We start from the raw sequence: 57,671 nt of genomic DNA on the forward strand, positions 1-57,671 counted from the left end.
ACCAAGCAGCTACATACCAAGCGTTACGAAGAAGCATGACGTCGACCTCATTTCTTGTTTTTGTTTTTGAAACTTTCCTTGCTGACGCCATGCTAGAGGCGGATCATGTATGCGCATAGATCATGGAGCTAATACAGATCATGCACGCCATTCATGGTAAGAAATTCGACTTGAACCTGCTGCTCGCGTTCGACGCGCTTCTGCGAGAACGCAATGTATCTCGAGCAGCAGAGCATCTTGGCTTGACGCAGAGCGCCATGAGCCATGCACTACGACGTCTACGGGAGTTTTATGAAGACCCCCTCTTCGTCCGTATTGGCGATGCGATGAAGCCGACGCCTTTCGCAGAGGAGATGGGGGATTCAGTTCTGGAGATCGTATCCGCCGTACAGCACAAGCTGTTGGCGCAGGCCAGTTTCACCCCTATGTCTTCCACCAGGGTCTTCAGCCTTTGTATGACGGATATGGGCGAGTTGGTATTTTTGCCCCGGCTGATTTCAGAGCTTCAGAAAGTGGCCCCCCATTGCCGAATACGAACGTCGCAGCTACCCACCGAGCATATAGCGAACTCACTGGAGAGAGGTGATACAGACCTGGCTATAGGGTCACACTACATCCAGGACCCTAACCTTTTTCAACAAGAACTGTTTACGCACTCTTTTTGCTCTATCGTCAGTTGCACGTACCCTGGCAACGAAGTTAGCCTTGAACAATTCCTTGGCATGAAACATGTTTCCGTCGTACTTTCAGACAGAAGTACACGCTACGACCAATTCATCGACGAACTGGGTCATCAACGACAAATTTACCTTACAACTCCACACTTTATAACGGTCCCGATGATACTGGAGAAAAACCCGAATCTAATTGCAACCGTGCCCAGTGAACTGGGGAAAACGTTCCTACGCTACAACGCGGTCAAGGTAATAAAAACCCCGATTAAGTCCCCCAGCTTGCACCTGCGACAGTATTGGCACCCGCGCCATCATCATGATCCCGGAAATATATGGCTTCGCCAGTTGGTCAAGCTTCTTTTCGACAGGTATATGAGTTGAGGGGCGTGATATTGGCGCAATCTAATCATCCCCTCACTTCAATGATTGCGATAATTTACGAGGATAAAACTACTCTTAGTGAATAGGGAAAATGACGAAATTTCACCGATATGATTTTAGAATTGATCGCTAACTAACTATGTGGGCCTATCTGATTCAGCCGACAGGGGCTGAAGCAAGTTTTGTTTGGGGTATGCGCGAGCGGGCTCGCTCCCCACAGATTATGCGCTAAACCTGTGAGAGCGAGCCCGCTCGCGAAGAGGACGTTAGGGCTGCCGCCAAAAAATCCGGATCAGAAGTAATAACCGATGTTCATGTACAACTGGTTTTCCCACTGGTTACTACCACCAGCCCCCAGACTCTGGGTGAGGCTGCCGCCACCGATGACCGGATCATTCTTGCCGTACAACCATTCCGTGGCGATCCACAGTTTGCTGAGGGAGAACGAGGTGCCGAAAATCATCCGTTGCGAGGTTTTGAAATCGTCGGCGGATTTATCGAAGGCGCTGTAGTTGGCGTACAGCTTCACACCGCTGATCTGATCGAACAGGTACTTGCCGCTGACGTCGTAGCTCACATCCGCCACGTACAAGTTGCCGCGACTGGCGACGTTGAAGGTGCCGTCGTAACCGCCGAAAGTCACCAGTTCATCGGTGCCGGGGTTGCGCGGGGACATCTGCTGTCGCGCGGCTTGCAGTTGCACGCCCCACGGACCGTTTTTGCCGATGTAGTGCACCGCCATGGCATTGCGCCGGCCATCGTTGTTGGTGTCGCGGTTCTCCAGGGACGAGGTCAGGCCGGAGATCCCGACTTCGGACTTCCACGGCCCCAGGTCCAGCGCCTTGGCCACCCGCAGGACCACTGTGTTGCGTTCCTGGTTGTTACTGCCGTCGGTGACATAGCTGTCCGCTTCGGAGACCACGGTGGAGTAGGTTTCACCGTTGCTGGTGCCTTTGCCCTGCCAGGCCGGGCGCAGGTAATAACCGGCCTGAACATTCCAGTCGCCGCTTTGCTGGATGTACTTGGCACCGACTTCTTCGATGTCTTCCAGTCCTATGACGCTGCCCAGGGTTTGATAGAACGTGCTGCCGAAGTACGGCTGCAAACCGAACGGCAGCTGGTTCAGGCCGACCTGGACCTGCTGGTCGGGGTTGAACTTGTAGCCGATCCACGCCAACTCGGCGAACTGGACGTCACCGACATTATTTGTGTACTTGTAAGGGTAGGCTCGACCGTAGAAACGGTACTTGGCTTCGCCAATCCAGGTGTCGGAGTTGTACTTGGCGCTGAGGATCGCGGTGTCGAAGTTGAACGTCTGGATGTCGCGATCCGGGTCATAGTCCCAACGCGCCCGGACGGCACCACCGAGATCAAGGTTATCGGTAACCTGGATCGCCATCGCAGGGCTGGAAAGGGCGCCCAATAGCGCCAGTGGGGTCAATGAGCGCAAGGCCCGGGTTGTATTCAAGTTCATGGTCGCTCCGTCTCTTCTCTAGGTCTTATTTTTGGCAACAGCTATCCCGGCCACGGCAAAAGCGCGGTCTGGATAAAAGGGGTAAGGCCCGCCAGGACGAAGGCTGTTAACAGCGTCCAGGTGCGGGCCGGGAGGGTCAGCCGCCGGCGGCCTGCAGGGTCTGGGTGTAGCTATGCAGAGCCTGTATATGGCACCTCTTCATTAAGGCTGGGAGGTGTCTGACAAGCCGCGGTCATTCATACTCCCGCGTCAGCTGCGTTGCAGTTCTTCAACTACTGCCGCACAGGCACGGAAGGTATTCAACGTCCACTCTGGATTGATAAAGTCCGGCCAACTGGAAAGTTTTACGATTGCCACTTCAGAGGCTGGATCCCAATAGATACTCTGCCCAAATACTCCGCGCGCCGAGTAGGTACCTAGTTCACTGTCCAATACCCAGCACTGATTACTGTATGCCGCGCCAGGAAAGCTCTTGACGTAAAAGCCATAGAGAACTTCAAAAGCCGGTGTGGAACCACGGCCGCATTCACGCACAAACTCCTCTGGAACAATCTGCTGGCCGTTGAAACGCCCCCCCTGCAGATACATTTGGGCAAAGCGCCCCAGATCACGCAGCGTGGCGCTCATCCCGCCATCGGCCAATGCAGTTCCAACGCTATCGAGGGTGATATTCGCGTCTTGCTCTGCCCCCAGTCTTGACCAGATTTCCCGGCTCAGTAAAACGGGCAGCCGCTCGCCGCAAGCCCGCTCACAAACCCAGGCCAACATGTCGGTATCCACTGAGCGGTACTCAAAGTACTGGCCATGCTCACGGTCCTTACTCAGCGACTTCAACAAACCATAAATGCTGTCAGGTGACTCTCGCTCTCCCCGTTCACGCCAACCCGAGGCGATATCCAACTGAATGAATTCAGCATCAGGATCGGTGTAGTCCTCCCTGAATCTCACTCCCGTGCGCATATCCAGCAGATCCTGTACCCGAGCGTCGCCATAACCGCTTGCCGAAAGCTCGGGCACATAGTCGCTGACACGCGCTTGGGGATCGATTCTGCCCTGGCCGATCAATCTGCCGACCAGGCTACCGACGACGGTCTTGGATACCGATTGCAACAGATGCAACGTGTGCGGCTGCATACCGTTGAAATACTGCTCCGAAACCACCTTGCCTTGATGAAGCACCAAAAAACCATCGGTGTAGCTATCGGTCAAGAAGGTCGCCAGATCGGTTTGTCCRCCATCGACCCGCTGGAAACGTACGTCGTCCAGTGAGCGTTCGTTGCGCTCGAGTTCGGTGACCGGCTCGGGACTGCGATGAATAGCGGCCACCGGAAACAACTGGCTGATGTGCTGAAACGACCAGCGGTTATAGGGCGGACTGTCCCAATTATGCAGGCCGACTTGCTTTTCCCGGGGCGGCGGATAGCCCTGCATCAAACTTAGGTCCTGATAACCAATGCCGGGAGCGGTCATGTCTTTTTTATTGTACATAGGGGTTCAGCTCTCATCGTTCAGAGGGTGGTGGCAAGAAAAGCGGTGGCCGTGATCCTGGGTCTCGGCTGGCACCTCTCGGCGACAACGCTCACTGGCCCGCGGGCAACGGGGCGCGAAGTGGCACCCGGCAGGCCGGTTCAAGGGGCTGGGGATCTCGCCACTCAGGATTTGCAACTGGTCACGGCGCTCCGGGTCGATGGAGGGCACTGAATTGAGCAGCGCACGAGTGTAGGGATGACGCGGTCGGCCGAACACCTGTTCCACAGGCCCGGCCTCGACGATGCGCCCCAAGTACATCACCAGCACCTGCTGCGCCAGATACTCGACCGTCGCAAGGTCGTGGCTGATAAACAGGTAGCTCAGGCCATTGTCGGTCTGCAGCGTCTTGAGCAGTTGCAGCACCTGGGCCTGGACCGACACGTCGAGCGCTGCCGTAGGCTCATCGAGGATCAGCAGTTTTGACTCCAGCGCCAGGGCCCGGGCGATAGCGATACGCTGCAACTGACCACCGGAGAATTCATGGGGATAGCGTTCCATGTGCTCCTCGCCCATCCCTACATTTCCCAGCAGCGTGAGAATGCGCGCGTGCAAGGCGCTACCGCGCAAACCAAAGGCAACCTTCAGCGGCTCGGCAACAATCGCCTTGATCGTCATTTTCGGGTTCAGCGAGGCGTACGGGTTCTGGAACACCATACTCAAGCTCCTGCCCCGCGCCCTGGCATCAGTGGGCAGCGGCCGACCTTCGACCAGAATTTGCCCACTATCGGCTGGCAGCAGACCGAGCAAGGTCGCGGCCACCGTACTTTTGCCACAACCGGATTCCCCCACCAGCGCGACCGTCTCACCGACCTGCACCTCCAGGCTGATGTGGTCAATGGCGGTCACCAGGCCATCGCGGCTGGCGTAGGTCTTGTGCAACTGATTGACGCTCAACAGTGCGGGCTGTTTGTTGTTATTCATAGCCGTTTACCTTTCAAAGAAGCCTCACACCTTGACCAATATGTTGTGGCAAGCTGCCCAGTGCTCCTTGCCGATGACAACCCTCGGCGCAGCGTGATTGCAGCGTCCGGTGGCGCGTTCACAACGTGGGTTGAAGGCACAGCCAGCCGGGGGAGCCGCCATGTTCGGCACCTGCCCCGGGATGAAGCCCAGGGGCTGGGGTCCCTGCCCCAACTTGGGCACGGTGCCCATCAACTTCAGGGTGTAGGGGTGTGCAGGTCGCTTGAACACCTCGCCCACCGGACCGCTCTCCACCACTTCGCCGGCATACATCACCGCCACCCGGTCACAGAGCGAAGCCACTACCCCCAGGTTGTGGGTGATAAACAGAATCGCCAGGTCCTGCTCCCGTGCCAGTTTGCGCAGCAGGGCGATAATCTGCGCCTGCACTGTGACGTCCAGCGCCGTGGTCGGCTCATCGGCGATCAGCAGTTTTGGCCGACAGGCCAGCGCCATCGCAATCACCACTCGCTGCAACTGACCGCCAGACATCTGGTGCGGGTACTTGGCTAGCGCTAGAGAGGGGTCGGGCATGCTCACCGCTTCCAGCGAGCTCAGCGCCTCGGCGCGGATTTCTGCCTTACTCAGTTGCCGATGGCAGCCGATGACATCGATCATCTGCCGCCCGACGGTGAAGAACGGGTTGAGCGCCTTCATCGGATTCTGGAAGATCATCGCCGCGCCACCGCCACGCAAAACCGCCAGCTGCGACGCCGACGCGCCGTTGACCTGCTGTCCGGCGACCCTGACACTGCCTCCCAGCCGAGCGGCCTCAGGCATCAATCCAAGGCAGGACATGGCCGTCATTGACTTGCCCGAGCCCGACTCCCCCACCAACCCGAGGATCTCGCCGCGCCTTATCTTAAGGTCGATGCCGCGTACGGCCTGTACGGTCTTGAACAAACCAGGGAAGGACACCGTCAGCCCTTCCACTTCCAGCACCAGGTCTTGAGCTGCGTCGTTATTCGCAGCGGCGAGACGCTCAATAGTCGAATACTGCAAGGATTCGTCGATCATCAGCGCATCCCCTTCTTTGGATCAAGCACATCGCGCAGCCCGTCACCTACCAGGTTGACGGCCAGCACCAGGACAAAAATCGCCACTCCGGGAAACAGCACCGTCCAGGGATTCTCAAGTAACTGCGAGCGCGACGCCGCGGCCATCAGCCCCCATTCGATCATGGGCGGTTTGGCCCCCAGCCCGATAAAGCTCAGCGAGGCAGCGGCGAGAATGGTGTAACCAAAGTCCATGGAGCCCTGCACGATCACAGGCGTGGTGGCATTGGGCAGTACATGGCGAAGCAAGATACGGCAGTGACTGACGCCCATGGAACGGGCGGCATGGATATAGGTTTCTGAACGAACCCGTACTACCGCACCGCGCATGATCCTCGCGTACCAGGGAAACCAAGAGACAGCGAGCGCTAACATGGCGTTGGCCAATCCCGATCCCAGCGCAGCGGTGATAGCGATCGGCAACAACAGCGGCGGAAAGGCCAGAAACACATCTGAGAAACGCATCAGCAGCGTATCAACTCGACCACCGAAGTAACCGGAAACAAGCCCAATCGGAATCCCGATCAGCATCGCAATCAGAGTCACGCTCACTCCGATGATCAGCGAGGTGCGTGCGCCATAAAGCACCCGTGAAAGAATGTCGCGACCAAACTCGTCGGTGCCCATCCAGTGTGCCCAGTTGGGTGCCAGCAATTTCTGGGAAAAGACAATTTTGTTCGGTTCATAAGGTGCAAGCCAGGGAGCGAAGACTGCCGCCAGGATGATCAGCAGCAATAACAGCGCGCCGAATACAAACAACTTGTTATCGCTGGCAAACGCCAAGGCCTTGATACGCCATGATGGGGCTCGCGAGGACATGGACAGGGATACGTCTTGGATACTCATTGGACTCGCAACCTCGGATCAACAAGGTGATACAAGAGATCAACGATCAGGTTGATCGACAGATACGTCGTGGCCAGCACCAGGGTGGCTCCCATCACGGCGGGGAAATCATTCTGGGCAATCGAAAACACCACGAAGCCGCCCAGGCCGGGCCAGTCGAAAACGAACTCAACCACTACCGCACCACCGAGCAGGTAACCGAAGGTCAGGCCCACCACTGTCAGGAGCGGAATCATTGTCGCCTTCAGGGCATAGGCGTAATGGATACGCCACTTGGGTACACCGTAAGAAACGGCCGTACGGATGTACTCCTCGGATAGCACCTCCACCATCATGTTGCGGGTGATCCGGGTGACAGTGGCCAAGGTCACGATGACCAGGGTGAGCACGGGTAGCGTCAGGTGTTTGATGGCGCTCCACAGTGCTACGAAATTACCGGCCAGCAGAGTGTCGATCAGGTAAAAGCCTGTCACACGCTCAAAAGGGCTATCGAGAAGAATGGAAGCATCGATACGTCCTTGCAGGGGCAGCCAGTTGAGCTTGCCGTAGAACAGTAACTGCAAGCCCATGGCCAGGATGAAAACTGGAAACGCCGTCCCGGCGATGGACCCCGCTCGTGCCGCATTGTCGACCACTGAGTTCTGCCGCGCCGCTGAGATGACACCGATCGGCACCCCTAGCACCACCACCCAGAACATCGCCAGGAATGTCAGTTCAAAAGTCGCACCAACCCGCCTGACCACTTCCTCCACCACCGGCCGCCCGGTGCGCAGACTAGTGCCAAAATCACCTCGGAGAAGATCACCGATGTAATTGAAGTATTGGATCGGCAGAGGCTTATCCAACCCCAGTTTTTCCCGTGCGACGGCAATCTGCTCCACCGTGGGGTGGTTTCCCAGCATCATTTCTACCGGGGAACCCGGAAGAGCTCGGCTCAGAACGAAGGTGATGGTCAACACTCCCAAAAGAATGAAGAACATCACTATCAATCGCTGAGCTATATACTTCGCCATTTGGAATACCCCTTGTGGCTAAAAAACTTGACCCTGACTTCTTACGCCCTACATAAAAACCCCAAAAGTGGATTAACCCTTGAGGGAATGACCAGGCAAATTAACTAACTGCCTGGTTATCGATTTACATGGCAAATCAGGTATTACACGTACCACTTCATCAAGGACGACTCAGCATTCAGCGATTCAGGTTGTAGTAGAGAATCGCCTCATAAGCAGGATTCAGGCTCTTTTCCATACCCTTGATGTCTTTGCGGGAGACGCGTATCTGCTGCACGTCGGCGTACCAGATCGCAGGAGCGTCCTTGGCCAGTAGCTGCTGGGCCTGCACGTACTTTTCAGTGGACTTGGCCCGATCACTGCCTTCTAACGCCGCCGCCTCTTCGATCAACTGATCAAAGTTTGAGTTGCTGTAGTGAGACAGATTGAATAGCGTGGTTTTCTCTGTATGGAACTCACTGAAAAGCCAATCGCTGGGTGTCGGATACGTCGGCCACCAAGCCATAGATTGCATGTTGGGAGCGGTATCCAGCTTCTTTGCCTTATCCCAGATCACACCCCACTCGCCGGGGAGTAACTCCACCTCAAGGCCAACCTGAGACGCCGTCGCCTGGAATAGTTCTGCAGCGTTTGCATAGATGCCACTGATGTACTGCATCGAGACCTTCCAGTCCTGCTTAGGTACACCGGAGGCTTCCAACAATTGCCGGGCTTTATCCAGATCGTAAGAGGCCATAGGCACGCTGGCATGCCCCCAGATACTGGTGGGCAAAGGCCCCTTGGGAACACTGCCGTAGCCATGCAAAATATCTTTGGTGACACTTTCATAGTCCCAGAGGTACTGCAGCGCCTGACGAAATGCCAGGTTGTTCGTAGGGTACTTCTGGGTATTGATCAAAAATTGGAAATTCTTCCACGAAGGCGCGGTGCTCACCTTGATGGAGGGGTCCTCTCCCAACACCTTGAGCTGATCAAGAGGGATATCCCAGGCGACACCGGCCTCGCCATTTTTAATCATCTGGGTACGGGTGGAGGCTTCGGACACGACCTTCACGATGACCCGATCAAACTGCCCTTCTTTCCAACCTCCCCAGTAGCCATCGAAACGCTCAAGCACCACTTGCTGGCCCGGTTCGACCTGCCCAAGCTTATAGGGACCGGTACCGATGGCGTTGGGAGCCATCATCCAGTCATGCCCTTTCTCCACCGCCGCCGGGGCAATGATGTAAGCGGCATACTGACCTGCCGCGATCAGATTGGCTGGAGTGGGACTCTTAAACTTGAGCACTACCGTATCGTCAGCGAGGGCCTCGACGGTATCCAGACCGTTCCATACAAATGCAGCGCCCTGTTTCAGCTGCTTGACGTAATCAATGGACTTTTTGACGGCTGCGGCATTAAAGGCCGAACCATCATGAAATTTAACGCCGTGCCGCAGCTTGAAGGTCCAGGTCTTGCCGTTGTCGCTGCTTTCCCAGGACGTGGCGAGCCCGGGGGAAAACTCCTCAGCACTGCCTGGCGCGTTATATACCACTAGTGTCTCGTAGATATTGCCCAGCACCCGCACTTCCTCCGAAAAAGCCGAGGCCGGATCCCAATCCTTGAAAGAGGCTCGATCAGCAACAACCAACGTATTGTTTGCCGCATACACCAAACCACTGGTCAATGGCGCAGTAATGGACAGCGCCATCAACCCCGCCATCAATGTTCTTTTGAATTTCATAGGTGTTCCTTTTATTTTTATGGTGGGCGCAGCGGATCACTTGTAGAAACAGGCACTCATTCAACTGGAATGAATGATGTGATTGGCCGTTAACGAAACTGACATTTGAGTGGTGTATGGCATTATCGATCTGTCGCACAGCCAGCTCAATTTCGCGAGCACGAAGAAAAAAACGCCAGGTGACGCCCAGAAGCGTCACCTAGCGTCAATTTTTAGAAAAGACTAAAACAGCGGAGGGACGAGGTTGAACTCACCTTCTGATGGATGTACCAGCAGCCGCGACCTCACCTCGTCGGGAATCTCAGGGGCATCAATCGGAAAACAGCTGCAACTGGTGAGAGCGTTACGCAGGTCGATCGACTCGCCTAGGTGCTCAAATACGATATGGGCACCAAAAGGACGGCGGAAATTGTCACCCGAAACGCCGAGTACCAAGCCGTTGAKAAAACGGAAACGACTGCGGTAGGAGGGATAAAGCGCTGACCAGATATAGCCCCGGGACGAGAGGTACTCGCGCTCGACGATGTAAATCAGATCCGATGAGGCAAAGCAGAACCCACGATATTTATTGATGCCGAAACTGTTCAGTTGGTCATCGCCCAGCCTCATCCGCTCGTAGGTTTTACTCAGGATCTTTTCGCCGGAGCGGGTCAAGCGGGTAATCGACTTGATCACCTCCCCCGGCGCGGCAGGCGACATCAAATAGACAAAGTAGTAACCCTGGTACTTCGACAACTCCTGCGCGGAGCTCGGGAAAAAATCGGCTGGTACCGCACTGTCCGGCTCTCGCGCCGTGCGTTGCCTGTTGAGCAGAGCGCGGAAGGATTCATGCTCGGAGAATATTTCCTCCTCATCCACCCCAAAAAAAGTGCAGATCTTGCGCAGGGTAAAGGACGAGGGAGTCGCTTGCGCCCCCAAGTATTTGTTGAACTGCTGGCGGTTGATATCAAGGGAGCGGCACACCTTCGCCACCGACTTATAATATCCGCAGAGAAGGCGCAAGTTTTGACTGAAGTCTTGCATCGACTGAGATGAACTGGAACTGACCATAAAGAGTATTCCTAACGCCAGAATTGACAACATGCTGAACTAATCGTCGCTTGGGGTCACGGCTTCAAAAGCTCAGTGCAAGACAGTGCCTGAAAGTGGCGCAGAAGCTCGGCATTGCCAACCCGTGATCGACGCGAGCATTGAGCCCGACCATAGCGACTAGGTGAGGAAATATTCAACAAATACAAAAGCTTATCCAGCGATTCCTGACCCATCGGCAGAATTAACATCGGCTGCATATTTGTAATTCGCGCCTATTGCTACCCAAGATGTCACCGCTGTGGTCTTCATTAACACCACCGGTGCAGGCGAGGCCGGGGCAGGCACCAACGAAAAAGCCCCGAATAATCAGGGCTCTAACATATATATGTCGTGGCATTTTCCGTGAATACTACAACGGGCTTGCCTGTAAGCCATTTAGCAGGCCCGCTGCCTACTCTCACAGAATCGTCCGCGATACGACGCCAAACCTATCAAAGTCGAGCCGTACCCGTACTCAATGCCCCTGCGCCAGCCACCGCTGTGTATCCTCCAACGCCTTGCTGAAACAGTTGATGATCAGGTCGACTTCTTCCGCTGTAGTGACCAGGGGTGGGCAGAACGCAATGCTGTCACCAATGTTGCGGACAATCATGCCGTGCTCTTGGCAGCGAGCATTGAAATAACTACCGACCCGGCGAAGCGGCTCGAACCGGGTTTTCTCCGATTTATCTGCGACCAGCTCAACGGCGGCAATGAAGCCGACACCTCGGATTTCCCCGATTAACGGGTGGTCAGCATATTGCGAAAGGCCAGCTCGCAGTCGCGCCCCCATTTCGGCCGCGTGTTCTACCAGGTGTCGCTCTTCAATCAACTTGATGTTCTCCAGCGCCACTGCCGCAGCCACTGGGTGCCCGCTCGCGGTGAAGCCGTGTCCAAAGGTCCCGATGGTCGAACTTTGCCCCGCGATCTCCTGATAAATCCGTTCGTTGATCAACACTGCTGCAAGCGGTTGATATGACGAGGTCAACTGTTTAGACAGCACCATAATGTCTGGCTCGATGCCGAACGTAGTCGAGCCGAACATGTTGCCAGTGCGGCCAAATCCACAGACGACCTCGTCTGCTACCAACAAAATATCGTACTTGCGGCAAACCGCCTGGATCTTTTGCCAGTAGCCGCGCGGAGGAACAATAACCCCACCGGCCGCCATCAAAGGTTCGCCGATGAACGCAGCCACTGTATCGGGCCCTTCGCGTTGGATGAGGGTTTCGAGCCCTTTTGCAAGACGATCCGAAAATGCCTCCTCCGACTCGCCGGGTTCGCCGAAACGATAGTGATGCGGGCACATTGCATGCGCTATGTCCATCATAGGCAGGTCGAAAGCACGATGATTGTTCGGCAAGCCAGTTAGGCTCGCCGCAGCGACGGTCACGCCATGGTAGGCTCCGATGCGGGATATCACCTTTTTCTTCAGCGGCAGGCCACGGGCGTTATTGTAGTAACGAACCATTTTCACCACCGTGTCGTTGGCCTCAGAACCGGAGTTGGTAAAGAAAACCTTGCTCATCGGCACCGGCGCCAGCGAGATGAGCTTCTCCGCGAGATCCACGGCAGGCTGATGCGTTTTGTGAGTAAAGGTGTGGTAGAAAGGTAGCTTACGCATCTGCGTCATGGCCGCCTCGACCAGTCGCACCTCGCTGAAGCCAAGTGCCGCACTCCACAGGCCCGACATGGCTTCGATATAGCGACGCCCCTCGGTGTCATAGACGAAAACCCCATCCCCGCGCTCAATTGCCAACGGACCGACACCTTCGTGCATCCGCGCATCGGTATAGCTATGAAGGTGATGGGCTATATCCCTCGCGTACAGTGTGTCAGTGGTATTGGACATGGGTGTCTCCAAGAAAGAAAGTGACGACCCCGCTCACCTTAATAGCAACTTGGCGGGGGTCTGGATTTAAGTTTTGGCTGGGAAATTAGTCCGAAACACAGTCGTTCCAGACTAGCTTGCGGCACTTGGTTATAACGCGGTTATGGCATGAGAATCGCTGTGCTCTAACGTGGTTTTCCCCTTCGCTGTTTTTGACATTCAGCCCGCGCCCACTCATTTGAGAGCTGAGTTTGATACAGTTTCTCCTGCTCAGACAGGCACTTTATTACTTCCTCAGTGGTGACTTCATGTCACCACTCCATAGCTAGTACGGAGGCATTCCTCCCCCATGACCTTCGTACATTCCGAACGGATCGTTATCCAGAGCAAATCACCATAAACGGCAAGTCTTTGCCACAAACAGCGAAACTAGCGGACAGCGCCCCCCCAAGCCGATTGTCGAAGGTCATTCGCCAGTCATTCGCAACGGGTCCGTTTGTGATGGGCGCGTGCATAGCATGTTGGTGAATGAGCGCGATTGCGACAATAACTGGGAGATACTTTTGTGAATGGACGAAACTTTGACGAGCCAGCGTCAATGGCAGGAGGAACTTGCGCGCATGTGTTCAGCGCAAGACAAGTTTAAGGCTATCCGAACTGCATCTACTCAGGTATTAAACTGAACTTCCACCTGACGGCGAAATTATTCTTCAGCGGAGCCGGGTTGATTTATCACACCAGCTGATTGGCCACCCGTCGTCTCCGCGATAGACTGCTGCATCCAAGCGCGGAAGCGCGCCAATGTCACTTCATTCCAACGCTCACGCGGTCCAACTAAATAATATCCTCCGAGCCGAACATCGGTTCCAAGCAACTCGACGAGCCGCCCGGTGCGGAGATCATCAGCGGCAATCAGGCGTGTCGCGAGTGCGATTCCCTGCCCTGTTACGGCCGCGTCGACCGTAAGATTGGCTGACCAGAGCCGCGGCCCGTTCAACACTACTTCATGCCCATAGCCAGCCTGATGGAACCATTGTCGCCATTGATCGCGGCTTTCCTCATGTATCAACGGCTGATTCACGAGATCGTCAAGAGTGCGGATGGGTGCGTTCTTGCTGATCCAGTCCGGGCTAGCGACCGGGAAAATCCGTGGCCTTTCCAGCAAAATCCAGCGAGCATTCCCCTTCGGCGCCTCCAAATAGCGGATATCGACATCGGCGTCGTAATGCGTGAAATCGGGCTCTAGATCGGTGGCGCGCATGACGAAATCGATGCCGGGCAGCGCAAGTTGGAGCTGGTTGAAACGCGGCGCCAGCCAGCGCGTTGCGAGACCAGGGACACACCAGATTCGTAAAACCGAGCGGCTTACCGCCGGACGCAATTCCGCCGTCGATTTGGCGATCATGTCGAAAGCCATTCCCACAGTCTCGGCAAAAAGCCTGCCTTCCGTAGTCAGCCGAATGCCTCGTGGTCCAGCATCCACAAGTCGCGTGCCAAGCCAGGATTCAAGATTTCGCACATGTCGGGAAACGACCGTATGACCGACATTGAGATCATCCGCAGCCTTGCGCATCGAGCCGAGCCGGCTCACTGCCTCAAAGGCGCGCACCATTGAAAGCGGTGGTAGACGTCCGCGTTTGGCGCCACTTTCTGGCTCCTCTTCTGGCGATTTGGCGTTGCGCAAACATGCCTCCTTGAAAGTGAGTATTTCCACAAGTTTAAACGTCATAATGCCGAAAACCCTTCTTGTGTGAAATCAAATCTGGGGCTTGTATCACGAAGACTGACGCACAGTGGTCTATGACGAAGCGCCCATCGCTGACGGATCCTCAAGCCCTCTGAACCGAAGCTCCAGGTGGCTCGGCGTTCTACGCCTGTTCCACGAACTATCCGATCGATACCAAGCACGGCGTCATCGTGGGTGTGGAACCCACACCGGCTCATTGGACAGCCGAGATCGAGAGCACCAAGGCCATGATCGACCGCGTCGAAACGCAGTTCGACATCAAGCCGGAACGCCTGATTGGCGCCACCGCATATCGCAGCCAAAAGGCTAATCGGGATAATTTGTTAATTGCTCTGATCACTCTGCTACTGGTGTGGGTAAACCGGCAGGTCAGCGTCGAAACTTCCGCAGACCGAAACGCCAACGATCGCGGGCGCGGCGACTTGCAGGCATTTACTCACTCCCTCGAAGCAAGATTTCGCGATCATTTGACCATCGAGCAGTACGCGGTGGATGTCGGCATTAGTGCTGCCTATCTCAATGCGCTATGCCGCAAGCTGGTGGGCAATCAGCCTTGCAAATGATCAACGAAAGGTTGGTGCTGGAGGCTAAGTGCAGCCTGGTGTACACGATGATGACGATCAACCTGTTGACGCCGACAGACTGCACTCCTTTGGCAAAATCCTCCCATCAGGCAGGATGGACATTGTCAGCCGAACGCTGCTCCCATGGCGGACAAGGTGACCATGCCTCTACAAGCTTATCGATGAAGAGGCGTATCTTGGGGGACAGGTGTCGCTTGCTGGGGTAGATCACCCGGATAGGCTCTGCTGCCTCGACATACTCTGCAAGCAGTTGAACGAGCTTGCCGCTGCGTAGCTCATCGTTAACCACGTAGGACGGAAGCGTCGCAATTCCCAAGCCTGCGATAGTTGCTTGATGCAACGCTTCAGCGCTGTCCATCTGCAGCCGCCCAGCATGAGTGACCGAAACAGGCTGACCTTTCACACGGAAATTCCAGGGAAGCAATCTCCCCCCACTCACGAAATGCAGGCACTCGTGCGCGGACAGATCTTCGGGTGTTTGAGGCTTTGGATGCTCAGCCAGATACTTGGGCGAAACACAGGTGATCATTTGCTGATAAGCCACCGTGCGCGTGAGCAATCGAGAGTCCTCCTTGGGAGGGCCAATGCGCATGGCTAAGTCGAACCCCTCATCGATCAGGTCTACCAGCCTGTCCGAGAACGTGACGTCGATGCTGRGCGAGGGCCAATCTTTCAAACAGCATTCGATGTGATGAAGAACGTGAAGCCTGCCCAAGGCAACTGGCAGGCTCATCCGCAATCTCCCACTAGGTGTCGAACGACGAAACGCGAGCGCGTCCTCAACATCGTCGAGATCCTGTAAGACCCCAACACATCGCTCATACAGAACCTGACCGTCATCCGTCATGCTCAGGCTGCGGGTTGTGCGGTTGAGTAAACGCACCCGCAATCGGGTCTCTAGCCTGACAATCGACTTACCCACTGCCGAACGGGTAAGACCTAGTTGCTTGGCCGCAGCAGTGAAGCTTCCAGCATTTACGGAGCTTACGAAAGCGGCGATGTCGTTCAGGTTATGAATTTCCATACGACCTCAGCTTCTCACAATGGTGGGGGCGCCTTTGCACCCGTTATAGGGAACCAAATTCCCTAATAATAAGAATAATATCTCAATTAGCCACTCCATTGCCCACCGATCTATTGAGGTCAATATGAATACCGAAGTACAAACAGCCGTTCAAACCTGGGCCAACAGCCTGAGCGATTTGGTACCTGTTCTTAAGGGAATCGATACCAACACGAAAATGAGCGATATCCGCGATTCCTATGCAAAAATGCTTGCGCAGAATCCGGCGCCTGCTGGGGTCAAGTTTGAAGGCGTAGACATGGGCGGTGTCCCTGGCACGCTGGTAACTCCGGATGAGGTCAAGACCGACGCAGTCTTAATGTACATCCACGGTGGGGCGTACATAGTTGGTCGTCCTGACGGCTACCATGGCATTGGCGGCAACTACGCAAAAATGCTTGGAGCCCGGGTGTACATGCCTGACTACCGCCTTGCTCCAGAGCATAAGTTTCCAGCATCCATCGACGACACTTTGCGCGCATATGAGTGGTTGCTTGAACAAAAAATCCCAGCAACCAAGATTGCATTTTCAGGCGAGTCAGCTGGCGGCGCGATGGTTGTAAGCGTCATGGTGGCGGCAAAATCCAAAGGGCTTCCATTGCCTGCGGTCGGTTCCTCCATCTCGCCTTGGGCAAACCTTGAACACACAGGCGCCTCCATGAGCAACCGTGAAGGCCTCGATCCGCTGAACTCCAAGCCTGTTCTGGATATCCTTGCCAGAGCATTCCTGGGCGACACGCTGGCCAACCACCCTTTGGCTTCTCCTGTTTTTGCGGACGTCACAGGACTCCCACCAATTCTGGTACAGATTGGCGAGAACGAGCTGATGTTAAGTGACGCTATGCGCCTTGCAAACCACTTGGCGGACAACCGTGTCCGAGTCAATCTGGAAGTGTGGCCTGCAATGTTCCACGCCTGGCACTTCTACTACTGCATGCTGCCAGAAGGTCAGCAGGCGATGGAGAGCTCAGTACGCTTCATTGAGGCTGGTCTGGTCGACGCCAACCGCTGAGTCGAAAGTCAGAGCGCGACAGCTTTCCCGGTTGTCGCGCTTCTGCGCTTCTGCCCCATAGGGCCGCCATCACTGGACAAATGGCTAACAGACGCTGATCGCCACCGGAGGGTCCGTCGCACATCAAACCCACCGGAACACAGGTATGATCCGAGTTGCCACGTTTTCGCCCCGAGAAGGTACGCGCCTTTGTCGAGCTATTGGAAGTTAGAGGGCAACAACGTCTGTGTATTGCTAAATAACGTTTGGCCGATTAATCACGCGGTGCTCCGCACTGCTAATGCTTCCACTAACACCATCACGCTCTACACAGGTTAGATTTTCAAGTCACCTTCCAAGGATTCTGACGCCACTTGTTCTGGAAGAACTCGATAAATACCCGAATACGTGGACTCAGGTGTTTTCGATCTGAATACAACAAATAGATAGGTTCAATAACCCCTGACTTGAACTCCTCCAGCAGTGGCACCAGCGTTCCGGCTTTTACATCGAGTCCAATGTGGAAATCGGCAAGTTTTACGACCCCGGCCCCCGACAGGGCCATGTCTCGCAGTAGATCACCTTGAGTAAAAGACGCACTGGCTGTAACGGGGACCGAGACCCCCTCACCGTCTTGAAGAAACGACCACTTGTTCCAAGGGCTGACAAAGCTGAAGTTAAAGCATCGGTGGTCCAACAGATCTGCCGGTTTAGCCGGAATACCATGCCCGGACAAGTACTGCGGCGACGCACAGATCAGCCATTCACACTCACCTATTCGCTTGGCTATACGCGAAGAGCTGGGCAGCACTCCGCTGTGGATGGCGATATCGAGCCCCTGTTCGAAATGGTCAACGAATTGCGCACCCAACTGAATTTCAACATCCAGTGATGGATACAAATCCAGAAACTCAGGAAGCCAAGGCACTATTTGGTGCTTGGCAAAAGAGGTCATGGTGTGAATACGAAGGGTTCCACTGACTCTCGAGGGCAGCGCTTCAGCCAAGGAGTCAGCCTCGTTCATGGCCTCAACGACTGCCTTGGCACTACGCAGGTAAGCGGCGCCCTCCTCGGTCAGCGTCAGAATGCGTGACCCTCTCTGGAAAAGCCGAACTTGCAGTCGGTCCTCCAATCGAGTGATCAATTTACTGACTGCCGATGGAGTAATGTTATGAGCGCGAGCAGCAGCCGAAAAGCTTCCACACTCGGTAGACCAGATAAAGGCGAGTAGCTGTGAGTAATTGTCCATGCCCTATCCTAACGTAAATTGTTCAGACTCATGCTCCCTGAGCGACCATAAAAAAACGCGCCGAAGCGCGTTTTTTATGGTCCGAGTTACCGGATGAACTGCTCAATGTAGTCGTCTGGCAAACCCAGCGCTTTATAGTGAGCGCGGGCGGATTCGAGCTTGGTAAAAACGTCTTCATAGCCCACTGCAACACCCTGAGGATCGACGTAAGTGTAGCCACCTTGAACGTGGAACCAGGTGATCATTTCTTCGACATCTTCAGGCACGAACAGGGTGTGAGTTTCACCTGGAGGCTCATACGCAAAAGAGCCCTCTTCGGCTACCCAATCGTGTTCGAGGTAATACCAGCGCCCCTTCAGAACGATCGCATGCACGCCGCCGGTGTGCCGGTGACGAGAAAGCACGCCGGCCTGGCGCACACGCAGAAGGTTGATGTAATACCCGCCACTTGTGTTGAGCAGAAGAGGCTTGAACGAAACAGATTTGGTGACTGGTACCCACAACTCGTCATCTTCCAGCCATTGGGTCATTACACCCGGGTGAACCATGTCTGGCGTCATGTAGGGAACTTGGGGCAACTGATACGGAATCGCGAGTTCATCAGGTTTGACAGGAGTATTCATTACTGGACCTCTCAGTTTTTATTAACGAATTCACAGCACGATGAGTGCGCTCTGATTTCCGCTGACTGAAAGGTTATGGCAGTGATCCCGCGATGAAAATAGCTACAATTTCAAACCACCTGTGACGCACAGTCATAGGGAGCGAGAGTCCTCCGCCGAGCATGTAGCCGTCGGAATCAGGACTTCACAGGGGCGGTGCTTTGCCTTACTACAAGATCAATTTGAACACGCTCACGCCTGGCAACCGGCCGGCCTTCGATCATCGCAATAATGTTATTAGCGCTACTGATGCCAATGTCGGTCGAGGGTACACAAACAGTCGTGAGCGCTGGTACCGAGACCGCCGCGAAGTCGATGTCATCAAAACCGGTAATGGACAACTCTGTAGGCACATGGATGCCTTGTAAGCGCGCTTCTGCAATGGCCCCCATACAGGTTACGTCCGTACTACAGACAATTGCAGTTGGCCTTGGCGTCAGCTCCATCGCCATCCTGAGCCCCGCCCGGCCGCCTTCCAGCGTAAACGGCTGCTGAATGATCTGCGTGGGCGCCAGCTCAATCCCCGCCTCCTTCAATGTATCTGCAACCCCCTTGAGCCGGTATTTAGCCCGCTCGTTGTAGGCCACAACTCCACTGATCATTGCAATATTCTTGTGACCTAGATCCACAAGATGTTTAGCCACCATGCGTCCCCCTTCTTCGTTGCTGAAACCAACGCAATGGTGAGGGTGAGAACCGTCCAATGACCACATCAGGATTAAGGGGCAATGCGAGGCATCAAGCGCGTCATACACTACTGGACTGTGTTCCGTCCCCACTAGCAACAACCCCTCAACACCCCGCTCAATCATGTTGCGCACATTGATCAGCTCGCGCTCCTGGTCATACTCATGGGACGAAATGATCAGGTGGTAACCCAACTCATTCAGACGCTGCTGAAGGGCCTGAACCGCTTCGGCGAATACGGGGTTGTTGAACGTGGGAAAGATCGCACCGATGCTGTGGGTTCGGCGCGAAGCGAGCGCCCTCGCTGCTCCATCTCGGACATAGCCAAGCTTGAGGACCGCCGCCGCAACTTTTTCGAGCGTCGCAGGTTTTACCAAGTGGGGAGTTGAGAGCGCCCGGGATGCACTGCCGATGGATACACCCGCCAATTCGGCAACGTCTTTAAGTTTGGGCTTTTCATTTTTTTTCATTAAAAAGTCAGCATTCCTGGAACGGCGCGGTGACTGACGATCGCCGCCAATCAGCGACCAAGCCTCGGTTTTTTCGAGGTAGGACCGATCGTTATGCTAACAACTTTTTAAATTGGAAGGGATGATTCGAGCACACTAAAAAGAGGGGATCCGAAGCCCCCCTAAAGCGTCGATTCTATTTGATAACGATCGGGTTGACCGGCGCCCCGGTGCCGCCAACCACCTTCAAAGGCGCTGCGGTATAGAGGAACGTCCATTGATTGTCCTCGGCACAATCCGCCGCCAGAGGATCCAGTTGCGCGATCTCGGTCAACGTGACGCCCAGGTTACGCATCAGGGCATTGTGAAGAGGCAATGCCACACCCGAGACGGGATCAACTGTCACTTCGTTGGCGATGGTGTCGGTGACGAGGTTGGGAATTTCCATCTCGTGAAACCAACTGACCAACTCCGGGCTGTAAGTGAGACCCGGCTCGATGAAATCTTTATAAAACTCTTCTGGGTCTCGGTAGTAAAAAGAGCCAATCCAGCCAGTTCTGATGATCAGGATGTCACGTTTCTGAATCGTCACACCTTGAGCTTCAGCGGCCTTCATCAAGTCCACATGATTAAAAGTCTCGCCAGGGTCAAGAACGTCCTTGCCGCGATACCGCGCGATGTCGATCAGAATGCCTCGCCCGACCACACCTCGCTCGCCGATCGGTGCGACGCTGGCCTTGGCCAATGAACCGATCGTGGTATCAGCGTCATAACCGTTCCAGATTTGATCGTCATACCAAACGTGACCTAAGGCATCGTATTGAGTCGACCCCTGAAGATGAAAAAACATCACGTCATCGGCATACTCATAAGACCCCGGAAAATGCGGGCCCTTGCCGCAGTTGTAATGGCCCCTGTCCATGATATTCATCCGTTTGGCCTGCGAGCGCCCAGGCCAGATCGGGTCGCCTTTGGGATCGGCCATTCGGACCTGCAATGTGAAGGTCTTGCCTTGCTTGACCTCGGCAATGCCCTTGAGTACTTCAACGCCAGTCAAATAGTTGAGAGCGCCTACCTCGTCGTCCGGGCCCCATTTGCCCCAGTTTTTAGGAGAGTCTTTCAGCAGTTCGTGAATATGTGGCACAGTTTTTTCGTTCATTTTTACGATCTCACTTTTTGTATTTATAAGACAGCGCGGGCCGTTGATTGAAGCCGGATCACAAGGCAGATGACTTGGCATTTGTCAGACGTGAGCCGATGTTGTCAGCCGCTGCCAAACCATTAACAAGGCGCTCGTAGTTCAAGGGTGGATTCATATTTTTGGCATAGGCAGCCGATAAGGTGGCTTGAACCATTGTGTTGATTTGCGTCGTAGTGAACGGCGTGTTCTGGCCCAGTTCAGCGAAGGTGACGGGCAACTTCACGTCATGCAGTAAACGGGCAACCTTCTCGATCTCGTCGACAGGACGTTCCTCCACCGCCATTTGCACCAGGGTACCGAAGGCAACCAGCTCACCGTGAAGCATTGAGGCCATGGTCGGAATGGCTGTCAATCCGCGTACCAGCGCATGGGACAACGACAACCCGCCGCTTTCAAAACCAACGCCACTGATCAACACGGTGCCCTCGACTACCCGCTCGACGTCGTCATTGACCTCGTTACGACAAACCGCCTGATAAGCCGACACGCCGTACTGCATCAGCGTGTTGAACACCAGATCGGTCAGCATCAACGCGGTGTGCAGCGCGGGGGTTCCAAAAGAGTTATTGCCACCAGCGGAATGGCATTGATGGGCTTCAAATTTTTTACTGATGGCATCACCAATGCCCGCAGCAAAGAACCGTGCCGGTGCCTGAGCGATGACATGAGTATCAACGATGACGGCTGAGGGGTTCATCTTCAGGTACTCCACTCCCACCACTTTGTGGTCATCATCGTAGAGCACGATCAGCCGACTGGTCGGCGCGTCACTCGAGGCAATGGTCGGGCAAACAATGATGGGAGCGTTGAGATTGACCGCCAGCCCCTTGGCCGTATCAATCGTCTTACCTCCGCCCAGCGCGATGATGGTGTCAGGCGAATGGGGCAAGGCTTGCTCAGACAACAGGGCAATGGCTGCGTGGGTGCATTCACCCGGAAATTCGATGTGCAAAGGCTCGAAACCATGCGCTAGCAAAGCATTGCCAACCTCCGGCCACAAATGCCTGGCGACGAACTCATCGCACAAAACCAACGGACGAGACCGTCCCATGTCGGTCAGTACTCTGCCCAACTGTCTCAAAGCTCCAGGGCCTTGCTCGTACCGCCCTGGGAAACCCATCGCTTTGACCATGGCTGATGCCCTCCAAAAAAGTGATTACTTTTTAGAATCGGGTCGTCAATTTCTGTTGAACGACCCGGTCAAACTCATTCTTTTTGACCTTCGGTCGTTACCGCATCAACCATCCGCCCGCCACATCGACGACTTGGCCAGTAATAAAATCGCTTTCGCTCGATGTGAGGAAGCACGCCGCCCTAGCCACTTCAAGCGGTGTTCCCAGCCGACGTAGTGGTGTCTCGTCGACAACCGCCTGGTTGGCCTGCGCCGAAACGGTTTTGAGCAACGGGGTTTCGATTCGCCCTGGCGCTAATGCATTTACCGTTATCCCAAACGGCCCCAACTCACCGGCCAAATGACGGGTAAAACCAACGATGGCTGCTTTGGTGGCGCTGTAGTGAGCCGCCACTATCGGCAAAAACGCACTGCCCGCCACTGAAGACATGTTGACGATGCGGCCAAAGCCGCGCTCCACCATCCCAGGCGTCAAAACCCGGACCAGGTTGAATGAGCCATTGAGGTTGATGTCGACAACCCGTTGCCATTCCTCGGGGCTCATTGTCCAGATCGGCGCAGGAGCGCCATCGTGCTTTGGCGATATACCTGCGTTGTTGATCAAGGTATCGATAGGGCCCAAATCCTGGCCAAAACGGTCACAGGCGTCAGCGCATTCTTGATAATTAGCCACATCGGCTTTGGCCCAACCGACCGTAAACCCTGCCTCTCGCAGCAGTTCAGCCTGCTGTTGAACCTTCACTGCATCGGCATCGACCAGGGCGACCGCAGCACCTTCCTGGCAATACAGTTCTGCAATAGCAGCGCCAATACCACCACCGGCTCCAGTGACCAAAACGACGCGCCCGGAGTGTCTAGAATTTGTCATAGCGTGTTCTCGTCTTTGTTGCGGAGTAATAAGCGCACAGCCACAGGTCGACTCGATCAGAGCCCCAGGTAGGCACGTTTGACATGAGGGTTATCGAGGAGCTCCTGGCCCGTGCCGCTCAGCACTACCTCGCCGTTTTCAAGTACGTAGCCTCGATGCGCGATACGCAGGGTATGGACGATGTTTTGCTCGACGATCAGCACGGTTGTTCCCAGCTCCAGGATCTTGTTGATGATCTCGAAAACCTGCGAGACCAGCAGCGGCGACAAGCCCAACGACGGCTCGTCGAACATCAATAGCTTGGGCTCGGCCATCAGGCCTCGAGCGATGGCGACCATCTGTTGCTCACCACCCGAAAGCGTTCCAGCGTTCTGATCCAGGCGCTCACGAACCCGTGGAAAGAGATCCAGAACATCGTCGAGACGTTTTTTGTAACCCGCACGAGCGCTGCGTTTGTAGGCCCCCATCAACAGGTTGTCGCGCACGCTAATGAACGGAAACAACTGACGCCCTTCCGGTATCAACGTCAGGCCGGCATCGACAATCTGATCCGGACGATTGCCGTCAATTCGCTGCCCTTCGAATTCGATCGTGCCCTGGGAGGGGGTAACGATGCCGCACAGACTGCGCAAAGTCGTGGTTTTACCCACACCGTTGGCACCGACGATGGTCACCACTTCACCGGCATTGACCTCGAAAGAAACGCCACGAAGGATTTCAGTACCGCCATATCCGCTATGGATGTTATTGAGCTTAAGCATGGCTGTACTCCTTGCCGAGATAGGCTTCGATCACCTGTGGATCGCTGATGACATCCTTCGGCTCACCTTGCATGAGCAAAGCCCCGGAGCTGATTACGATGATGCGGTCCGACAGACTCATGGTTGCTTGCATCAGGTGTTCGATCATCAAGACGCTGACGCCGGAGTCGCGGACTCTGCGAATGACGGCGATCGCCTTGGCCACATCCGTTGGGTTGAGTCCGGCCATCACTTCGTCCAGCAACAATATCCGCGGACGAGTCGCCAGGGCACGGGCCATTTCAAGCCGCTTCATACCGCCGACGGTGAGGTTGCGTGCACGAGTATCCAGCAGGTTGGTGAGCTCGGTCAGTTCAGCGACTTGCTCCGCGACTGCCCTCGCCTCCTTCGCATCAGCCGTGTGCATGAATGCACCGAGCATGATGTTTTCGCAGACACTCAAATCAGCGAACGGTTGAACGATCTGGAAGGTGCGCCCGACACCGGCTTTGGCGAACTCGGCCGGGCTGCTTGGGGTAATCCATTGCCCGTTGCGCAGGCGGACCTTGACCTGGCCTCTGGAGGGCAGCAGGAAACCCGAGAGCTGGTTGAAGACAGTGGTCTTACCCGCGCCATTGGGCCCGATCACCCCGACGATTTCGCCTTCGGCCAAGCTCAGCGACACATCGTTGGTCGCATGCAGCCCGCCGAAGAATTTGTGCAGATTTTCAGCAATCAGAATGGGTTCGCCGCTCATTACCGATTGCGGCTCAGGCGCAGGGGATTTAACTGCCCTCACAGCCGCAGCGAGTGGCCGACGTCCACCGGGTAATGCGTCGATCCAGCCGAACACACGCGCGCCAAATCGCCCCACCACACCCTGCGGAATCGTCAGTACGACCACCACCAGTACAATGCCGTAGACCAGGCCGTGAACACCGCTGCCCATGTCGCCAAGCCAGCCACGCGCAAGCTCCGCCAATGGCAATACCAACAGCGTCCCGATCAATGGCCCCGAAACAGTGCCCAGACCGCCGATCAGCGCGAACATGGCGATCTGAATCGACATCTCCAGCGAGAACATTGAGCCGGGCTCGATGAAGGTCAGATACATCGCATGGAAACTGCCCACCAGGCTGGTGAGAAATGCCGATAAGACGACCGCGATCAGTTTGACTTTGACCGAGTTCACACCGACCGCATGCGCCGCGTCTTCACGCTCGCGAACTGCAATCAGGTAATAACCCAAGCGTGAACTCTTGATCTTCCAGGACACCGCCAAGGTGATGATCAGAAAACCAAAGGCGATCAGCAGATAAGGCCAGCGCGGGCGAAACAACATCCATTCGACGCCCAGCTTAAGCGGTACGCCCAAGCCAGCGGCTCCACCGGTCACGTCATGTTGATTGATGGCCATCAACCGCACGACTTCCAGTACCGCAATCGTCGCCAGGGCAAAAAACGGCCCGCGCAATCTGAAGCAAGGCCAACTGATCAACACCGCCACCATTGACGAAAGGATGGCGCCGGCGAACATCCCAATCCACGGACTGATGCCGAGATTGATCATCAGCAGCGTGGTGGTATAAGCCCCAACACCATAAAAAACCGCATGGCCCAGCGAGAGCTGACCAGCAAAACCTCCGACAATGTTCCAGGCGCTCGCGAGCGCTGCATAACTGCAAATCAGGATGAACAGGTGGTAAACGAAAGGAGAACCAGCCGTGAGCGGAATGATCAATAACGACGCCAGAACCAACACACTGACATAGACACGCGGATGCAGAATATTCATGACCATTCTCCTTATTCAGACCCGCGACCGGCGCCAAACAGGCCTGTCGGACGGAACACCAGGATGCTCAGGAAGATCGAGAAATAAACGACTTCCTTCAGGTCTGGAGCGATGTAGTAACCCGCAAGGCTGTCGACGATTCCGATCAGCATCGCGCCTACCAAAGCCCCCGAAAGACTTCCAAGACCGCCGAGTACAACGATCACAAATGCGGTCAGGACAAAGAACGTCCCCACCGTAGGGAAAACCGGGTATTGAGGTGCGATGAGGCCAGATGCGACGCCCAGGCAGGCGCAGCCCAAACCGAATGCGAAGATGTAGATCTTCTTCACGTTAACGCCCATCAACTGCGCCGCGTTGCGATGTTGCGCGGTAGCCCGAACGGCTCGGCCCAGAAAGGTGTTTTGCAGGAACCAGTGCAACCCGGCGACCAGAACCAACGACATCACGAACGTGATCAGCTGACCACTGCTTGCGCGAAAGGCGCCCAGGCTGACAGTCCCGGTGCCAAAGCTGACGTTCTGCACGGTCATGACGTCGGCACCGAAGATCAGTAGAGCGCCATTCATCAAGGCGATTGAGACACCTACTGTCGCAAAAATCTGAATATGCCCTTCAGCGCTGAGCAAGGGCTGGATGATGAACCGCTGCATCGCGGCGCCAGCAGCAAACAGAATGATCGTTGTGGGAATAATCGCCACGTAGGGATGAATCCCAAAGTGAGCGTTCATCAAATACACCGCGTACAGACCTATCATCAGGAACTCGCCGTGGGCGAAGTTGACCACCCTCACGATCCCGAAAATAAGCGTCAGACCTATGCTGATAATGGCCAACGTGCCGCCGAGCAATAAGCCGTTCAAAAGGAGCTGGATGAAAATTTCCACGGTTTGCGCCCTCTTTGCGAGCGAACGAATCCGTGAAGCTCCACGATCGAGCTTCAACTGGATTACAGGCTTCAGGGTTGGTCGGAAAAACGCGCTTTTGTCACGGCCGCAGCTTCGGGGTAAACAGTTTTCAGTACCCCGTCCTGCCACTGCATGATTGCCGTATTGGCTCGTTGGTTTTGGCCATTCTCAGCGAACTTGGCTCCGATACCTGCGGCCGTACCGCCGACAGGAATATCCACACTCGCGACCGATGCACGGATCGCATCGGCGTCCAGGGACGCACTTTTTTCCATGGCATCAAGAAAGACTTTCGCACCGACATAGTTGATCAGGCTATGACCTGATCGCGGCTCACTGCCAAAGCGATCTTTGTAGGCTTTGGCGAACGCACTGATGCCTGGAGCTCCATTTTCATTGGTTTGAAACTGAGGAAAATCCACGTCCAGAACACTTTCCATATTTTCAGCGCCGACGACCTTTACGGTGTCCTGCATGGAATATCCGCCACCCGCACCGACTACGGCTTTAGGTTTGAAACCGGCTTCACGGATCTGACGGAAAAACAGTGTCGTATCGTTCTGATAACTGGTCTGCAATACCACGTCCGCTTGTGCACCTTTCAAGCGAAGAATCAGCGACGAGAGGTCCACGGCTTTGGCAGAATACGGAAGCACCTCGACCACGTTCAGCCCTTGCTCTTGCGCCAGCCGCTTCTGGAAGCCAGCGATGGTCGTACCGTACAGGGCATCCTCATGGATGATGGCAATCTTGAGTTGCTTGGGATCGACCTTCAGCGAGGGGCCCACAATTTGCGTAATCGCCGTGATCGTCCCTTCAGCGAAATTTCTGGCGGTTGGGTTGCTACGCATGACGTATTTGAGGTCTCGCTCGGTGATGTTGTCGGAGACCGCACCGAGCTCGAAATACGGCACCCCGGCCATTTCCGTAACCTGCGTGGCAGCAAATGACAGGGCTGAGGAATAGCTGCCGAACACGGCGGTCACATTTTCAACAGACGTCAGTTTGCGGGCGGCACCTACAGCCTGGCCTGCGTCAACCGCGTCGGCTTTGAGCAGTTTGATCTGCTCACCTTTCAAGCCTCCGGCAGCGTTACGCTCCGCGACCGCTATTTCGAGGCCACGATAGCTCTCATCACCGAGCAGAGCCAAAGAACCGCTGAGGGGATAAAGGGCACCCATTTTGATGTCCGCGTATACGGCAATCGGGGTCGTCAGGGAAAGCACAACGCAGGCGGCTTTAACCCAGTTTTTTGTACTCATTGTTGTTATCTCCTGGTTTGGCGCCAGCGCATTTGGGCACCATTTGAACCGCTTCATATCTTTTAAACGACGCTCATGAAAGCCATCGTGCGCGTGGATATGAAAGGTTCTGTTTTAAATTTGTTATTAACCAAGCTCATTTATGAAGCGCTTCATATTTATTTCAAAAAATTGAGCAGCGTCAAGCGCTCAGTTAGGATTGCCAATCTGAAAACGCTTCAAATTTTCGTGACCCACGGGCATGAAAAAACCTGAAGCGCCCGCGACATGCAGGCGCTCCAAAAATAGGACTGATAGAGACAGTATGTGCTCGTGAAAGCATCCGGACTTAAACGCTGTGAACGAAAAATGTTGCCCTCATACGCGTGGGTTTAAATAGAACTCGATGATCGCGGGAAGTACCTGCTCGGGCGCTTCCAAGGTCGGGCTATGCCCAATCTTGCTGAGCCGGATCAATTTCGAGTTCGGCAATTCTCGCTTCATCTCATCGGACCACGCTGGAGGTCGCGGCATGTCCTCCTCACCGTTGATGATCAGCACCGGAATATTGATCGAAGACAACAGAGAGACAGAGCTTTCACGATGCATAACCCCTTTCATCGCAGGGCGCAGCGTTTTTGGCAAAACCTCAATGCGATCGCGCCAATACGCTACCAGCGACTGTTTTTCAGGGTTATTGCGCGTGGTCTTGCCGAACATTACTTCCATGGTCATATCGAGAATTTCGCCCGTGAAACCTTGCTCACCCGCATCAACAACCCATTGCGCAAATCGCGCCCCTTGCTCCGGCGGCTCACCGCAGGCCGATGACCCAGCCACCACCAGGGACCGAAACAGATCCTGCCGTTTGGCGATTAGCCGGAAAGCGACATCGCCGCCCATCGACTGAGCCATGACATTGATTGCCTTGAGTTGCATTACTTCAATCAGCGCGGCCATGTCGTCAGCACACTGATCCATGGTGATGATGTCGACATCATCCAGTGCGCTTTTGCCCTGCCCCCGGAAATCTGGCCGTATGACCCGAAATTTTCCGGCTGCAGCCTGCACCAGACCGTCAAACATAGTCCCGTCGAGAAAGCAGGAGTGAAGACAAAGAACGACTGGAAGATGGGTCTCACCTGTATCTTCGACCCAAAGTGTCGTGCCATTGACCTGAATATTTTTACCTTGCGAATTGGCGCCCGACAGCATGTTGATTCTCCTCAAAGACAAGCCTTTCAAATGAGCGAACAAGGCAGTGCGCGCACCACAGCTCATTTATTTTTTATTAAGTGAGAGGGCTGCTTATCGTCGCAGCCACCCCGGTTATCTTTGGACGTCGAGCGTGTCAGCCAGCATTTCCAAGCCCTGCTTCATGCAGGAAGCTTCGGACGGTGTCACAGAACTCAAGAGGGTTCTCAGTCATTGGGTAGTGACCCGTGCCTGCAAGCACTGCAATCTTGCTGCCGGGAATTCTTGATGCCGTTTCTTCGACTTTTTCCTGGTAGACCAACCAATCAGCATCACCGCGGAGCAGCATCACCGGCGCCTTGATTTTGCCCACCTGGGAGCGCTGGTCAAAATTGGCGTAGCCTGTCAGGTCGCCGCGCATGACTTGCGGCGTCGTGCGGGAAATCTGCCAAACAACTTCTTGAGCGCGGTCGGGCGGAGTCCGATAGCCAGTCATCGAGCGCGACCATGCACCAATGATTTGCGTACCATTCATCAGCAGCATGTCGAGAAAGAAATCCGAAACTGTTGGCGTGTAATCCGCACCTTCGGCTGAAATGATCGCGCTGTAGGCGTCGGGTTTACGGGCCCCCAGTTCCAACACAAGGTTGCCCCCCATGGAACATCCGATGATCGCTGGACGTTCCAGACCCAGGGCCTGCATCAACCGCTCGTTGAACTCGGCGTGGCGTGTCAGGCTATGGAACGGACCGGAAGCCGGGGGCTCCGACTTTGAATGTCCGGGTGCATCGATTGCAATCACCCGAAACTCATCGGAAAGGCCGTCAAGTACATGGCGATACATGAGCGAGTCCTGGGACGCGGCATGGAAGCAGACGATGGGATGGCCCTGCCCAGCCTCCTCGTAATACACGCGGATGCCATCAACAGTAATGTAGTGCCCTGTGGTTTCCTTGCCCGACGGTTTGGGGACGGGGGACCAGGAAACGGTGCTTTCTACTTTTGCCTTGCCTACACGCTTCATGGCATCAAATGCCCGGGCCATTACATCTACGTACTGCCAGGCAGCGACAACATTCCCTTCTAGCTCAAGCTTGCCCAATCCTGGCGAGAGGGCCTCGAACCAATCGATCTTGCCTTCCAGAACGCGCTGCCACTCTTCATCCGGACCGGATACGACGATGTCTGCGCCCAACGGGCTACCTTCAGGAAAAACGGCTACTACCTTGCCGCAGAGAACCGCCAAAGTGGAAAAACCGCTGTCGTGCTTAAACTGGATCCGACCATCGAAATAGCGCGCTGCAGCTGTCCAGTCAGCATCGCTGTTGAGCTCTTCGGCAAATTGATTCAACCACTGACTGTCTTTGATGAGTGACATTGTAATTTCTCCTGACATTGGACATCCCACGAGGGATTTTTTATAGATTGCAGGCGTGACGTATTGAGTTTGTTCGACGATCTCAGCTCGCCATGTTGCAAGACGCTTTGGAAACCAACGCTTTGTCGTGCTTGAGGAACCACCCGGTGGTTTCGCGAGTGAAGAAGGCCGTCACGAGCGCAGCAACAATCATCAGCCCGGAAATGAAATACAGGGCGTAGTTGTAGCCGGACACTTGATCGAATCCACCACCGGCGCCAATGAACATGCCGATCACGAAGGGACCGAAGCCGCCTGCGTAAATACCCACGTTAACAATGGAGCCCGCAATGCCGGTGGTGCCAGGCTTGGCCGAGTCAAAGGCAATCGCATACAGCAGCGTGTAGGGCGCATTCATCGCAAACCCGGCAAACAGTTGGATGCAGATCAGCCAGGTCAGGCTCACTGACGAGAACTTGAAAAGGTACATACCGATTGCCAGCCAGGCGAACACGACGATCAGGCACAACTTGCGACCCAGCCGATCCGAGATCCAGCCCCAGGCTATTTGCCCGAGCCCTCCGGTGATGGTGAACAGCACCGAATAGGCTGCCGCCTCGGCGAAGTTGTAATGGGCCACGAACGCCAGGTATTGCGGCAACCAGAAACTGATCCCGAAATAACCGACGATAGCGAGCATCGAGACCAGCGCGATGGTGCTGATATTCGGATTGCGGATTGCGGAGCGAAAAGCACCTTCGGGAGCAACGACAGTCCCTTGCGCTGCGCTCAGTGCCGGAACGGTTTCACCTGCATCACGCACATGATCAACAAAGGACTCGTAGCGCTTTTTGGTGCAGAACCACCAATAGATGGAGAAGATGATGATCATCGGTACTGGGAACAGCAGAAAAGCCAGGCGCCAGTTTTCAGGACCGTAGGCGTTCAGCAATGCACTGATCGCCAGGCCTCCAATCAGCGTACCCCACGGATAACCCGTGTGATGCAGACCCAATGCAAAACCGCGCCGCTCGCGAGACCACCACTCGGACAAGGAGGTGACTTCGATAGCTTCACCGGCACCACCGAAGGCGTGGGAAATCACCTGCAAGGCCACGAGCATGCCCAATGATGCGGTCAGGAAGTTCAGCCCTGTCAAAAAGGTGAACAGTGTGTAGGCAACTACGATCGGCAGGTGACGATACTTGCGCATCCAGCCCTGCCCGCCTTTATCCGCCCAGATCATGCAAGGCACGGCGATCAAGGACGTTGCGATGGTGATGAACGCTGCGAGCAGCCCCGTCAGTTCTGCACTGGTTTTGAATTCGCTCGTGATCGAGGGCAACACCATGAAGAACATCTGACGTGAGTTAGCGTCCATGGCATAGACAAGCCAGAGCAAGGCCATTGCTCCCCACGAGGCGGCTCCAGCGCCTTTGGAAACCAGTGTGAACGACGCAACGGCACCAACTTTTTCTTGAGCGAGTCCCATAGGATTGTCTCCCGCTGAGTATTATTTTTATTGTCCCGACTGATGATCAGTGCAGAGCACGCGCATCGTCGGGTTTGCAGGTGGTTGCCGGACACTAAAAGCGTTGGAAAGCACCGTGCCCAAGATTACGGCTCGACAAGATTTGATGGATATAGCTAGAAAAGCACACCTGCTTTGAATTTTAGGCACAGGTAGTGGGCGAACGAGATTTGCTTGATGAGGCCAGCGTGCCAATTGCGCCTGAGCACAGTTCAAGAGCAGCTCCACCGCGATTAGGATTAGCTTTCGCAAAGTGCGTTAACGCAAAAGCCGAGAGGCATGTTGCGTCGAGTCGGCAAGTCCCTCCAGTCACCATTTACGCTGATATCCGGTCGCCCCGTTGCCCCGGTTGTTGCAGCCGATACACCTTTGACCCACGTACCGGAATTTCATTAACCCTGTTTCGAACCCCGAACTCGTTGTTGCATTTTGCTTTTCAGACTGCGGGGTTGGGTCAGCGTAGTGTCGGCACCCGGGTCAATAATGCGTCGACGGAAACATTTAGCGCCGATCTCGGTTTCGCAGAGCATGATCGGTGCCGTCCCACCGAGCGCTTTATTCGGTGCCGACATCCACTGGGTGGCAGCCGCTTGGCTTTCAACGATCCTCTCGGCCAAGTGACTGAGCGTAGCAATTCGGTCCACACGTTCGGAGGCGACAGGATCAAGGTTCTTTTGCGCTCGCCGTCRTCTTTCAAGGGTCGAAATTGATGCATTGAGCAGCGTTTCCAGGTGGCGGTCCTGAAGGTTGAAGGCCAAACGAACCACCTGGATGAGGTCGGCGGGCAACCCTACTTTTATTTGGTGCAGCCTCCGCGCATCCGTCAGCGACTCTCGATGGGAACTGAATCGCCAAAAGGCCGCGATGCCCTCCTCTCGGGACACAGCTTTCTTTTTTGCCGGACGTCGAGTCGCAGTTGAAGTGCTCATTAACACTTCCTCCCAATGATGTCCCATCCAATGGAATATGAGCTAACGCCTGTCTAACCGGAAGCGCCATTGAGCGCCAGTGGAATTCCATAACGCCCTAGGTCGATAAGGCGATGGAGCCCTTTCCCCTCTACGTATCCACAGACCAGGATCAGCTGCTTAGGGCTGATGATGAGTGGCCACGGCGGTCAATCGATGCTGGAGCTCAGGAAGGGCTCGGTCAGTCGGTCGCCCCTTCGCTCTTCGAGCTGCCCGGCCCGCAGGATCTCGTTTGCATGGGGATAATGCCGTAACAGCTGGCGGGCCTGACGTCGCATGGACGCTGAAAGCGCGGAATCTTCTGCAAGCTCGACCAGAAAGTCTCGTGTCTGGATGAGTGCGCGCGTGCGCTCGTTCGGCATCGTCATGTTCTTCTCCTCGCACACACCGTGCACGGTCCCGCCGCGCTGAGTTTGATGGCGTCTGCCGACTTTTCTGCCCGGTCAATCACCTACAGCCTACACCCAAACCAAGACCGCCCATGGACTCTATCGCCGGGATCCGCCCGGGCTGTTCGTGAATCACGCCCCTCGCCGCCTCGGCGTACCGCCACTCGAGCCTCTGCGCACCAAAACCGCGATCAGGTTTGAGAATCTTGGTTTCTCATACCTGTGGAATCGCTTACTTCAAGGGTGAATTAGCCTGGTTGTACAGCTGTAATAACGTAGTCCGTAGCTCACTACGAAATCGTCGCGACGCAGTCATTTTGACTCATCCGGATGACGCCGCCAGTCACCGAACGGCGCGTCGGCCTCCACGTAGCGCAGGGCGCTGTGCACGTCACGCCAGCCGACATACTCCATCAACGCCTTGGTGCTCCATTGGTTACGCGTGGCCCAGGTAGCAAAACCGCGGCGCAAGGAATGCCCGCTGTAGCGCTCCCCGGCGACGCCGCCGCGGGTCAAAGCCCGGCGCACCACCCGCGCCACGCTGTACGGGTGCAGGGCCTCGGTGGACAGGTGGCCCCAGCGATCGATGGCACAAAACACCGGCCCCTGCTGCAATTGACTGAGGCTCAGCCACTCCTCATATGCCTGAACCGGACACAGGCGTTTTAATGCCGGCACACTGACGCTGCGGCCCTGATGCTCACGGTCGGACTTGCTGCTGGCGAGGAACAGACTCAGCCCTTCGCCCGGCACGAGCTGATTGGCTTCAATGCGCAGGCGGCACAGGTCATCACTGCGAAACGCACGCCAAAAACCCAGGAGCAGCAAGGCCTGATCGCGACAGGCGCGCAGGCGCACGGCCACGTCCGGCGACGCTGCCTCGACTTGTAATGCAGCCACGCACTGCTCCAGTTCGCGCAGTTGCAACGGTTCGGCTTGCCGGACCTGCCGCGGGTGCAGCGCCTGAATACCGCGCAACACGTCGCGCACTTGCGGGGCTTTGGTTGGGTCGACAAAACCATGCTTCAGATGCCAACGCGCCAAGGCCGCCAGGTGGCCGCGCAAGGTGCTGATCGACAGGGCTTCAGCGTGCTCAGCCAGATAACGCACAATGCTGTCACTCGACGCTGGGAGAAACCCACCCCAGCCCACCTCAAAATGCGCCACGGCCTGTTCGTAGCGGCGCGTGGTGCTTTCCCGCCGCGCCGCCTGCAGGTACCGCTCCGCGGCAGTGGTCATCCCCTACCCTCCTCGCCCGGCGGGCTTGTACCGGTGTGGACTAAACAGATTGTCGTCTTGATCAGAAACCAGGCAAGTCAAATGGCATGCGTCATACTGCTTAAGAGCCGGAAATCCTACAGGAGCTCCTGACATGGCCCGTGGCGGTATCAACAAAGCTTTGGTGCACGCCGCGCGTGATGCCTTGTTAGGGCGTGGGCTGCATCCGAGCATCGACCTGGTCCGCGTTGAGCTCGGCAATACCGGCTCGAAAAGCACCATTCAGCGCTACCTGAAGGAACTCAACAGCAGTCAGGCCGCCAACCTCGGGCCGTCGCCCACCCTCAATGAAAAATTGACCACCTTGGTGAGCAGTCTAGCCGAGCAATTAACCCAGGAGGCGCGTGACGCCGTCGCTGACGAGCAAGAGCACCTCGCGCAGCAGCAGGCCAGCTATGCACAGGCGCACGCGCAGCTACGCGAACGATTGGAGCAATCGCTGACCACCATCACCCTCCTCACCGACGAGCTGGAACAGCAGCGGCAGCGCGAACGTGGGCTGCGCGAGCAATTACAAGACAGCGAGGGCGAACGCCAACAACTGCGACAGCTAGTGGCAGGGCAGCAACAGATCCTTGAAGAGCGGGCCCAGCAGCTGCAATCACTGGAGGACAAACATCAGCATGCCCGAGAGGGACTTGAGCACTATCGACAGGAACAACTGACTCAGCGCGGGCAAGAGCTGCGCCGGCACGACGAGCAGACCAATCAGCTGCGCCAGGAACTGCGGTCCTTGCAGAACGTGCAACTGGCCAAACAGGAGGAACTGGTCCAGGTGTACCGTGAGCAGGAACGCTTGCGCAATGAGCATCGGGTACTGCACGCACAATTTCGTCAACAAACCCAGACCCTGAGCGATACCCAACAGGCCCACGACGTACTGGCGATCAAGCTGCAACAAATGCAGACCGAGTACGCCGTATTACGGGAACGGGTCAAACCGTACCTGCTTCAACACCGCGAAAACCGCCGGCAGTTGCGGGAGCAGGCACGCCAGATTGAAACGCTGCAAACTCTCCTGCGCCAATTGACGCCCCCCGGCTAGGACCGGAGGTTTCGCTCGGAAGCCGGTGCCTACAAGATTGTTATCGAAAAATAGGTTGGCGCCGGAGATTAGGCGCATGCGGTGTTGCTACCAAGGCGGGTCCTGTGCCCCCCTGTAAAAGCTCTGACAAGCAACACCGTTAAAACGCCAATCCCTCTGCGACCTCAATCAACAATTCTTCAACCAAGCGAGTGCCCGGGCTGGTGGAGAGCAGTGCAATGGGATTTTCACCTGAAAAGCGCGCCTTGGATTTGCTCAGCCATCGCTGGGCTTTGTGGGTGTCCCCAAAGACCGTCTGGGCCATGGCCGTGATATGCGCAAGACGAAACAGGCGATCACTCTCAGCCACGCTCAGGCGCTGACCGTGAGTCAAGCGGGTTTTAAGGGCCTTGAGCGAAATGATGTGGTTGCACGCGTCAGGGCTGAATACCCCCAAGTCGCAGAGCGTCTTAATACTCCCCGGCGAGAACCCCGCCTCGATCAACGCATGGATGTCCAGGTCAGAGGCATCGGTGGGAATAGGTAAAAACATTTCCAGCCGGACCCGGTAGGCTCGGTAAACATCATTGCGCATGACTTCAGCAAACATGATTCGCCTTTTGAGTTTGGCATCGCGCTTAAAGCTTCGGCTATCTTCACTCAGTGTGAAGATGGGGTGGTCGGAAATCCACGGTGGTCACCTTTTCTAATGCTCAGACCGGGGCCCCTTTTAATTGGTAAACGTCTTTTGCTGGCTGCCTAAGGGGGTGAATTCAGGTCGATGTGGCAGTCCGGTTACCTGCCAGCAATCCGACCGGTTCCATGTCTCTACCCGCCGACAGTGCGATGTCCAAGAATCGACTTGCACAGGTGCGCGCCCTGAGCGCTGCTTGGGCTTCGAGCTGAAACTGCTCAGCGAGGAGCCATTGGTACGTTTTGACTTTGCGCTTACCTTTCATCACGGCTCTCGTAGTGAGTCACGCATGTCTATGCCCTGGCAGACGTGAAGCAATGAGCGGAGTGCCTTGGATTTCTGCAGTCTCTACTCCCGTCGTCCAAAAGATATCACGCACTATCTGTTCAGGGTGGGCCGCGCATCTCTTAGACGCCCGCTTCGGACCTGAAGCTCCATGTTTAAAAACAGGATGAAAAATGCAAGTCCAGAGTTGCCAATTTAGCACCCGTCGGACTGTGCGCAGTTAGCGGCCAATGAGATGACRATGCGGGTTGCTCGAATTGAGTCCGACAACTGCTCTCAGTTGGAGACGTCCGTGAAAATGCGACCCCATTCTCGGACGAGCAGGATCCGGCACGCCGACACTGCACCACCGAAGCAGCGTTGTGAAACCGTTTGCATATTGTCTTCAGTTACATAGGTAATCGTTTGCCCACGCTCATCGAGTAAAACGCCGCCAGCTCCTCTTAAAAGTGCGTGGCCTGCGACAACGTCATGTGCAGAAACTGGATAAAGCGAGATGCCACAGACCCCCTCACCGGCGGCGACTTTGGCGAGCCTATAGGCAATGGATGGCATTGCGACAAAGGTGCTGGGTTGGCAGAGGGCTCTGTTGAGCTCAGGCTTGTAGATTGCAGCGGCACTGACCATCACGAACTCGCCGCTCGACAAGGTTTTGGTAGAAAGCTGTGACAGCACCGATTGTCCGTTGCGGCTCACCTCGGCCATGCCTTCTGCCCAAGCAATGCAATCAGGGGCGCCCTCAACGGTGACGGGGGCATATACCACACCTAATACCGGCGTTTGTTTGTGCAACAGACCGATGGACAGGGCTGAGCCTTTGAGCCCTTTGAGGAAGTCCGTGGTCCCGTCGTTCGGGTCAACGACCCAGCACCATGGATGGCCGGTTAGACGATGCCCGGTTTCCTCTCCCCAGAAGTCGCAAGGGAAAAGCTGCAGCAGATGCGGACGCAAAAACTGTTCGATCTCTTCGTCTACGGCGGCCTTGTCACCTTGACCCCGTGGCCCGTCCACACTCGCCCACTCGGCAATCAGCAGCTCGCCGGCGCGAATAACGATCTCAATGGTCTGGGTGAGCAGCGGTTCAAGGTTGATCTTTTGCACGAAATGGGATGCCTTGAAGTTGGATGGGGTAATACGAGGGACCTCGACTGAGGCGCGAAGCGAGTAGCCCCTCAGCCGTCTAATCAGCTGTCAGTCAGACGGGCAACAGCATCGCTCAAAACTCGTGCGCGCCACTTGCCGCAGGACGACAATGGGCCTCGCCCTCCATCTACGCCTGGACTGAATGCTGTTACCTGGCCAGCGTAACCGCTGCGAAAGGGTTGCGTTGACATCAAGATACAACCTCTTCGAGGGGTGAGGATTGTCGAGTCACTGTTCAATGTGTACGCCCTTGTGCCTCGACCTGGACCAGTAAACAAGCCGCTTTGCCATGCTGGGTGATGACGAAAGCATGCCCTTGCGCAACTAACACCAGCAGACGACGCATCCGCCGGCGATCCTGGCTTTTGCTGTAGGTGGTACGCATGGCCGATACCCTGACTGTATCTCGATATAGCGTAGCCTTTTCACGCCATGCTGCGACCTCAACGCATGCACGCCACCTCAACACTTGGGTTGGCGACAACGAGTTCACAAGTTAATAACGTCCAGGATTCTAGGCGCTACTGGGTTAAGCCTGTCGCTGCGCCTAAAATCCTAGGCATTAGCTGAACGAAGAGTTAGGTTGCACGATGGTCGGATTGCCGCGCGGCTGGTAGCCCGCAAGCGTTTCGGACGATCATGACCCTGAATCGCCCGCTCTCGCTCGGTGAATTTACGACGCACGCACCGGTTAGAAAGCGCTACACCCTTCCGGTGTTATTTCACCTGTTGTTCTGACCACGCTCCGGTAACTGCAGGGCATACAGGCCAGCGAGCAACGCTCGTAAGACTGAAGGTCTTCACTTATTTTCGCTTCTCCTTGAGCAAAAAAAACCGCTTGGCCCTGCCCCACTACAGCCCAATCCCCCGGACGCACACTTGGTCGTCACCCCCCTGCGCCAGCAAAGTTGCCAAGCGATAGGAGCTCGATGCGACAAATGGTATGTACGTTCGCAGATCGGAACAACCGGCCGGCAGATCAGCGCGCCGGCGTTAGCGGACGCGTGCGCCCAGATCGATATTAAACGACGTCAGTTGGACAGAGACAAAAACACCATTATGGCGGCTGAGGCAGTAACATCGATTGACGCATTCCGGGGCGGCTTTGCCCTTGGTCGACCTTGCGTCAGCGCCAACACCCCGTGCACGGCTAAAAGGCTTATCGTTACGGTCGGCAAGCCCTTAATGCCGGCGTTCAAGGAGGTAACATGGCAACCAAGAAAATCGAGGTCTACCGCGGTTCAGAGGGACACACACCGACGTCTAAAAAGGCAGATAGCATTCACCTCCACATCGAACTGCCGGCAATGAGCGGGAGCGCGACAAACGTATACCTCGACTGCCTCGAGATCTTGAACCGTGTATTTCTCGGCGCACTGCCCATGGCCGCGGCCGATTCAGAGGAGCCTGCCTCGGGCCTCAGCGCTCCCGGCACACTGAACCCGCACACGTTATTCAGGGAGGCGGCCATGCTGGCGGAGGCGCAGCAATTGATCCTGCAAGGCGGTGAGTGGGTAACTTCGGCGGGCTTAGCCCAACTCACAGGGCTCTCGCCTGCCGCACTCGCGGCAGGACTAGCGGAATGGCTGCGCGAAGGCCGTATCATCAAATTGAGCGACCAGAGCCAGGATTACTTTCCAGCGTTCGCGTTTGGCGACCCAACGAAGCAGCACCCCACCACCGAATTCGGCGCGGTAGTCAAAGTGCTAAGCGCAAAAAAGGACTGTTGGGGGATGGCGTTCTGGTTCGCATCAAGCAATCACTTCTTGGGAGGCAAGCGTCCGCAAGACCTGCTGCGAACGTTACCGGATCATGTGCACAGTGCAGCGCAGGAAGAGGTGGCGTGGCAACTACCTGGTTGATAGCCTCACAATCGGGTACGAGGTAAGCAGGTGCGTTATGGCCGCGTAGTCGATCCACCCGGCCGAACGCATTTGTCTGTTGTGGCGGAGTGTGCAACACATGTTGCAGCAGCGGGAGAACCAAATCCAATTGCAAAGAAAAACATTGGCTCGCTCGCGAGGCGCTGGACCAATACAGACAAAAACGCCTGCGGCAACGCGAGGACAAAAGCCGTCACCACCCACGACTTGCAAATGCAATAACTGCAAAACGATTTGCGTGACCATCTGCAGACCCTGCTCTTGCAAGCTGAGTCGCAATCCGAAGATATGCCACCCCGACATGAAATGCATCTGATGCGACGACCCTCAAGTAGCGAAGGTCAATCGCAGGTCTGCTTGCTGGCGTAATACGCGGCCCGTGCGCGTATAAATTCGCCTGGGCCGTTCTACCTCCTGCTCTACAGGTGCGGCAAGTAATTCTCGAATCAACATGCCCTGCCGGGGTTCGCCGAGCACCCAAAGCCACAGTACGCAGCGCTCATCCCAGCATCGAACCCACCCACGCTCGATAAGACACTGTCCCAGTTTTGCTTGGTCACTTACACGTTGCTCAAATGCCGTCAGATCCCTTGGCCAAGCATAAATCTGACCCAACTGGCCGGAGCAAAGTAGCTCGTTTATCAATGGGTAGAGCAGCTGAGCAAAGCGACGGTGAATCGGCCTCGCACAGGCCAGCACGCAATAGTGAGTAAACTTTCGTTGCAACCATAGCCGCTCCAGATAGAAGCGGTTATCTAGACTGCGGAGCAACATAATCAAGATGCCTAGTCGCTGCCAGCATGGGCACCCACATAGGGCTCTGAGTGTTGTTGGAGAATAGCCAGGCAACGGTCGACCGTTCAGGCGTAAGGCAAACAGTTGTGCCTCAGTTTGATCCACCCGCAAATGAGGATCCAACGCCGACCACAGCACATTGTCATAAACCATGCGCAGGGCGGGGTAAACTTCGTACAAGTTCTTGCGTATGGCCACACTCGCCTCCGCCCCCTCAAAACGACGTCGCCATGCTCTACGTAGCTCTTGCGGTACCGCGGCGTCAGCAAGCAACGTGATGTCCTGCTTAGCCAGCGAGGCGGCGACCGCCGCGCCGGTACATTCGCAACCTATAGCCTGTGCAGTTGAAATCGCAAAGGCCATACCACGAAGTTTGGCGATGCTGATATACKGCTCCCGGCGAGCTGGCATATCACACCTCGAACAATCTGTAGTGCTACTACCTAAATTGTAGTTGAGCTACAACGCTAGGATACGCCATGCCCCTGTCGAAAATATTAATAGAGAAATCCTATGCGAAATATTCAAGCCCTGATAGAAATATAACCGATTGATAATATTAAATTTTTTCAACACCTCTCTTTAAAGCCTGCTTTGTTATTACGTGAAATTCAAAACCGTTACCCGACTCAGACGTTTTACTAATTCGCCTTTCGCTATTCATAAGCTCTGGCTGAAGGCCCAGACTGTGTAAGCCTGGCCGAGAATAGTGCCCAACCAATTGTAGGGCCTGGGATTTTTATTTTATCAGTGATTGGCAACTAGGCTGTGACAATCATTCGTTTAGGCAATCGAGAGCGCAGCGATCTGCTGCTTAGAAAAGTCAAAACTCACAATAGAACAAATCTATAATCTTATGCGATAACATAAGCTAGCAACCTATCCATTTAACCACCTGATTTAGATGATTTTTTAAATTATCCGACTCATAGATTTTCTTCATCAGTGACCTCGACGCCGGAGGACAAACGCGCGAGCATAACCCCAAGCCCTTCACCCTTAGTCTCCGCGATAGTTCCAAGCTGCCACCTCCGCGCGACCTGAGTTATGAGCGGGAGCGTAAGTTAGATATCGATGTGGTGAGTAGGCTGAACGGTCCAACACTGACGCAGGCGAAGGCTGGTCCTCTGCTCAGCCCCCTATCAGACAATCAATGAGCGCGGATCGTAATCTACAGCTAGTTCGGAGAACGATGATGAAGACGACGCGATTAATTCAGTCTCAAAAGCGGTTTGTGCAGAAAACATTGCACCCATTTACCCCTAAGCGTCCGTTATCCCCTGCGCCTACGGCACGGTCGAAAAACCTCCGTCCTTGCGATAAACGGTTCCGGCAGCATCAGCACGCTGAATGTGCAGTGAAAGGCAAAACATCTTTTATCTCCTCGCTCTTGCCTCGCCTCTCGCACTTGTACCAAAAGCTTTTCGGTCAGTCAGAACCTGCTTTGACCACTCGCACACACGGCACCCGATCAAATCTTGCCTTTGCAACCATTAAAATCGAGACTGATCTTTTAAACGACACTTCTAGATGGGCCAAATACGGATTGAGTATTCCGCACTACCTTACAACTGTGTCAACAAGCGTTTTTTGCCATATCCTCACGTGGCAATTCAAACAAGGCGGAACACTGACGCAGGCCACTTTCGAAGCCTTGAACTCCACGTTTAAGAAAGTGCCAGGCGACGTGTCCATGTTGTGCCCCATTACTCAGCGCTATAGATACCGCGGTACCGATTATGAAGTAGCTCTTGTTCAGAAAAGCTGTATATGGTTGCGTCCCTGTGTTACTCGCAATCGCAATACAATTCCAGCCCACCCTCTTTCAGCTTCGCGTTACACGCTCCAAGGCTTATCTCCATCCCTCGTTAAAATTCCGGGTCCAACGGGTAGGACTGCGCGCCCTGAAACTAGAACTACTATGAAAAATCAAACCGTACGGTCATTGCAGCTGGCTATGTCTCGCCTGTCGAAGTAATGGTGTTCTTTTATTGCAATGCTCTCGATCAACACGGGAGTTAGATACGTTAACAAAAAACCACTCAAGCGAGTCGAGCAGTTTGACCTAATCCTTATCAAGTTCATACTCTCCATACGCTGACCGTCATTGGGATTGGCGTATGATGGCCAAGCTAAAGGGCTACCATGATGCTGGATAAAAACTGGGTTCCGTCACATTCTTCACCGGCGCGTGACGTGCGTAAAAACCGCTATGGAAAGTCGCTAGTCTATTTTCCATCGCGAAAAAATCACGCCCAGCTTATCTGCGAAAGTCATAATGAAGCCGACATGTGCTTGATCTTGGAATACCTGCCTGCAGTCATTCAGTATTACATCCAGCCAGTCAGCCATACTTATAATGACGGCAACAAATCACATACATATACACCTGATTTTTTTATCCAATGCGACGACCGTAGTTATTTTATCGAGATAAAAGGAGGGTATTCGGATCAGACCAGTTCCTACCAGCGCACTTTAGATAATTTTGCGGCCACAGCCAGCGCGCTAGGTTACGGATTTGAAGTCTTCGTCCTTTCCGACTTTCCTACTGACGAAACTCTAGACAATCTCGGGCTACTGTATTCGCGCTCTCATCAGGTCACCGCGTTTGAGTTGCGGCAACTCATGCAATGCCTTGGTACATGGAACGGGCCACTGACAATCTCTCTACTGCTCGCGCACAATCCAGCGCCCTCAATGAGAGCTGTGTGTGCTGCCATTTTTCAACAAAAACTGAATTGTGATCTCACTAGCATGCTCAACTTGCACACCCCGCTTTCCGGTGAGGTCAAACATGAAGAACACAACCCTAACTGGCCAAGCTTAGTTTGTTTTGATCAATCGATTTCCTCTCACGACATCTAAAGAAATGCCGTTCCACCAAAATTTATGTATAGCCGATTTACCTGTGGTAGGCGATAAATGCAAAATTCCAAGCCAATACGCCATTAACTAGAGTTGACCACCCGCCTGACAGTGCCGGCGGGCACTCCCTTAGTACTTTCATACATAGCTTGCATAACTTCATCAGGGAAGCAATCACTGAGCATACAACCCCTAACATACGGCAGAGCCAACCACTCCGACAAATTTAGTGAAATTTTATACTGTTTAAAATAATTTGAAGCCACGCTTATAGTATTTTGCCCCAACTGAGGATTGCAATCTATGGGCAGCATCAAGACAATCAAGACCGGCAGCCAATACAACATTTACGGGAAAATTTACGAAGTGGTCTCAACAGAAGACACTCGGATTACAATGCGCTCGGTCCAATACAAAACAATATTATTCTTCACGCCGGATTTGCTGAATAGCCTTCTACTGAAAGGAGAAGTGCGCCTGCATGCAATGGCAACAATTGATTCATCGTACGAGGCTGTTTTACACACCATGCCCCAGGCCCAGAAGAAAGAGTATTTACGTAAAATATACTATAGTCGAGAACTTACGGAGCGCTTTCAAGGTTCTCTGCCTCATGATGCCGTTGAGGCAGAGGTAGAGCGGTTATCGAAATGCTATGGGGACGACAAGCCTCCCTGCTACACCAGCGTTTACTCATGGGTCAGAACTTACCGCGAGTCAAATTTCAATCCATTTTCGCTGATCAAACGAAAAAGCACTCTCCCTCGCGGCAAGCAACTCAACAATGAAACACGCGACATTATCTCAACATTTATTTATAAATTTTATTTACAACCCAAACATCCTACGATCAAAACCCTTCACAAGCTAATTACGGCGCACATCGATAACGAAAATGAGGACCGGAGCAGCTACTCTTTAATTAAAATCAGTACCCCCTCGCTCTCCACCGTATCTCGCGAGATCAACCGCATCAATCAATATTATAAAGATGTTGAACAACTCGGAAAACAGGAGGCCCAAAGGGTCAACAACTACAGCACGAAACAAAAAATTTCGCGACTATTACTAAGACTCGTCGAAGGAGACTCACACGAAATGGATATTATCGTGGTTGATGAAAAGAGACGAGTGCTTGGACGACCATGGTTACACTTGCTGATTGAAACCTCCACGCGCTATGTCATCGGATATGAACTTTCTCTGACACCTCCGTGTGCCGAAAAATTCCTGAAGTCGCTCCGGATGGCACTTTCGTGTGAAGACCCCGAACACTTCGGTGGTCGCCCGATCGAAATTACCGTCGATAATGGTGCAGAAGCCGCAAATGAAACGGTCAAAAATTCTGGTGATCTGCTTTGCATAAAAATTCATTATGCACCACCCCGCACGCCGAACGCCAAAGCAATTGTTGAACGATTTTTTGGTACGCTTAACAGTCAACTCATCCACGCAATGGAAGGCTCCACGGGATCAAACCCCGTTATTGGCAAATATTACAAAGCCGAAGATGGCGCCTGCATACAGATGAGCAAATTGAATGAACTTTTTGATTGTTTCATAAATGAAGTTTATCACCAAGAATACCACCAATCCATACACACATCACCGCATCAAGCGTGGTTGACAGAATCATTGGACCAACTGCCACCGGAACGTTACACCCAAGATGCACTGAAGAGCGTATGCCGGCAGGTTGTATACAAAAGAATAAACGGTGGAAGGGTTACACACAAATCTCTCTCATGGACCGGCCCTAGCCTGCCCGCGATTGCAGCCGCTCTAGGCAAGAGCCGAAAAGCTATTGTCTACATAGATATAACCGACCTCTCACGCGTATGGGTTTGTCACCCGGATAAACCCACTGAATTAGTTGAAGCCTTTGCGACAGCCCCCTACCAAAACAACTTGACCATGTACGCGCATCAGCTTGTTTTGGATGACCTCAAAAAAAACAAAATCAAGTTCGATGATAGCCGCGCACGTCAAGCACTGTTAAAAATCTACAATGAACTTTGGGAAATAAAACACAACTCAACAGCTCAGTCTCGCCATAATCTGCGGAAAAATAAACGACTGTTGGTGGCCGCGGAAAAACTCGGGCTTTCGTCGCGTACTTCGCGACCCACAGGCAAAAACGACGCACCCGCGCCTGCCAAGTTGCCGACCGATTTTGCCAGCCTTCCCTTACAGAATCTGCCTACCTACGTTATCGGGAGTTAATCTCATGACACTATCAATTGCCATGGAATCGAAGATCATCGAGTTTTCAAATACTATCATTATGCACCCTCAATATGCTGCGGCCATCGAAAAATTGCTTCACGGCATGGAAGCCACGCGGTTGAGAAAGGAACCCTGTTGCGCACTCTTATTGGGTGACCCAGGAACGGGGAAAAGTACCGCCTGTAYGCAGATAATCAATATGGTCGGTGGACAGCGCACAGTCTTTCTTGAAAGTGGGCAGTTCAAACAAGTTCTCGCCTTTGATTGTCCTGTGCCAGCCACGTACTCAATCATAGATTTGTGCACCGAAATGCTCAAGGCGCTTGGAGACGACCCTCCTGTAGCCAAACTCGCTACATTACAAAATCGGCTTTTCCGTTTGCTGAAAACATGTGGAACCAAACTCATTATTATCGACGAGGTGCACGACCTCCTGAACCCAAGTGCTGTAAAGACGTGGCAGAATGTATGCAAGTGGATAAAACACGTGGCTAACAGCACTGCCATCCCGATTATTCTTTCAGGAAAAACCAGCGCAGAGTCACTGATAGACAAGCACGAAGAACTGGCTGGTCGCTATCCATATCGCGCCAGACTGAGCAACTTGAAGTACGATTCAATTTTCATGGCGGTATTACTCAAATTGAATACTGAAATGAGCAGAATCGGAAATTTCTCCAAACCGTTACACATTACCGACAGCAAAATCTCATGTGCGTTCTACTTGCACACACTTGGGAATATGCGGTCTTTACGGACACTACTTTATGAGATTATGCACATCGTATTAACCCGGAAAGGCGACGAAGTCACAATTTCGGATTGTGCAACGGCGGCGCGGCTACTAAACGACGGTGTCGAACCTTATACAAATCCCTTTGAAGTATCTGCTGGAACAATTCAAACACTTATGGAGCAACTGAAAGATGCATGAATTACCTTTTTGGCCTAGGCCCTACCCGCATGAAAGCCCGTCTAGCCTGGTTTCACGGACGGCTTTCCTTAATGGATATACCAATGTAATGAGCTTTTCGCGAGCACTTGGTGTGGATGCCTTTATAAGTTTTAAAAACTTATTCGAAGGAGAAGTCATAAGCGATTTCTTCTTAAAAAATGAAGAAAATCCATTCGCCTCTCAAAGCGTATTTTATAAGCGCTCATCCCCTTTAGCGACGGGCTTGAGTAACACCATAATTGCAAAAATTGAGATCCCTTTCAGAAAATGTCGGCATCACTCCCGATTTTGTCCGGCCTGCTTAGCGGAAGGATACTGGCGATTTATCCAAGATATCGACTATGTGGCTGTATGCCCCTACCATCATCTCTTTTACCTAAGCAACTGCCCCTCATGTGATAGGATATATCAATGGTCATACACCAATGGACCGTTTTGCAAATGTCAATTTGACCTACGGAACGCGTTAGCCACGCCCACCCAAGACACTGCCACTATAGAATTATTAGAATTATTTCTAAACCTTAACCAAGATGCAATCACCCGAACGTTCGCTGCTCTTGATTGCATGCAATACAAACTTCTTTCCGACCCCGACACTAATTGCGCAATCAGCACGGCGGTGAATATAGGAAAAGAGGATAAAAAATTCTTTATCTCTTACCTTACGAATCTAACCAACAGCTATCCGAACTTCCCGACACAAACATTGCTAAGTTCATGGATTCGGAGCCATGATCAATGGATCAGTAGCACAACATTGGATTATTTGAAAAATAATTCATCCCAATCGCACACTTGCACTGTGCATAACTGCTGCAAACCTCTCGCATTCAGCTTTGCCGAATTAAAATCCTCATTCGGCGCTGTCGGCGCACTTGAAACCACACGATCCATTATAAAAAATCATTCATTTCAAAAAATATGTATCGCCAACAGAATTTTTTACCACAAGGATCAAATGTGTGAGGTTATAAACAAATTTAAACAAGAACGAACTAGAGGAGAAACCCCTACCGGATATACACGCAAAGATTATGAATCGTTACATAAAATCCAATCTAACTGGGGGGTTCTGCCACACCAAGTCGAGGAACTTGTTTCAAATGGATTCATTCCAGGAGAGATTATCCTAGGAAAAATCACTCGAGGAAAATCTCGCGCAAAATTCATACACAAAGATTGCCTTAAATTATTTGCTCAAAAATTCACCACCACCCCGGCTTTATCCAGAGAATTTGGAATAACTGGCAAAGCCATCAAGTCAATCCTCTTTAAAAATAACATTATGCCGCCGCACGACAACTTCCCCTATCTTTATAGTCGAGAACAAATTACGTCGGACATAAAAAAATCCATAGAATCTCGCCACGATGACTTGAAGATCTTACGCGCAAGAAAAAAACACACGACTTTGGAGTTCGCATCACTAATAAACATTAAAAGAAAATCATTAATTCTGCTTATTCAGTCAAACACAATCCCAAAACTTACGTCACTATACATCCCTAAAACCAATTCTTTCACTGATCCGGACGCGGCCCTTAAGTTACTCATGGAATGGCGCAAAGACCATTTTACTCACTATGAGCTCGCCACCAAACTTGACACTAACGCCCATGTTTTAAGACGGCGCTTCGAGGTTAAACACGATACAAAACCGTTATTTATCGGCAATCAGAAATTTTATAGTACCAGTATTGCCAAGGAAATAGAGCGCCAGTTAAAAATGTATATCCCCCAGTACAAAGCGTGGTTATTGGCTAATCTGACCTCTGGAGGCCTTAAGCGCCTGATTGAAAAAAAGTTAATCAAGCCTATTACCACCGACCACCCCGCGTATTGCCCGTCAGTAAAACTATATTGTCTTTCGGACATACTTTCACTCTCGGACAACCTTCCCTGACCGGCACATCGTCATACCTCTCCCCCAAAAAGTCGTTCCCCTCTTATGTCGAAACCGATAGGCTGCAGATTTCGTTATCTGCTGAGTTTATATCCGAAAAATTCGCCTTCTGATGATTATAATTTTCAAGTCTATGACTTTTTGTTTACTAGAGTGGCTCTACCCAGTTAATCGGGTTCAACATCTAAAGGTTTTCAACGATGAATATCAAAACCCTGGCTTTGCTCCTGCTGGCTTTCTGTGCGCAACCGGTCTGGAGCCAAACGCCCGCCGCCTCGCCTGCCGCTGTCGACAGCCCCGCGCTGACCACGCGCCTGGCCGAGCGTGACCTTTGGGTCGAACACATTTTCTGGATCAGAAACTACGCGCTGGCCAATCAATCCGCCGAYAAAAAGCAAGCCAAAGTCGCGGCGGACCAGGTCGTCGACAACGCSACCAAAATCGCCAACAGCATCGCCCCGCTCTAYGGCCAACCGGCRGCGGATCAACTGCTCAAGCTGCTGGCCGGTCACTGGGGCGCGGTGAAACACTACAGCGATGCCACCGTCGCSAAAGACGCCAAGGGCAAGCAGGCTGCCGTCACCGAGTTGACCAGCAATGCCAAGGCGATTGCGGCTTTCCTGGCCACCGCCAACCCCAATCTGCCTGAAGCCACACTGGTCAACATGCTGTCGGCCCATGGCGGTCACCACGTCGCCCAGATCGATGCGTTTGCCGCGCACGATTACGCCGGCGAAGCCCGCACCTGGGCGATGATGCGCACGCACATCCAGGCCCTGGCCGACGCGCTGACCGCCGCGCTGGTCAAGCAGTTCCCTGACAAATTCTGATATCGCGCGAGGGTATCCCATGCTGGAAGGACTGGGCCGAACACAGCAAGACCTGCTCAATGCGCTGCTGCACCATGCGGGCGGCATGAGCATTGACGAGTTGGCTGAACATCTGGCCGTCACGCGCACGGCGATCCGCCAACACCTGGCGGCGCTGGAGCGTGACGGCCTGGTGCTGCGCGGCGACACCCGGCCGACGGGTCGTCGTCCGGAGCAGCTGTATCGGCTCACCGACCACGCGCGGGAGCAGTTCCCTCGCCACTATCAGCTACTGGCCAGCATATTGATTGATGAAGTCGCCGCCATCATCGGTCCCGAAGCCCTGGCTTCGCTGATGCGCAGCATGGGCCGCAAGCTGGCTTCGGACCTGGAACAACAGGTCGTGGATGAAGCCAGGATCGTCCAGCACATGAACCAGACGGGCTACGAAGCCGAGGTGTTTTTTCGCTCAGGCGGCACCCCGGAAATCGTTGCGCATAACTGCGTATTCCATCGCCTGGCCGCCGCCCACCCGGTGGTCTGCGAACTGGACCTGGCCTTGATCGGCACGCTGGGCGGCGGTGAAGTCGAACACAGCGAATGCATGGTGCGTGGCGGGCATGTCTGTCGCTTCAGGCTACGACCGAGCGAGAACCAGGATCCCGTTTAAACGACGCACCACTCCTTACCCTTCGTCGCACGCCTCGGCTGGACGACAGGCCGCCGCTTGTCCGCCGTGAACCTTGTGTCGAGACACCAGTCATACCCAGCGCTTCCCCCCCACTCCTATTATCGTCATCTCATCCGAGTTGCCCGTCCCATGCGCCAAACCGCCGTTGCCTTGCGCTTTCCTTCGCTGTGCCTGTTTTCCCTGCTCCCGGTTTTTGCCAGCCCCGCCCACGCCGATGGGCAACGGCAACTGGTCGACGCCATCAACGACTATCGCGCCCATCCGCAACGCTGCGACCGACGACCGACACAACGTTTATCACCCCTGACGCTTAAGTCGAACCTGGCCTTGCCCGTCGGCGTGGGCGGTGGGTTGCGGGACCGGTTAAAGGCTTCCGGCTATCAGGCAACCATGGTGCGCTCTATCCGCGTGGTGGGTGCACGGGATGCCGAAGAAGCGTTCGATATGTTCCAGGACGAACATTGCGCCGCACTGCTCGACAATCAATACGCCGACATCGGCGTCAGCCGCGCCGGGAGTGAGTGGCAAGTGGTGCTGGCGCGGCCGGTGCTCGACGGGCAGGCCGGCGATCCACGCAACGCCGCACAGGCGTTGCTGGCGCAGGTCAATGCCGCCCGGGCAAGGCCGCGCCTGTGTGGTCGCCAGCGCTTCGGGGTCGCGCGGCCGCTGACCTGGAGCGCCTCCCTCGGCGCCGCAGCCCAGGGCCATAGCAAGGCCATGGCCTACGGCAACTATTTCGCCCACCAGGACCCTGACGGCGACATGCCCTACGACCGCGCCAAGGCTGCCGGCTACCGTGGTCGGCAGATCGGTGAAAACATCGCCGCCGGGCAAGGCTCACCGAGCAAGGCCATGGCCGGCTGGCTCRCCAGCCCCGGGCACTGCGCCAACCTGATGAACCCGATGTTCACCCAGGTCGGCGCCGCTTATGCCACCAACGCCCGCAGCGACAACGGTGTTTACTGGACGATGCTGTTTGGCGCGCCCTGAGCCGCTGACCAGACCCACCTTGCGGGCATTAAAAAGCCCGCACTGGGCGGGCTTCGCGGGTGAGTGTAAGTAGGTGGCCGGCGCTGGTCTCCGGCTTACAAGGTTTATCAGGCCTCCCACAAAAGAGCCGTGAATCTGTATTGGAACTCTTCTGCTTCACACGGCATAAGGGCTGGATCCCAGCGCGGGGATCTTTCTAACCGTGTACCCTTCGGAACGCGCCCCACGTCTCCTTGCTATCCTTTTGCGCATCAGTCTGCGTCTTCACCTACAAGGTTGAGGATAGCAAAACAGACACGATTGCCAACCGGGCTTTTAGACCGATTTCGACCAGCAGAAAACATGGCAGGAAACAAAAATACTATCGGTGCGCAAATGACTCTAATGGATGAATTTCGCCAAGGCAGTTGCCTTTGTGGGAGCGAGCTTGCTCGCGATGAGGCCAACACATTCAACATTGATATCGGCTGACCCACCGCTATCGCGAGCAGGCTCGCTCCCACAGTGATTTCGGTTGCTTGCAGATTTTGCGTACTCCCACTAACCCTGTGGGAGCGAGCTCGCGATGAGGCCAGCACATTCAACATTGATATCGGCTGATCCACCGCTATCGCGAGCAAGCTCGCTCCCACAGTGATTTCGGTTGCTCGCAGATATTGCGTACACCCACTAACCCTGTGGGAGCGAGCTTGCTCGCGATGGCGTCAAATCAGTCAACATTGATGTTGCCTGACACTCTGCAATCGCGAGCAGGTCGGATCGCCGCACCGTCGCTCCCACAAAGGTTGTATCTGGTGACCTTGCTGCAGCACCTCACGAAGGCCGGCGCACCACCCTCACCTTGCCGCTATCGCCACCACCGCAGAACAACCGCTCGCCGCCGTCGGACTCCAGCCCCGACACGCCGACGCCTTCCGGCATCTTGAGGCTTTCCAGTACTTCACCGGTTTGCGAGTCGATGCGCCGCAGTTCACTTTCGTCGCCCTCCCAGGTGCCATGCCACAGCGAACCTTGCACCCAGGTCACGCCGGTGACGAAACGGTTGGATTCGATGGTGCGCAGGATCTTGCCGGTCTCGGGGTCGATCTGGTGGATCTTGCGTTCGCGGTACTGGCCCACCCACAACGTCCCTTCGGCCCAGGTCAGTCCCGAATCGGTGCCTGCGCCGGGGGCGGGGATCGTGGCGAGAATACGGCCGGTGCGGGGGTCGATTTTGTCGATGCGGTCTTCGGCGATCTGGAACAGATGCTCGCCATCGAACGCGGTGCCGGCATGGGCAGCGACATCGATCGAGCTCAGCACCTTGCCGCTTTCCGGGTCCAGGGCGTTGATTTTGCTGTTGCTGGCGAACCAGACCTTTTCGCCGTCCCAGGTGACGCCGCACACATGATCGACATCGGCAAACGGGCCATATTCACGAATGATCTCAGCAGTTGCGTGTTTCATTCCGGCATTCCTCATTGGGGTTGGTGGCGTTCATCCTAGCCACCGGGCGGCGGCACCGGGAGTAACAAGGTCGTCGCGAATCCCGGTACGGGCGGCGTCATCCAGCGCCGCGCGCGACCACGGCCAAACCATTGCACCTTGCCCTCCTCCGCCAGTGTATCGAGTGTCCGCTGCACCGTGCGCTGGCTGGTGCCCAGCGCCAATGCCAGGGCGGAGCTCGACCACGACTCGCCATCGGCGAGGCAGGCAAATACCGCGGCAAATTTTTCCTCGGCCGGCGGCGCCAGTGTCACCACCTGCGTACACACCGGTGATTGCAGGGCAAAACCGCGAGCCGTCGCGGTGATGCCGGCCAAGGGCTTGAGTGCTTGACGCAGCCTGCCGATTTCCACGCGAAGCCGGGCGCGATGGGATTCATCCGAGAGCTTCAAGCGGAACGCCCGGGCGATCAGGGTTTCCCGCGCAACGTCAGCGGGCCACGCTTCGGCCAATGCGCGGGCAAGCATGAACAGAATCGGCCGCGTCGCAAGCGACACCGACATGCCACAGCCACGCACAGCGTACCGGCAGGCATCCACCACCAGCGACGTGGAACCGAGCAACGCTTGAACTTCACCGAGCAACAGCGGCCGTACCTCACCCTGGGCAATCAGGCGTGCCGCGGGGGCATCGAGCAGGCGCGCAGCGTGTTCGACCTCGGCCATCAGCGCGGCAATCCCCGCTTGACTGGCCGCTTGCCCGGCCCTCGTCAACGCGTCCCGTGCCGCGTTCGATTGCAGGCATCGAATGGCAATACCCGCCAGTACCAGTTCATGGGTCGCACGCAATGCCGGCGGCAATGGCCCGGGATCGAGTTCGGCCAGTAGCTGCTGCGCCTCATCGAGCTGACCGATCAGCAGCAACCGGCGGATTTGCAGATACCGCGCATGGGCGGCATTGACCCGGTCACCGTGGTGTTCGAGGGTGACCCGCGCCGTTTCGAGCGCCTTGACCGGCCACCCGAGTTCCCGCGAAGCCAGGGCGATTTCGGCCTCGGCCACCACACAGCGCGCACGGGCCAGCACTTCCCTGGGCGCAAAGGCCCGTTGCGCACGCTTGATCAGCACCCGGGCCCGCACCAGATCGCCCAGTTGCGCCATGGCGATACCGCGCAGGGCCAGCGCCGGCGCATCGTCGCGCAAGGCCACACGGTCCAGCGCGCCCAGCGGGTTCCCTGCGGCCAGCGCATGGGCAGCTGCCATGATCATCGAGTCCATCGAAATCCCGCCACACTTGTCACTCCCCTCATTCGATACCCGGGTTTAGTCTAAATCACGACCTTTCACCAGGAGCGTATAACGATGAACACGCACAATACCGCGACCCGGGAACAATGGCTGGCAGCACGTCTGCAATTGCTCGAAGCGGAAAAGGCCCTGACCCGGCGCAGCGATGAAGTGGCCAGGCAACGCCAGGCATTGCCATGGGTTCGCCTCGACAAGACGTACCGCTTCGATACCGACGACGGCAGCGCCACCCTGACCGAGCTCTTTCAAGGGCGCTCGCAACTGCTGGTCTACCACTTCATGTTCGGGCCCGACTACACAGCCGGCTGCCCGTCCTGCTCAGCCATCGCCGATGGCTTCGACCCCGTTGTCATCCACCTGGCGAACCACGACGTGACCCTGATGGCGATATCCCGCGCACCGTTGGCGAAACTGCAGGCCTACAAGCGCCGAATGGGCTGGACTTTCCCCTGGGCTTCGGCCGCCGACAGCGACTTCACCGCCGACTTCAACGTTTACTTCACCGAAGCGCAGCAGCGTGAAGGGCTGGTCGAGTACAACTATCAGCGCGGCGGGCATGCGATGGACGCCAGCCAGATCCCGGAACCGGTGAAACAGTTCGCCGCGACCTGTGGCACCGATGCGCCGACCTATACCCGCGACAGGCCAGGACTGAGTACGTTTGTGCTGGAAGACGGCGAGATCTATCACACCTATTCCACCTACGCCCGGGGCCTGGACGGATTGTGGGGCATGTACCAATGGCTCGACCGCGCGCCCAAGGGGCGCAATGAAACGGGGCCCTGGTGGCGTCGGCATGATGAGTACCAGTGAGCGCCAGCGGTGTCACTGACCGCCGATGAAGACGTCCGCCGGTTTGTCCACCGGCGCCGTCTACGAATTCCCCTCGATTCATGAGCGATCCGGCAACAGTGTTTATCCCGCGAGCCGATATTTGCGCCCCCGCCAAACGCCTAATATCGGCTCTACCCAAGTGAGCAAACCCAATCAGATGCAACCCGCTCACAAGGCTGAACACCCTTGCAGGACAACGCTTCAACCACGAGGTGAAGATCATGAAACTGTTGAACATCGCACTCTTTGTTGCCCTTGGCGCCGCCGGTGCCCAGGCCTTTGCAGACGACAACCACTCCACTGCCGCCACCGGCCAAACGCCGCTTGAAACCTACACATACGGCACCAGGCTCGATATCAAGCGCGTCATCGAAGTATCGGAAGTCGCCGATGAATGCGGACCGGTCCCGGCGCGTATGACCTACGAAGATTCCCAGGGTCAACGCCGCACCATTGAATATCAAGTCATGGGCACCGGATGCTCGAACGGTTGAACATTGTATGGACGATGGAGGGTCGACACTCCATGCGTACAGCGCCAGCCACATCGCTACACAGATGCACCGACAATTTTTTCATCAGAGGCAAGCAAACCCGGAATGGAATGCTTCAGAAATTCCACCCAGGTTTTTATTTTAGCATCCACGAACTTGCGTGACGGGTAGATCGCAAACAGGTTCAGCTCCTCCAGCCGATACCCCGGCAATACCCGCACCAAAGTCCCCGCCCGCAGGCCCTCGACGGCCGAAGCAATCGGTTGAATGCCAATCCCCATCCCGTTCTTGATCGCGAAAGTCATGGCGTCAGCCGTGTTGACGTGAAAGGGCGACACCGGTGTGCTGAACGTTTCTATCCCCTGCGGGCCTTCAAATACCCAGTTCTGCGCCGGCATGACCGTGTTGACGATTCGCAGGCAATCATGGCCGCCAAGCTCACCCGGCGACTCGGGAATCCCTCGTTTGCTCAGGTACACCGGCGAGGCGCAAAGGATGCTGTAGGTGATACCCAGCCGCTGGGCGACAAACCCGGAATCGGGCAGGTCCCGCGCCAGCACGATCGACATGTCATAGCCTTCCTCCAGCAAATCCGGCAGCCGATTGGTCACGGTCAGGTCAAACAGAACCGAAGGATAGGTTTCCCGGTAGCGGGCAATGGCGCCGATCACGTAATGATTGCCAATGGCCGACATGGCATGGATTTTCAGCCGGCCGGCGGGCATGACCTGAGCCGTGCCCGCCTCTTCATCGGCCTCGCGTATGTCCTGCAGAATCCGCTCGCAGCGCTGCAAATAGCGCACGCCGGCTTCGGTCAATGCCAGGCGCCGGGTGGTGCGGTTGATCAGCCGCGTTTGCAGCCGGGCCTCCAGGCTGGAAACGGCTTTTGAAACGTTGGTCGTGGTGGTGTCCAGCATCGCGGCCGCTGCCGTGAAGCTGCCGCTTTGGGCGACCGCCGCGAAACAGCGCATGGTCTGGAACACATCCATCGTTTTCACCTCAAGGGGTCAGCAAACAGGACGGCCTTATGACAGACCGCCCTGGCGTCAGGCATTACTTTTTGCGCGGAATGAATCCAGGCACACCGGTTTCAACCACCGAGTTGAAGCGTATACGGGTTTTGATGTCTTGCTGAATCTCCACCATGGCCCTGAGCGGCAAGGTCGAGATATCGATGTTTTCCCGGATATGGCTCGGCGTTGCCGAGGTGGTCAGGAACGCCACCCCACGTTGTACCGACCAGGCCAGCGCCACCTGGGCCGGGGTTTTCTGCACACGCCGGGCAATGCCGGTAAGCACCGGGTCCTGCAGCACATTCGGTTCCATGCCATGCCCCAGTGGCGCAAACGCCAGCAGGATAATCCCGTGCTCTTTGCAGAATTCCAGCAACTCCCACTCCGGCAAATAAGGGTGGGACTCGACCTGCACCACGGCGGGTTTTATCCGGGCGTCGGCAACCAGCGCCTTCAGCGCCTGCAGCGTGATATCGGACACACCGATGGACCTGGCCCGCCCCTCATCCACCAGCCGCTCAAGCGCCCGCCACGTCTCGATCAACGTCACGCCGTTGTCGTAGATGACGTTGCCCTGCTCGTCCCTCGGGTCCTGGTTGTCGCCGGGTTGAAAGGCAAACGGCGTGTGGATCAGGTAGCAGTCGATGTAGTCCACTTGCAGGCGTTGGCAACTGGCTTCGAACGCGGGTTCGACGCGCTCCGGGCGATGGTTGGTGTTCCACAGTTTGGTGGTGATGAACAGCTCTTCGCGCCGGACTTTGCCAACCTCCTGCACTTCCTTCAGCGCAACGCCAACCTGCGCTTCATTGCGATAGCGTTCGGCACAATCGAAATGGCGGAAACCGGCCGCCAACGCCTCCTTCACCGCTTCAGTCGTGGTGGCGAGATCGCGGAACAACGTACCGAACCCAACCGCCGGCATCTCGACCGCCCCATGGTTGAGCAGGAATCCGGTATCGCGCAGTCCGTCGTGAAAGGCTTCATAAGTCATGTCATTACTCCAGGCCGCAGCCATTATTGATACGAAGGTTTCTGCCCGTCGCCGGACGCCACGCGTTGCTCGAAGGCACCGACGGAGTTGCCGCCCAGCGCAATGAACAGCTGCACGGAGTCGAGGTACTGCGCGGTTTGCACGCGGATCTGTCCCAGCAGTGCCTGCTCGTAGGCACGCTCCGCTTCCAGGACCTGGAGAATGCTGTTCTCGCCTTGCGCGAAGGCTTGCTGGTTCAACTGCAAACTGGTTTCGGCCGCGCGCAATGCGTCGGTCTGGGCCTGGTGTTCCTCGGCGTCATGGTTGATCGCCTGCAAGGTGTCGGCGACCTGCCCGAACGAGGTAATGACCGTCTGCTGGTAACCGGCGAGCGTCGCCTTGTAACCATCGACGGCTGCCTGTTGTTCGGCCTTGAGCGTTCCGCCATCAAAGAGCGGTCCGGCCAGCCCCGCCGCGAAACCCCAGAGTGCCGCGCCGCCATTACCGGAAGCCGCCTGCGCCAGGGACGCGGACAGCGTGACGTGGGGATAGAGATTCGCCGTCGCCACGCCCACCGCTGCGCTGGCCATGTGCAGTTGCGCCTCGGCTTGCAGCACATCCGGCCGGTCGTGGGCCATTTCCGAAGGCAGACTCACCGGCATGTTCGACGGCAAGGCAAACTCGCCCAAGTCGAAGTCAGGAGCGATCCAGTCCGCCGGTCCCTTCCCCGTCAGGATCGACAGCGCGTGGCGTGCGGCATCGCGCTG

The 57,671-nt window shown here is 55.2% G+C and carries 50 protein-coding genes and 1 pseudogene (1 of these 51 running past the window's edge); 15 read left to right on the forward strand and 36 right to left on the reverse strand.

Annotation, left to right across the window (positions count from 1 at the left end):
• Positions 1–140 precede the first annotated feature (140 nt).
• Positions 141–1,055, forward strand: coding sequence for a LysR family transcriptional regulator (locus tag AC1DU9_RS15645; RefSeq protein WP_223457496.1), 915 nt, complete (start codon positions 141–143; stop codon positions 1,053–1,055).
• Between the two features lie 292 nt (positions 1,056–1,347).
• Here the strand turns inward: AC1DU9_RS15645 and AC1DU9_RS15650 are convergent, their stop codons facing one another.
• The 10 genes from AC1DU9_RS15650 to AC1DU9_RS15695 all read right to left on the reverse strand — a co-directional run bounded on the left by AC1DU9_RS15650 (position 1,348) and on the right by AC1DU9_RS15695 (position 14,242).
• Entirely contained in the window at positions 1,348–2,529 is a 1,182-nt protein-coding gene (locus tag AC1DU9_RS15650; RefSeq protein WP_150658880.1) for a hypothetical protein, read from the reverse strand.
• Between the two features lie 249 nt (positions 2,530–2,778).
• Positions 2,779–4,017 (reverse strand): serine hydrolase domain-containing protein, encoded by a 1,239-nt coding sequence (locus tag AC1DU9_RS15655; RefSeq protein ID WP_223457495.1) that lies wholly within the window; start codon positions 4,015–4,017, stop codon positions 2,779–2,781.
• Between the two features lie 6 nt (positions 4,018–4,023).
• Entirely contained in the window at positions 4,024–4,980 is a 957-nt protein-coding gene (locus tag AC1DU9_RS15660) for an ABC transporter ATP-binding protein (RefSeq protein ID WP_159389621.1), read from the reverse strand.
• Positions 4,981–5,004: 24 nt separating this feature from the next.
• Positions 5,005–6,036, reverse strand: coding sequence for an ABC transporter ATP-binding protein (locus AC1DU9_RS15665; RefSeq protein WP_223457494.1), 1,032 nt, complete (start codon positions 6,034–6,036; stop codon positions 5,005–5,007).
• On the reverse strand, positions 6,036–6,920 hold the full coding sequence (locus AC1DU9_RS15670; protein ID WP_223457493.1) for an ABC transporter permease: 885 nt from the start codon (positions 6,918–6,920) through the stop codon (positions 6,036–6,038). Before AC1DU9_RS15670 ends, AC1DU9_RS15665 begins: the two co-directional genes overlap by 1 nt.
• Positions 6,917–7,933: an ABC transporter permease gene (locus AC1DU9_RS15675; protein WP_056723400.1), complete on the reverse strand. Its 1,017-nt coding sequence runs from the start codon at positions 7,931–7,933 to the stop codon at positions 6,917–6,919. Before AC1DU9_RS15675 ends, AC1DU9_RS15670 begins: the two co-directional genes overlap by 4 nt.
• A 178-nt stretch (positions 7,934–8,111) precedes the next feature.
• Positions 8,112–9,656, reverse strand: coding sequence for an ABC transporter substrate-binding protein (locus tag AC1DU9_RS15680; RefSeq protein ID WP_223457491.1), 1,545 nt, complete (start codon positions 9,654–9,656; stop codon positions 8,112–8,114).
• Positions 9,657–9,878: 222 nt separating this feature from the next.
• Positions 9,879–10,706: a helix-turn-helix domain-containing protein gene (locus AC1DU9_RS15685; protein WP_477810450.1), complete on the reverse strand. Its 828-nt coding sequence runs from the start codon at positions 10,704–10,706 to the stop codon at positions 9,879–9,881.
• 496 nt (positions 10,707–11,202) lie between these two features.
• Positions 11,203–12,579, reverse strand: coding sequence for an aspartate aminotransferase family protein (locus AC1DU9_RS15690; protein WP_223457489.1), 1,377 nt, complete (start codon positions 12,577–12,579; stop codon positions 11,203–11,205).
• 682 nt (positions 12,580–13,261) lie between these two features.
• Positions 13,262–14,242, reverse strand: a complete 981-nt coding sequence (locus AC1DU9_RS15695; protein ID WP_223457487.1) for a LysR substrate-binding domain-containing protein — start codon at positions 14,240–14,242, stop codon at positions 13,262–13,264.
• Positions 14,243–14,364: 122 nt separating this feature from the next.
• On the opposite strand from AC1DU9_RS15695, the pseudogene AC1DU9_RS15700 reads away from it, so the two are divergent.
• A pseudogene (locus AC1DU9_RS15700) lies at positions 14,365–14,598 on the forward strand (IS5/IS1182 family transposase); the annotation flags it as partial.
• Positions 14,599–14,974: 376 nt separating this feature from the next.
• Here the strand turns inward: AC1DU9_RS15700 and AC1DU9_RS15705 are convergent.
• Positions 14,975–15,913, reverse strand: coding sequence for a LysR family transcriptional regulator (locus AC1DU9_RS15705; RefSeq protein ID WP_477810451.1), 939 nt, complete (start codon positions 15,911–15,913; stop codon positions 14,975–14,977).
• Positions 15,914–16,037: 124 nt separating this feature from the next.
• Here AC1DU9_RS15705 and AC1DU9_RS15710 point away from each other — a divergent pair, with 124 nt between their 5' ends.
• Complete coding sequence (locus tag AC1DU9_RS15710; protein ID WP_223457483.1) at positions 16,038–16,964, forward strand: alpha/beta hydrolase; 927 nt, start codon at positions 16,038–16,040, stop codon at positions 16,962–16,964.
• A 322-nt stretch (positions 16,965–17,286) separates the two neighbouring features.
• On the opposite strand, the gene AC1DU9_RS15715 is transcribed toward AC1DU9_RS15710, so the two are convergent.
• The 10 genes from AC1DU9_RS15715 to AC1DU9_RS15760 all read right to left on the reverse strand — a co-directional run bounded on the left by AC1DU9_RS15715 (position 17,287) and on the right by AC1DU9_RS15760 (position 27,896).
• Positions 17,287–18,192: a LysR family transcriptional regulator gene (locus tag AC1DU9_RS15715; protein ID WP_223457480.1), complete on the reverse strand. Its 906-nt coding sequence runs from the start codon at positions 18,190–18,192 to the stop codon at positions 17,287–17,289.
• Between the two features lie 86 nt (positions 18,193–18,278).
• On the reverse strand, positions 18,279–18,815 hold the full coding sequence (locus tag AC1DU9_RS15720; protein ID WP_223457479.1) for a 2,4'-dihydroxyacetophenone dioxygenase family protein: 537 nt from the start codon (positions 18,813–18,815) through the stop codon (positions 18,279–18,281).
• A gap of 176 nt (positions 18,816–18,991) precedes the next feature.
• Positions 18,992–20,011, reverse strand: a complete 1,020-nt coding sequence (locus AC1DU9_RS15725; protein ID WP_223457477.1) for a LacI family DNA-binding transcriptional regulator — start codon at positions 20,009–20,011, stop codon at positions 18,992–18,994.
• A 175-nt stretch (positions 20,012–20,186) separates the two neighbouring features.
• Positions 20,187–21,149 (reverse strand): cyclase family protein, encoded by a 963-nt coding sequence (locus AC1DU9_RS15730; protein WP_223457475.1) that lies wholly within the window; start codon positions 21,147–21,149, stop codon positions 20,187–20,189.
• A gap of 58 nt (positions 21,150–21,207) precedes the next feature.
• Positions 21,208–22,323 carry a glycerol dehydrogenase gene (locus AC1DU9_RS15735; RefSeq protein WP_223457472.1) on the reverse strand — a complete coding sequence of 372 codons (1,116 nt, stop codon included), beginning with the start codon at positions 22,321–22,323 and terminating at the stop codon, positions 21,208–21,210.
• Positions 22,324–22,420: 97 nt separating this feature from the next.
• On the reverse strand, positions 22,421–23,158 hold the full coding sequence (locus AC1DU9_RS15740; protein ID WP_263289552.1) for an SDR family oxidoreductase: 738 nt from the start codon (positions 23,156–23,158) through the stop codon (positions 22,421–22,423).
• 89 nt (positions 23,159–23,247) lie between these two features.
• A complete protein-coding gene (locus AC1DU9_RS15745; protein ID WP_223457468.1) occupies positions 23,248–23,952 on the reverse strand; it encodes an ABC transporter ATP-binding protein in 705 nt (234 codons plus the stop codon).
• Complete coding sequence (locus AC1DU9_RS15750; protein WP_223457653.1) at positions 23,945–25,693, reverse strand: branched-chain amino acid ABC transporter ATP-binding protein/permease; 1,749 nt, start codon at positions 25,691–25,693, stop codon at positions 23,945–23,947. The genes AC1DU9_RS15745 and AC1DU9_RS15750 overlap by 8 nt, the downstream gene beginning before the upstream one ends.
• 44 nt (positions 25,694–25,737) lie before the next feature.
• Positions 25,738–26,613, reverse strand: coding sequence for a branched-chain amino acid ABC transporter permease (locus tag AC1DU9_RS15755; RefSeq protein ID WP_223457466.1), 876 nt, complete (start codon positions 26,611–26,613; stop codon positions 25,738–25,740).
• 71 nt (positions 26,614–26,684) lie between these two features.
• Positions 26,685–27,896, reverse strand: coding sequence for an ABC transporter substrate-binding protein (locus AC1DU9_RS15760; RefSeq protein ID WP_223457464.1), 1,212 nt, complete (start codon positions 27,894–27,896; stop codon positions 26,685–26,687).
• Between the two features lie 75 nt (positions 27,897–27,971).
• On the opposite strand from AC1DU9_RS15760, the gene AC1DU9_RS15765 reads away from it, so the two are divergent.
• Positions 27,972–28,151 (forward strand): hypothetical protein, encoded by a 180-nt coding sequence (locus tag AC1DU9_RS15765; protein WP_223457462.1) that lies wholly within the window; start codon positions 27,972–27,974, stop codon positions 28,149–28,151.
• Positions 28,152–28,253: 102 nt separating this feature from the next.
• Here AC1DU9_RS15765 and AC1DU9_RS15770 read toward each other — a convergent pair whose 3' ends face one another.
• From AC1DU9_RS15770 to AC1DU9_RS15795, 6 genes are all read right to left on the reverse strand, one after another.
• Complete coding sequence (locus tag AC1DU9_RS15770; RefSeq protein WP_223457460.1) at positions 28,254–29,090, reverse strand: alpha/beta fold hydrolase; 837 nt, start codon at positions 29,088–29,090, stop codon at positions 28,254–28,256.
• 136 nt (positions 29,091–29,226) lie between these two features.
• Positions 29,227–30,447, reverse strand: coding sequence for an alpha/beta fold hydrolase (locus tag AC1DU9_RS15775; RefSeq protein ID WP_223457458.1), 1,221 nt, complete (start codon positions 30,445–30,447; stop codon positions 29,227–29,229).
• 82 nt (positions 30,448–30,529) lie between these two features.
• A complete protein-coding gene (locus tag AC1DU9_RS15780; RefSeq protein ID WP_223457456.1) occupies positions 30,530–31,918 on the reverse strand; it encodes an MFS transporter in 1,389 nt (462 codons plus the stop codon).
• A gap of 431 nt (positions 31,919–32,349) precedes the next feature.
• Entirely contained in the window at positions 32,350–32,886 is a 537-nt protein-coding gene (locus AC1DU9_RS15785) for an antitoxin Xre/MbcA/ParS toxin-binding domain-containing protein (protein ID WP_477810452.1), read from the reverse strand.
• 188 nt (positions 32,887–33,074) lie between these two features.
• The gene (locus tag AC1DU9_RS15790; protein ID WP_223457451.1) at positions 33,075–33,293 is read right to left on the reverse strand and encodes a BPSL0761 family protein; all 219 of its coding nucleotides are present in this window, start codon (positions 33,291–33,293) and stop codon (positions 33,075–33,077) included.
• Between the two features lie 333 nt (positions 33,294–33,626).
• Positions 33,627–34,553 (reverse strand): site-specific integrase, encoded by a 927-nt coding sequence (locus tag AC1DU9_RS15795; RefSeq protein ID WP_223457449.1) that lies wholly within the window; start codon positions 34,551–34,553, stop codon positions 33,627–33,629.
• A 133-nt stretch (positions 34,554–34,686) separates the two neighbouring features.
• Between AC1DU9_RS15795 and AC1DU9_RS15800 the strand changes: the two genes are divergently transcribed.
• Entirely contained in the window at positions 34,687–35,637 is a 951-nt protein-coding gene (locus AC1DU9_RS15800) for a DNA-binding protein (protein WP_223457447.1), read from the forward strand.
• 139 nt (positions 35,638–35,776) lie between these two features.
• Here AC1DU9_RS15800 and AC1DU9_RS15805 read toward each other — a convergent pair whose 3' ends face one another.
• The 3 genes from AC1DU9_RS15805 to AC1DU9_RS15815 form a co-directional block, all read right to left on the reverse strand.
• The gene (locus AC1DU9_RS15805) at positions 35,777–36,226 is read right to left on the reverse strand and encodes an antitoxin Xre/MbcA/ParS toxin-binding domain-containing protein (RefSeq protein WP_223457445.1); all 450 of its coding nucleotides are present in this window, start codon (positions 36,224–36,226) and stop codon (positions 35,777–35,779) included.
• A gap of 645 nt (positions 36,227–36,871) precedes the next feature.
• On the reverse strand, positions 36,872–37,696 hold the full coding sequence (locus tag AC1DU9_RS15810) for an inositol monophosphatase family protein (protein ID WP_223457443.1): 825 nt from the start codon (positions 37,694–37,696) through the stop codon (positions 36,872–36,874).
• A 277-nt stretch (positions 37,697–37,973) separates the two neighbouring features.
• Positions 37,974–38,123, reverse strand: coding sequence for a hypothetical protein (locus AC1DU9_RS15815; RefSeq protein ID WP_223457441.1), 150 nt, complete (start codon positions 38,121–38,123; stop codon positions 37,974–37,976).
• 823 nt (positions 38,124–38,946) lie between these two features.
• Between AC1DU9_RS15815 and AC1DU9_RS15820 the strand changes: the two genes are divergently transcribed.
• A complete protein-coding gene (locus AC1DU9_RS15820) occupies positions 38,947–39,600 on the forward strand; it encodes a hypothetical protein (RefSeq protein ID WP_223457438.1) in 654 nt (217 codons plus the stop codon).
• Positions 39,601–39,948: 348 nt separating this feature from the next.
• Here the strand turns inward: AC1DU9_RS15820 and AC1DU9_RS15825 are convergent, their stop codons facing one another.
• Positions 39,949–40,827, reverse strand: a complete 879-nt coding sequence (locus tag AC1DU9_RS15825; protein ID WP_477810453.1) for a hypothetical protein — start codon at positions 40,825–40,827, stop codon at positions 39,949–39,951.
• 1,734 nt (positions 40,828–42,561) lie between these two features.
• On the opposite strand from AC1DU9_RS15825, the gene AC1DU9_RS15830 reads away from it, so the two are divergent.
• From AC1DU9_RS15830 to AC1DU9_RS15860, 7 genes are all read left to right on the forward strand, one after another.
• The gene (locus AC1DU9_RS15830) at positions 42,562–43,284 is read left to right on the forward strand and encodes a Tn7 transposase TnsA N-terminal domain-containing protein (RefSeq protein WP_223457434.1); all 723 of its coding nucleotides are present in this window, start codon (positions 42,562–42,564) and stop codon (positions 43,282–43,284) included.
• A 303-nt stretch (positions 43,285–43,587) separates the two neighbouring features.
• Complete coding sequence (locus tag AC1DU9_RS15835; protein ID WP_223457432.1) at positions 43,588–45,507, forward strand: hypothetical protein; 1,920 nt, start codon at positions 43,588–43,590, stop codon at positions 45,505–45,507.
• 4 nt (positions 45,508–45,511) lie between these two features.
• A complete protein-coding gene (locus AC1DU9_RS15840; RefSeq protein WP_477810454.1) occupies positions 45,512–46,444 on the forward strand; it encodes a TniB family NTP-binding protein in 933 nt (310 codons plus the stop codon).
• Entirely contained in the window at positions 46,437–48,371 is a 1,935-nt protein-coding gene (locus AC1DU9_RS15845) for a TniQ family protein (protein ID WP_223457428.1), read from the forward strand. Before AC1DU9_RS15840 ends, AC1DU9_RS15845 begins: the two co-directional genes overlap by 8 nt.
• A 200-nt stretch (positions 48,372–48,571) precedes the next feature.
• On the forward strand, positions 48,572–49,201 hold the full coding sequence (locus AC1DU9_RS15850; protein ID WP_223457427.1) for a hypothetical protein: 630 nt from the start codon (positions 48,572–48,574) through the stop codon (positions 49,199–49,201).
• A gap of 19 nt (positions 49,202–49,220) precedes the next feature.
• Positions 49,221–49,850 carry a helix-turn-helix transcriptional regulator gene (locus tag AC1DU9_RS15855; RefSeq protein WP_223457426.1) on the forward strand — a complete coding sequence of 210 codons (630 nt, stop codon included), beginning with the start codon at positions 49,221–49,223 and terminating at the stop codon, positions 49,848–49,850.
• Between the two features lie 150 nt (positions 49,851–50,000).
• Positions 50,001–50,861 carry a CAP domain-containing protein gene (locus tag AC1DU9_RS15860; RefSeq protein WP_477810455.1) on the forward strand — a complete coding sequence of 287 codons (861 nt, stop codon included), beginning with the start codon at positions 50,001–50,003 and terminating at the stop codon, positions 50,859–50,861.
• A gap of 813 nt (positions 50,862–51,674) precedes the next feature.
• Here AC1DU9_RS15860 and AC1DU9_RS15865 read toward each other — a convergent pair.
• Together AC1DU9_RS15865 and AC1DU9_RS15870 are read right to left on the reverse strand one after the other, a co-directional pair.
• The gene (locus AC1DU9_RS15865; RefSeq protein ID WP_223457424.1) at positions 51,675–52,307 is read right to left on the reverse strand and encodes a Vgb family protein; all 633 of its coding nucleotides are present in this window, start codon (positions 52,305–52,307) and stop codon (positions 51,675–51,677) included.
• A 35-nt stretch (positions 52,308–52,342) separates the two neighbouring features.
• Complete coding sequence (locus tag AC1DU9_RS15870; RefSeq protein ID WP_223457423.1) at positions 52,343–53,563, reverse strand: helix-turn-helix domain-containing protein; 1,221 nt, start codon at positions 53,561–53,563, stop codon at positions 52,343–52,345.
• 84 nt (positions 53,564–53,647) lie between these two features.
• Between AC1DU9_RS15870 and AC1DU9_RS15875 the strand changes: the two genes are divergently transcribed.
• The gene (locus AC1DU9_RS15875) at positions 53,648–54,406 is read left to right on the forward strand and encodes a DUF899 domain-containing protein (protein WP_223457421.1); all 759 of its coding nucleotides are present in this window, start codon (positions 53,648–53,650) and stop codon (positions 54,404–54,406) included.
• 242 nt (positions 54,407–54,648) lie between these two features.
• Positions 54,649–54,921: a DUF2790 domain-containing protein gene (locus AC1DU9_RS15880; RefSeq protein WP_223457419.1), complete on the forward strand. Its 273-nt coding sequence runs from the start codon at positions 54,649–54,651 to the stop codon at positions 54,919–54,921.
• A 56-nt stretch (positions 54,922–54,977) separates the two neighbouring features.
• Here AC1DU9_RS15880 and AC1DU9_RS15885 read toward each other — a convergent pair whose 3' ends face one another.
• The 3 genes from AC1DU9_RS15885 to AC1DU9_RS15895 all read right to left on the reverse strand — a co-directional run.
• Positions 54,978–55,910, reverse strand: coding sequence for a LysR family transcriptional regulator (locus AC1DU9_RS15885; protein WP_223457417.1), 933 nt, complete (start codon positions 55,908–55,910; stop codon positions 54,978–54,980).
• A 64-nt stretch (positions 55,911–55,974) separates the two neighbouring features.
• Complete coding sequence (locus tag AC1DU9_RS15890; RefSeq protein WP_223457415.1) at positions 55,975–56,925, reverse strand: aldo/keto reductase; 951 nt, start codon at positions 56,923–56,925, stop codon at positions 55,975–55,977.
• Positions 56,926–56,948: 23 nt separating this feature from the next.
• Positions 56,949–57,671: the 3' end of an efflux transporter outer membrane subunit gene (locus AC1DU9_RS15895; RefSeq protein WP_223457413.1), read on the reverse strand. The gene runs 756 nt beyond the window's last position; only the last 723 of its 1,479 coding nucleotides appear in the window; its start codon lies beyond the right edge, outside the window; it ends in the stop codon at positions 56,949–56,951.

This window comes from Pseudomonas sp. P4_C1 (genome assembly GCF_056402155.1).

What these genes read in the sequence shown, in the direction of transcription:
- AC1DU9_RS15760 (WP_223457464.1), bottom strand. Translation starts at nt 27,896, where the DNA reads ATGAGTACAAAAAACTGGGTTAAAGCCGCCTGCGTTGTGCTTTCCCTG.
- AC1DU9_RS15835 (WP_223457432.1), top strand. Translation starts at nt 43,588, where the DNA reads ATGGGCAGCATCAAGACAATCAAGACCGGCAGCCAATACAACATTTAC.
- AC1DU9_RS15725 (WP_223457477.1), bottom strand. Translation starts at nt 20,011, where the DNA reads ATGAAAAAAAATGAAAAGCCCAAACTTAAAGACGTTGCCGAATTGGCG.
- AC1DU9_RS15790 (WP_223457451.1), bottom strand. Translation starts at nt 33,293, where the DNA reads ATGACGATGCCGAACGAGCGCACGCGCGCACTCATCCAGACACGAGAC.
- AC1DU9_RS15875 (WP_223457421.1), top strand. Translation starts at nt 53,648, where the DNA reads ATGAACACGCACAATACCGCGACCCGGGAACAATGGCTGGCAGCACGT.
- AC1DU9_RS15745 (WP_223457468.1), bottom strand. Translation starts at nt 23,952, where the DNA reads ATGCTTAAGCTCAATAACATCCATAGCGGATATGGCGGTACTGAAATC.
- AC1DU9_RS15880 (WP_223457419.1), top strand. Translation starts at nt 54,649, where the DNA reads ATGAAACTGTTGAACATCGCACTCTTTGTTGCCCTTGGCGCCGCCGGT.
- AC1DU9_RS15820 (WP_223457438.1), top strand. Translation starts at nt 38,947, where the DNA reads ATGGCAACCAAGAAAATCGAGGTCTACCGCGGTTCAGAGGGACACACA.
- AC1DU9_RS15720 (WP_223457479.1), bottom strand. Translation starts at nt 18,815, where the DNA reads ATGAATACTCCTGTCAAACCTGATGAACTCGCGATTCCGTATCAGTTG.
- AC1DU9_RS15715 (WP_223457480.1), bottom strand. Translation starts at nt 18,192, where the DNA reads ATGGACAATTACTCACAGCTACTCGCCTTTATCTGGTCTACCGAGTGT.
- AC1DU9_RS15805 (WP_223457445.1), bottom strand. Translation starts at nt 36,226, where the DNA reads ATGTTTGCTGAAGTCATGCGCAATGATGTTTACCGAGCCTACCGGGTC.
- AC1DU9_RS15665 (WP_223457494.1), bottom strand. Translation starts at nt 6,036, where the DNA reads ATGATCGACGAATCCTTGCAGTATTCGACTATTGAGCGTCTCGCCGCT.
- AC1DU9_RS15710 (WP_223457483.1), top strand. Translation starts at nt 16,038, where the DNA reads ATGAATACCGAAGTACAAACAGCCGTTCAAACCTGGGCCAACAGCCTG.
- AC1DU9_RS15690 (WP_223457489.1), bottom strand. Translation starts at nt 12,579, where the DNA reads ATGTCCAATACCACTGACACACTGTACGCGAGGGATATAGCCCATCAC.
- AC1DU9_RS15870 (WP_223457423.1), bottom strand. Translation starts at nt 53,563, where the DNA reads ATGGACTCGATGATCATGGCAGCTGCCCATGCGCTGGCCGCAGGGAAC.
- AC1DU9_RS15885 (WP_223457417.1), bottom strand. Translation starts at nt 55,910, where the DNA reads ATGGATGTGTTCCAGACCATGCGCTGTTTCGCGGCGGTCGCCCAAAGC.
- AC1DU9_RS15815 (WP_223457441.1), bottom strand. Translation starts at nt 38,123, where the DNA reads ATGCGTACCACCTACAGCAAAAGCCAGGATCGCCGGCGGATGCGTCGT.
- AC1DU9_RS15660 (WP_159389621.1), bottom strand. Translation starts at nt 4,980, where the DNA reads ATGAATAACAACAAACAGCCCGCACTGTTGAGCGTCAATCAGTTGCAC.
- AC1DU9_RS15765 (WP_223457462.1), top strand. Translation starts at nt 27,972, where the DNA reads ATGAAAGCCATCGTGCGCGTGGATATGAAAGGTTCTGTTTTAAATTTG.
- AC1DU9_RS15775 (WP_223457458.1), bottom strand. Translation starts at nt 30,447, where the DNA reads ATGTCACTCATCAAAGACAGTCAGTGGTTGAATCAATTTGCCGAAGAG.
- AC1DU9_RS15680 (WP_223457491.1), bottom strand. Translation starts at nt 9,656, where the DNA reads ATGAAATTCAAAAGAACATTGATGGCGGGGTTGATGGCGCTGTCCATT.
- AC1DU9_RS15800 (WP_223457447.1), top strand. Translation starts at nt 34,687, where the DNA reads ATGGCCCGTGGCGGTATCAACAAAGCTTTGGTGCACGCCGCGCGTGAT.
- AC1DU9_RS15890 (WP_223457415.1), bottom strand. Translation starts at nt 56,925, where the DNA reads ATGACTTATGAAGCCTTTCACGACGGACTGCGCGATACCGGATTCCTG.
- AC1DU9_RS15780 (WP_223457456.1), bottom strand. Translation starts at nt 31,918, where the DNA reads ATGGGACTCGCTCAAGAAAAAGTTGGTGCCGTTGCGTCGTTCACACTG.
- AC1DU9_RS15735 (WP_223457472.1), bottom strand. Translation starts at nt 22,323, where the DNA reads ATGGTCAAAGCGATGGGTTTCCCAGGGCGGTACGAGCAAGGCCCTGGA.
- AC1DU9_RS15730 (WP_223457475.1), bottom strand. Translation starts at nt 21,149, where the DNA reads ATGAACGAAAAAACTGTGCCACATATTCACGAACTGCTGAAAGACTCT.
- AC1DU9_RS15795 (WP_223457449.1), bottom strand. Translation starts at nt 34,553, where the DNA reads ATGACCACTGCCGCGGAGCGGTACCTGCAGGCGGCGCGGCGGGAAAGC.
- AC1DU9_RS15770 (WP_223457460.1), bottom strand. Translation starts at nt 29,090, where the DNA reads ATGCTGTCGGGCGCCAATTCGCAAGGTAAAAATATTCAGGTCAATGGC.
- AC1DU9_RS15675 (WP_056723400.1), bottom strand. Translation starts at nt 7,933, where the DNA reads ATGGCGAAGTATATAGCTCAGCGATTGATAGTGATGTTCTTCATTCTT.
- AC1DU9_RS15865 (WP_223457424.1), bottom strand. Translation starts at nt 52,307, where the DNA reads ATGAAACACGCAACTGCTGAGATCATTCGTGAATATGGCCCGTTTGCC.
- AC1DU9_RS15845 (WP_223457428.1), top strand. Translation starts at nt 46,437, where the DNA reads ATGCATGAATTACCTTTTTGGCCTAGGCCCTACCCGCATGAAAGCCCG.
- AC1DU9_RS15855 (WP_223457426.1), top strand. Translation starts at nt 49,221, where the DNA reads ATGCTGGAAGGACTGGGCCGAACACAGCAAGACCTGCTCAATGCGCTG.
- AC1DU9_RS15645 (WP_223457496.1), top strand. Translation starts at nt 141, where the DNA reads ATGCACGCCATTCATGGTAAGAAATTCGACTTGAACCTGCTGCTCGCG.
- AC1DU9_RS15650 (WP_150658880.1), bottom strand. Translation starts at nt 2,529, where the DNA reads ATGAACTTGAATACAACCCGGGCCTTGCGCTCATTGACCCCACTGGCG.
- AC1DU9_RS15830 (WP_223457434.1), top strand. Translation starts at nt 42,562, where the DNA reads ATGATGCTGGATAAAAACTGGGTTCCGTCACATTCTTCACCGGCGCGT.
- AC1DU9_RS15670 (WP_223457493.1), bottom strand. Translation starts at nt 6,920, where the DNA reads ATGAGTATCCAAGACGTATCCCTGTCCATGTCCTCGCGAGCCCCATCA.